Annotated in this window: 51 protein-coding genes, 1 tRNA gene and 7 pseudogenes; 25 read left to right on the forward strand and 34 right to left on the reverse strand. The window is 60.8% G+C overall.

Features of this window, described 5'->3' with window-relative positions; translation table 11 throughout:
- The first annotated feature begins 191 nt into the window (after positions 1-191).
- Positions 192-638, forward strand: a complete 447-nt coding sequence (locus BS630_RS05850) for a hypothetical protein (protein WP_077976627.1) — start codon at positions 192-194, stop codon at positions 636-638.
- A 176-nt stretch (positions 639-814) separates the two neighbouring features.
- Here the strand turns inward: BS630_RS05850 and BS630_RS05855 are convergent, their stop codons facing one another.
- Positions 815-1,525 carry a glutathione binding-like protein gene (locus BS630_RS05855; protein WP_077976705.1) on the reverse strand — a complete coding sequence of 237 codons (711 nt, stop codon included), beginning with the start codon at positions 1,523-1,525 and terminating at the stop codon, positions 815-817.
- A 209-nt stretch (positions 1,526-1,734) separates the two neighbouring features.
- On the opposite strand from BS630_RS05855, the gene BS630_RS05860 reads away from it, so the two are divergent.
- Positions 1,735-2,148, forward strand: coding sequence for a DoxX family protein (locus tag BS630_RS05860; RefSeq protein ID WP_077976628.1), 414 nt, complete (start codon positions 1,735-1,737; stop codon positions 2,146-2,148).
- A 78-nt stretch (positions 2,149-2,226) separates the two neighbouring features.
- Here the strand turns inward: BS630_RS05860 and hisG are convergent, their stop codons facing one another.
- The 3 genes from hisG to hisS are packed head-to-tail and all read right to left on the reverse strand — an operon-like array spanning position 2,227 to position 5,603.
- Entirely contained in the window at positions 2,227-2,922 is a 696-nt protein-coding gene (gene hisG, locus BS630_RS05865) for an ATP phosphoribosyltransferase (protein WP_020048629.1), read from the reverse strand.
- Complete coding sequence (locus BS630_RS05870; RefSeq protein ID WP_077976629.1) at positions 2,919-4,040, reverse strand: ATP phosphoribosyltransferase regulatory subunit; 1,122 nt, start codon at positions 4,038-4,040, stop codon at positions 2,919-2,921. The genes hisG and BS630_RS05870 overlap by 4 nt, the downstream gene beginning before the upstream one ends.
- A 42-nt stretch (positions 4,041-4,082) precedes the next feature.
- Positions 4,083-5,603, reverse strand: a complete 1,521-nt coding sequence (gene hisS, locus BS630_RS05875; protein ID WP_077976630.1) for a histidine--tRNA ligase — start codon at positions 5,601-5,603, stop codon at positions 4,083-4,085.
- 130 nt (positions 5,604-5,733) lie between these two features.
- On the opposite strand from hisS, the gene BS630_RS05880 reads away from it, so the two are divergent.
- On the forward strand, positions 5,734-6,495 hold the full coding sequence (locus BS630_RS05880) for a hypothetical protein (protein ID WP_077976631.1): 762 nt from the start codon (positions 5,734-5,736) through the stop codon (positions 6,493-6,495).
- Between the two features lie 158 nt (positions 6,496-6,653).
- Here the strand turns inward: BS630_RS05880 and BS630_RS05885 are convergent, their stop codons facing one another.
- The gene (locus tag BS630_RS05885) at positions 6,654-7,703 is read right to left on the reverse strand and encodes an aldo/keto reductase (RefSeq protein WP_077976632.1); all 1,050 of its coding nucleotides are present in this window, start codon (positions 7,701-7,703) and stop codon (positions 6,654-6,656) included.
- 238 nt (positions 7,704-7,941) lie between these two features.
- Between BS630_RS05885 and BS630_RS05890 the strand changes: the two genes are divergently transcribed.
- The gene (locus BS630_RS05890) at positions 7,942-8,646 is read left to right on the forward strand and encodes an HAD family hydrolase (RefSeq protein ID WP_077976633.1); all 705 of its coding nucleotides are present in this window, start codon (positions 7,942-7,944) and stop codon (positions 8,644-8,646) included.
- Positions 8,647-8,665: 19 nt separating this feature from the next.
- Here the strand turns inward: BS630_RS05890 and BS630_RS05895 are convergent, their stop codons facing one another.
- Together BS630_RS05895 and BS630_RS05900 are read right to left on the reverse strand one after the other, a co-directional pair.
- Entirely contained in the window at positions 8,666-9,169 is a 504-nt protein-coding gene (locus BS630_RS05895) for a hypothetical protein (protein WP_077976634.1), read from the reverse strand.
- Positions 9,166-9,795, reverse strand: a complete 630-nt coding sequence (locus BS630_RS05900; protein WP_077976635.1) for a DNA-3-methyladenine glycosylase I — start codon at positions 9,793-9,795, stop codon at positions 9,166-9,168. The genes BS630_RS05895 and BS630_RS05900 overlap by 4 nt, the downstream gene beginning before the upstream one ends.
- Before the next feature lie 249 nt (positions 9,796-10,044).
- On the opposite strand from BS630_RS05900, the gene BS630_RS05905 reads away from it, so the two are divergent.
- The 3 genes from BS630_RS05905 (at position 10,045) to BS630_RS05915 (ending at position 12,416) form a co-directional block, all read left to right on the forward strand.
- The gene (locus tag BS630_RS05905; protein ID WP_077976636.1) at positions 10,045-10,794 is read left to right on the forward strand and encodes a L,D-transpeptidase; all 750 of its coding nucleotides are present in this window, start codon (positions 10,045-10,047) and stop codon (positions 10,792-10,794) included.
- A gap of 135 nt (positions 10,795-10,929) precedes the next feature.
- On the forward strand, positions 10,930-11,622 hold the full coding sequence (locus tag BS630_RS05910; protein WP_017959135.1) for a L,D-transpeptidase: 693 nt from the start codon (positions 10,930-10,932) through the stop codon (positions 11,620-11,622).
- Positions 11,623-11,741: 119 nt separating this feature from the next.
- Entirely contained in the window at positions 11,742-12,416 is a 675-nt protein-coding gene (locus BS630_RS05915) for an outer membrane protein (RefSeq protein ID WP_077976637.1), read from the forward strand.
- A 140-nt stretch (positions 12,417-12,556) separates the two neighbouring features.
- Here the strand turns inward: BS630_RS05915 and BS630_RS05920 are convergent, their stop codons facing one another.
- The 4 genes from BS630_RS05920 to BS630_RS05940 form a co-directional block, all read right to left on the reverse strand.
- Positions 12,557-12,997 (reverse strand): hypothetical protein, encoded by a 441-nt coding sequence (locus BS630_RS05920; RefSeq protein WP_077976638.1) that lies wholly within the window; start codon positions 12,995-12,997, stop codon positions 12,557-12,559.
- Between the two features lie 64 nt (positions 12,998-13,061).
- The gene (glcF, locus tag BS630_RS05925) at positions 13,062-14,372 is read right to left on the reverse strand and encodes a glycolate oxidase subunit GlcF (protein WP_077976639.1); all 1,311 of its coding nucleotides are present in this window, start codon (positions 14,370-14,372) and stop codon (positions 13,062-13,064) included.
- Between the two features lie 251 nt (positions 14,373-14,623).
- On the reverse strand, positions 14,624-15,823 hold the full coding sequence (glcE, locus tag BS630_RS05935; RefSeq protein ID WP_077976640.1) for a glycolate oxidase subunit GlcE: 1,200 nt from the start codon (positions 15,821-15,823) through the stop codon (positions 14,624-14,626).
- Positions 15,820-17,259: an FAD-linked oxidase C-terminal domain-containing protein gene (locus tag BS630_RS05940; protein WP_077976641.1), complete on the reverse strand. Its 1,440-nt coding sequence runs from the start codon at positions 17,257-17,259 to the stop codon at positions 15,820-15,822. The genes glcE and BS630_RS05940 overlap by 4 nt, the downstream gene beginning before the upstream one ends.
- A gap of 160 nt (positions 17,260-17,419) precedes the next feature.
- On the opposite strand from BS630_RS05940, the gene BS630_RS05945 reads away from it, so the two are divergent.
- Positions 17,420-18,316, forward strand: coding sequence for a LysR family transcriptional regulator (locus BS630_RS05945; RefSeq protein ID WP_077976642.1), 897 nt, complete (start codon positions 17,420-17,422; stop codon positions 18,314-18,316).
- A 12-nt stretch (positions 18,317-18,328) separates the two neighbouring features.
- Here BS630_RS05945 and BS630_RS05950 read toward each other — a convergent pair whose 3' ends face one another.
- The gene (locus BS630_RS05950; RefSeq protein WP_077976643.1) at positions 18,329-19,180 is read right to left on the reverse strand and encodes a LysR family transcriptional regulator; all 852 of its coding nucleotides are present in this window, start codon (positions 19,178-19,180) and stop codon (positions 18,329-18,331) included.
- A gap of 137 nt (positions 19,181-19,317) precedes the next feature.
- On the opposite strand from BS630_RS05950, the gene BS630_RS05955 reads away from it, so the two are divergent.
- Positions 19,318-20,313 (forward strand): zinc-dependent alcohol dehydrogenase family protein, encoded by a 996-nt coding sequence (locus BS630_RS05955; protein WP_077976644.1) that lies wholly within the window; start codon positions 19,318-19,320, stop codon positions 20,311-20,313.
- A 120-nt stretch (positions 20,314-20,433) separates the two neighbouring features.
- Here BS630_RS05955 and BS630_RS05960 read toward each other — a convergent pair whose 3' ends face one another.
- Both BS630_RS05960 and BS630_RS05965 read right to left on the reverse strand, forming a co-directional pair.
- Positions 20,434-21,591 carry an adenosylhomocysteinase gene (locus tag BS630_RS05960; protein ID WP_077976645.1) on the reverse strand — a complete coding sequence of 386 codons (1,158 nt, stop codon included), beginning with the start codon at positions 21,589-21,591 and terminating at the stop codon, positions 20,434-20,436.
- Positions 21,592-21,689: 98 nt separating this feature from the next.
- Complete coding sequence (locus tag BS630_RS05965) at positions 21,690-22,598, reverse strand: LysR substrate-binding domain-containing protein (protein ID WP_077976646.1); 909 nt, start codon at positions 22,596-22,598, stop codon at positions 21,690-21,692.
- A 233-nt stretch (positions 22,599-22,831) separates the two neighbouring features.
- Here BS630_RS05965 and BS630_RS05970 point away from each other — a divergent pair, with 233 nt between their 5' ends.
- The 4 genes from BS630_RS05970 (at position 22,832) to BS630_RS05985 (ending at position 27,199) form a co-directional block, all read left to right on the forward strand.
- On the forward strand, positions 22,832-23,362 hold the full coding sequence (locus BS630_RS05970; RefSeq protein WP_077976647.1) for an NUDIX hydrolase: 531 nt from the start codon (positions 22,832-22,834) through the stop codon (positions 23,360-23,362).
- A 62-nt stretch (positions 23,363-23,424) separates the two neighbouring features.
- Positions 23,425-24,924, forward strand: a complete 1,500-nt coding sequence (locus BS630_RS05975; protein WP_077976648.1) for an inorganic phosphate transporter — start codon at positions 23,425-23,427, stop codon at positions 24,922-24,924.
- Positions 24,925-24,940: 16 nt separating this feature from the next.
- Positions 24,941-25,678: a 16S rRNA (uracil(1498)-N(3))-methyltransferase gene (locus BS630_RS05980; RefSeq protein WP_077976649.1), complete on the forward strand. Its 738-nt coding sequence runs from the start codon at positions 24,941-24,943 to the stop codon at positions 25,676-25,678.
- A 147-nt stretch (positions 25,679-25,825) separates the two neighbouring features.
- Positions 25,826-27,199, forward strand: coding sequence for a glutamate--cysteine ligase (locus BS630_RS05985; RefSeq protein WP_077976650.1), 1,374 nt, complete (start codon positions 25,826-25,828; stop codon positions 27,197-27,199).
- 63 nt (positions 27,200-27,262) lie between these two features.
- Here the strand turns inward: BS630_RS05985 and BS630_RS05990 are convergent, their stop codons facing one another.
- Entirely contained in the window at positions 27,263-28,147 is an 885-nt protein-coding gene (locus BS630_RS05990) for a hypothetical protein (RefSeq protein ID WP_077976651.1), read from the reverse strand.
- Positions 28,148-28,343: 196 nt separating this feature from the next.
- Here BS630_RS05990 and BS630_RS05995 point away from each other — a divergent pair, with 196 nt between their 5' ends.
- Positions 28,344-29,210: a DUF937 domain-containing protein gene (locus BS630_RS05995; protein WP_077976652.1), complete on the forward strand. Its 867-nt coding sequence runs from the start codon at positions 28,344-28,346 to the stop codon at positions 29,208-29,210.
- A gap of 255 nt (positions 29,211-29,465) precedes the next feature.
- Here the strand turns inward: BS630_RS05995 and BS630_RS06000 are convergent, their stop codons facing one another.
- Positions 29,466-29,777 carry a YjiS-like domain-containing protein gene (locus BS630_RS06000; RefSeq protein ID WP_017959118.1) on the reverse strand — a complete coding sequence of 104 codons (312 nt, stop codon included), beginning with the start codon at positions 29,775-29,777 and terminating at the stop codon, positions 29,466-29,468.
- Positions 29,778-29,990: 213 nt separating this feature from the next.
- On the opposite strand from BS630_RS06000, the gene BS630_RS06005 reads away from it, so the two are divergent.
- The gene (locus BS630_RS06005) at positions 29,991-30,947 is read left to right on the forward strand and encodes a LysR substrate-binding domain-containing protein (protein ID WP_032999350.1); all 957 of its coding nucleotides are present in this window, start codon (positions 29,991-29,993) and stop codon (positions 30,945-30,947) included.
- 4 nt (positions 30,948-30,951) lie between these two features.
- Here BS630_RS06005 and BS630_RS06010 read toward each other — a convergent pair whose 3' ends face one another.
- From BS630_RS06010 to BS630_RS06030, 5 genes are all read right to left on the reverse strand, one after another.
- Entirely contained in the window at positions 30,952-31,593 is a 642-nt protein-coding gene (locus tag BS630_RS06010) for a TetR family transcriptional regulator (protein ID WP_077976653.1), read from the reverse strand.
- A 215-nt stretch (positions 31,594-31,808) separates the two neighbouring features.
- The gene (locus BS630_RS06015) at positions 31,809-32,225 is read right to left on the reverse strand and encodes an MAPEG family protein (protein ID WP_077976654.1); all 417 of its coding nucleotides are present in this window, start codon (positions 32,223-32,225) and stop codon (positions 31,809-31,811) included.
- Positions 32,226-32,387: 162 nt separating this feature from the next.
- Positions 32,388-32,942 carry a hypothetical protein gene (locus BS630_RS06020; RefSeq protein ID WP_077976655.1) on the reverse strand — a complete coding sequence of 185 codons (555 nt, stop codon included), beginning with the start codon at positions 32,940-32,942 and terminating at the stop codon, positions 32,388-32,390.
- A gap of 2 nt (positions 32,943-32,944) precedes the next feature.
- Positions 32,945-34,429, reverse strand: coding sequence for an IMP dehydrogenase (gene guaB / locus BS630_RS06025; RefSeq protein WP_025393298.1), 1,485 nt, complete (start codon positions 34,427-34,429; stop codon positions 32,945-32,947).
- Between the two features lie 279 nt (positions 34,430-34,708).
- Positions 34,709-35,701, reverse strand: coding sequence for an MBL fold metallo-hydrolase (locus BS630_RS06030; protein WP_077976656.1), 993 nt, complete (start codon positions 35,699-35,701; stop codon positions 34,709-34,711).
- 260 nt (positions 35,702-35,961) lie between these two features.
- Here BS630_RS06030 and BS630_RS06035 point away from each other — a divergent pair, with 260 nt between their 5' ends.
- Positions 35,962-37,386, forward strand: a complete 1,425-nt coding sequence (locus BS630_RS06035) for a DHA2 family efflux MFS transporter permease subunit (RefSeq protein ID WP_077976657.1) — start codon at positions 35,962-35,964, stop codon at positions 37,384-37,386.
- Between the two features lie 12 nt (positions 37,387-37,398).
- On the opposite strand, the gene BS630_RS06040 is transcribed toward BS630_RS06035, so the two are convergent.
- From BS630_RS06040 to BS630_RS06050, 3 genes are all read right to left on the reverse strand, one after another.
- Entirely contained in the window at positions 37,399-37,782 is a 384-nt protein-coding gene (locus BS630_RS06040; RefSeq protein ID WP_077976658.1) for a VOC family protein, read from the reverse strand.
- 158 nt (positions 37,783-37,940) lie between these two features.
- Positions 37,941-38,660: an RlmE family RNA methyltransferase gene (locus BS630_RS06045; protein ID WP_077976659.1), complete on the reverse strand. Its 720-nt coding sequence runs from the start codon at positions 38,658-38,660 to the stop codon at positions 37,941-37,943.
- Positions 38,661-38,674: 14 nt separating this feature from the next.
- A complete protein-coding gene (locus BS630_RS06050; protein ID WP_077976660.1) occupies positions 38,675-40,243 on the reverse strand; it encodes a Ppx/GppA phosphatase family protein in 1,569 nt (522 codons plus the stop codon).
- Between the two features lie 243 nt (positions 40,244-40,486).
- Here BS630_RS06050 and BS630_RS06055 point away from each other — a divergent pair.
- The 4 genes and pseudogenes from BS630_RS06055 to BS630_RS37835 form a co-directional block, all read left to right on the forward strand.
- Positions 40,487-40,560 (forward strand) — tRNA-Gln (locus tag BS630_RS06055).
- A 483-nt stretch (positions 40,561-41,043) separates the two neighbouring features.
- On the forward strand, positions 41,044-41,418 hold the full coding sequence (locus BS630_RS06060) for a hypothetical protein (protein WP_143529400.1): 375 nt from the start codon (positions 41,044-41,046) through the stop codon (positions 41,416-41,418).
- A 6-nt stretch (positions 41,419-41,424) separates the two neighbouring features.
- Positions 41,425-43,398 carry a caspase family protein gene (locus tag BS630_RS06065; RefSeq protein WP_077976662.1) on the forward strand — a complete coding sequence of 658 codons (1,974 nt, stop codon included), beginning with the start codon at positions 41,425-41,427 and terminating at the stop codon, positions 43,396-43,398.
- Between the two features lie 462 nt (positions 43,399-43,860).
- A pseudogene (locus BS630_RS37835) lies at positions 43,861-44,187 on the forward strand (DUF6361 family protein); the annotation flags it as partial.
- A gap of 230 nt (positions 44,188-44,417) precedes the next feature.
- Here BS630_RS37835 and BS630_RS06075 read toward each other — a convergent pair.
- Positions 44,418-45,974 (reverse strand): ISL3 family transposase, encoded by a 1,557-nt coding sequence (locus tag BS630_RS06075; protein ID WP_077976663.1) that lies wholly within the window; start codon positions 45,972-45,974, stop codon positions 44,418-44,420.
- A 338-nt stretch (positions 45,975-46,312) separates the two neighbouring features.
- On the opposite strand from BS630_RS06075, the gene BS630_RS37840 reads away from it, so the two are divergent.
- Entirely contained in the window at positions 46,313-46,858 is a 546-nt protein-coding gene (locus BS630_RS37840; protein WP_167383823.1) for a hypothetical protein, read from the forward strand.
- A 47-nt stretch (positions 46,859-46,905) separates the two neighbouring features.
- Here BS630_RS37840 and BS630_RS37845 read toward each other — a convergent pair.
- Together BS630_RS37845 and BS630_RS37850 are read right to left on the reverse strand one after the other, a co-directional pair.
- Positions 46,906-47,106: pseudogene (locus BS630_RS37845) on the reverse strand (restriction endonuclease); the annotation flags it as partial.
- Between the two features lie 20 nt (positions 47,107-47,126).
- On the reverse strand, positions 47,127-47,384 hold the full coding sequence (locus tag BS630_RS37850) for a DUF7940 domain-containing protein (RefSeq protein WP_245310390.1): 258 nt from the start codon (positions 47,382-47,384) through the stop codon (positions 47,127-47,129).
- Between the two features lie 167 nt (positions 47,385-47,551).
- Between BS630_RS37850 and BS630_RS06085 the strand changes: the two genes are divergently transcribed.
- Entirely contained in the window at positions 47,552-49,480 is a 1,929-nt protein-coding gene (locus BS630_RS06085; RefSeq protein ID WP_077976664.1) for an acyltransferase family protein, read from the forward strand.
- Positions 49,481-49,665: 185 nt separating this feature from the next.
- Here BS630_RS06085 and BS630_RS06090 read toward each other — a convergent pair.
- A pseudogene (locus tag BS630_RS06090) lies at positions 49,666-49,773 on the reverse strand (transposase domain-containing protein); the annotation flags it as partial.
- A gap of 386 nt (positions 49,774-50,159) precedes the next feature.
- On the opposite strand from BS630_RS06090, the pseudogene BS630_RS37855 reads away from it, so the two are divergent.
- Positions 50,160-50,303: pseudogene (locus tag BS630_RS37855) on the forward strand (pilus assembly protein CpaA); the annotation flags it as partial.
- A gap of 457 nt (positions 50,304-50,760) precedes the next feature.
- Here the strand turns inward: BS630_RS37855 and BS630_RS06105 are convergent.
- On the reverse strand, positions 50,761-51,519 hold the full coding sequence (locus BS630_RS06105; RefSeq protein ID WP_077976665.1) for a membrane-anchored protein: 759 nt from the start codon (positions 51,517-51,519) through the stop codon (positions 50,761-50,763).
- Positions 51,520-51,669: 150 nt separating this feature from the next.
- Here BS630_RS06105 and BS630_RS06110 point away from each other — a divergent pair.
- Both BS630_RS06110 and BS630_RS06115 read left to right on the forward strand, forming a co-directional pair.
- Positions 51,670-51,979 (forward strand): annotated as a pseudogene (locus tag BS630_RS06110) (transposase); the annotation flags it as partial.
- A 172-nt stretch (positions 51,980-52,151) separates the two neighbouring features.
- Positions 52,152-52,727, forward strand: a pseudogene (locus BS630_RS06115) (IS66 family transposase); the annotation flags it as partial.
- A gap of 182 nt (positions 52,728-52,909) precedes the next feature.
- Here the strand turns inward: BS630_RS06115 and BS630_RS06120 are convergent.
- The 5 genes and pseudogenes from BS630_RS06120 to tnpA form a co-directional block, all read right to left on the reverse strand.
- The gene (locus tag BS630_RS06120) at positions 52,910-53,200 is read right to left on the reverse strand and encodes a hypothetical protein (protein WP_077976666.1); all 291 of its coding nucleotides are present in this window, start codon (positions 53,198-53,200) and stop codon (positions 52,910-52,912) included.
- Positions 53,201-53,230: 30 nt separating this feature from the next.
- Positions 53,231-53,755: a plasmid pRiA4b ORF-3 family protein gene (locus BS630_RS06125; RefSeq protein ID WP_342588075.1), complete on the reverse strand. Its 525-nt coding sequence runs from the start codon at positions 53,753-53,755 to the stop codon at positions 53,231-53,233.
- 13 nt (positions 53,756-53,768) lie between these two features.
- Positions 53,769-54,989, reverse strand: a pseudogene (gene tnpC, locus BS630_RS06130) (IS66 family transposase); the annotation flags it as partial.
- 45 nt (positions 54,990-55,034) lie between these two features.
- Positions 55,035-55,382, reverse strand: a complete 348-nt coding sequence (tnpB, locus tag BS630_RS06135) for an IS66 family insertion sequence element accessory protein TnpB (protein WP_028743909.1) — start codon at positions 55,380-55,382, stop codon at positions 55,035-55,037.
- Positions 55,273-55,773 carry an IS66-like element accessory protein TnpA gene (tnpA, locus tag BS630_RS38620; RefSeq protein WP_077976668.1) on the reverse strand — a complete coding sequence of 167 codons (501 nt, stop codon included), beginning with the start codon at positions 55,771-55,773 and terminating at the stop codon, positions 55,273-55,275. Before tnpA ends, tnpB begins: the two co-directional genes overlap by 110 nt.
- Between the last annotated feature and the right edge of the window lie 177 nt (positions 55,774-55,950).

Here is a 55,950-nt window from a genome sequence, read left to right on the forward strand (position 1 = left end):
CAATGGACGAGGCCGGAGCGCGGAAGGCGATACGTGAACGTCCGGCTTCGAGGGGCTCCGGTTACGGAGGCCAGATGGCCGTGGCAATAATCGCCGGATGAAGCGCGGGCATCATGCCCGCTGCTGCGTGATCCTGTTTCTTTGTGTTTGCCGAGCGTGCGGCGGGAGCCGCATCCGAACGGGAGAACGCCTTGTTTAAGATCGCCAGAGCCAATGCAGCCGTACCTTTGACGCCCGGCTCGTTTGATGACGCCAATCAAAATCACGAGATGTTGGCGCAGTTTTCCGTTTCCGAAGCCTGGACTGGAGATTTTTCGAGCGGCATGCTCCGTCTCGGCGAGTGGAGCGCGATGCTGCACGACCTCGCCGCACAGGAATGCGGACTGCTCAGCCTGATCCGCTGCTATGATGCCAAGGACCGCAGCCACATATTGGAGCTGTTCGAGCAGGCGGCGGCGCGCTGCTCCTCCTTCTGTTTTTCGACGACGATCATCATGCCGAACGGCTTTCGCCAGCCGCTCTTCTGCATGGGCGAGTCCAACGGTCTGGAAGAAAAATTCAGCGGCAGCATGGTCGGCGTCTTCGTCTTTCCGCGCTTCAAGCTGGAAGGCGCAAAGCAGATCACAAGCCGACGATAGGCCGGAATGGCTGCCCCTCACCCTAACCCTCTCCCCGCTCGCGAGGCGAGGGGACCTGCCCTGCGGTAGGTAGGCGGGGAACGGAAAGGTCGCGGATTGTCCCTTCGCCCCGTTTACGGGGAGAAGGTGGCGGCAGCCGGATGAGGGGCGGGATCGGCGATCTCTTGGGTCGTTCGTTACTCCGGCTTGACCGGTATGTTGAGGCCTCTGGCACTTGCCGGACGAGCGATGCAGCGCTCCAGCCAATCCGAGACGGCGGGAAATTTCGCGTATTCGAGAACCTCGCGGCCGCCATAGAAAATATCGGCACCGCGAACCCAGGTGAAGGTGGTGATGTCGGCGATCGTGTACTGATCGCCCATGATCCACTCACGACCTTTCAGCCGGTCTTCTAGCACGCCGAGCAGGCGCTTGGATTCGTCGCGATAACGCTCGACCGGATAGGAATTGTTGGCGACCTTGTCGGCGGCAAATTTGTAGAAATGTCCGAACTGGCCGAACATCGGGCCGATGCCCGCCATCTGGAAGAACACCCACTGGATGGTTTCATATCGGCCGGCGGCATCGGCAGGGATGAGCTTGCCGGTTTTTTCGGCGAGGTAAAGCAGAATGGCGCCGGATTCGAAAAGGCCGATCGGCTTCCCGTCGGGACCGTCCGGATCGATGATCGCCGGAATGCGGCCGTTCGGGTTGAGAGATTCAAATTCCGGCGACTTCTGCTCGTTGGCGGCGAAGGAAATATAATGCGGCTCGTAGGCAAGCCCGAGCTCTTCCAGGGCGACGGAAACCTTCACCCCATTCGGGGTCTGCAGGGAATAGAGCTGGATGATGTCGGAATTCTTAGCCGGCCAGCGCGTCGTGATCGGAAATGCGGACAGATCTGCCATCGGATTCTCCATGTTATCAGCCGACCATAAGAGATCGGCTTCGTGAAAGGCAAGCGACGACGGCATGACATCGTTTCATATTATTGAACGAACTGTCCCCTTTCGTTTATCTTTCCATAAAGGAAGAAAAAGGCGACATAGGTGGCATACGAGGTCCAACAGGTGCCGGGGCACCCAGATCTCCAGAGCCCTTCAAACGGAGACCATCTATGTCGAACGCCATCATTCTGACTGCCCGCATTCTTCTTTCCTTCATGTTCATCCTTTCCGGCTTCATGAAGCTGGCCGATCCTGCCGGTACTACGGGCATGATCGCTGGTGCCGGGCTGCCCGCAGCAAGCCTGCTGGCCTATGCCGCAGGCCTTTTCGAATTGCTGGCCGGCCTTGCGGTTCTCACAGGCTTCCAGGTCCGCATCGCCGGCTGGCTGCTCGCCGCCTTCTGTGTCTTCACGGGTGTTGCCTTCCACCTGCCCTACGCAAGCGGCACGGAACTCGTGAATATTCTCAACCAGATCATGGTCATGAAGAACGTCACGCTGGCCGGTGCGTACATCCTGCTCGCCACCGTTGGTGCCGGTGCCTATTCGATCGACGCACGCCGCGGCGCCTACGTGGCCGCCTGATACCAGCAGACACCCTCCCGCAAATACGAAACCCGCCGTCATCCGACGGCGGGTTTTCTCGTGCCTGAATGGCCGGGATCAGAGGGCCGCGCGCACCGCCTCGATGATCGCCTGCACGGCGGGCTCGCCGGCGTGGCTTTCCTTTCGGGCCCGCACCAGGCAGGCCTGCGAATGCAGGATGACACCGTCCTGGAGCACCTTCAGGTGGTTGGCCCGCAGCGTCGAGCCGGTGGAGGTGATATCGACGATGATATCGGCCGAGCCCGCGGCGGGAGCGCCCTCGGTGGCGCCCAGGCTTTCGACGATGCGATAAAGCTGGATGCCGTGCTGGCTCGAAAAGAACTGCTGGGTCAGCCGCCAGTATTTGGTGGCGATGGCAAGGCGTCGGCCGTGGCGAGCGCGAAAATCGGCGGCGACATCGACGAGATCGGCCATGGTCTCGACATCGAGCCAGATCTCCGGCACAGCAACGACGACATCGGCATGGCCGAAGCCGAGGCGGGCGCAGAATTCGACGCGCTTGTCGACTTCGGCAAAACCTTCCCGCATCAGATCCTCGCCGGTGACGCCGAAGTCGACGGTGCCGTTGCCGATTTCACGGGAGATTTCGGAAGCCGAGAGGAAGGCGATTTCCACATCGTCCCAGCCTTCGACGCGGCCGCGATAGGAGCGATCGTTACCGACCGCCGAGATCGTCATGCCGGCACGCTCGAAGATCGCCGACGCGTCTTCCTTCATCCGGCCCTTGGAGGGAAGCGCGATGGTGATGGTCATGCAGCTGCCCTTTCGGTTTCGATGCGGTCGAGCCAGAAGGAGAAGCCGACGGCCGGGATGCGGTCCGTCGCACCGAGGAAAGTCAGGAGCCGGTCGAAACGGCCGCCGCCGGCGAGAACCGCGGTCGAGCCTTCGACCGTCACCTCGAAGACGAGGCCGGTGTAATAATCGAGCGGCCGCCCGAAGGCGGCACGGTAGTCGAGACAGGAAAGATCGACGCCGGCATTGGAAAGTGCTGCGACGCGGCCGTTGAAGCGGGCGAGCGCGTTGCCGAGTTTCAACCCGGCAGCATCGGCGAAACCGGAAAGGGCTGCGGACGCATTGACGAGCGGCACGTCGAGCGACAGGAACTCTTCCAGCACATGGAAGGCCGCATCGTCGAGGCGCGTTTCGGAAAGGATGAGCTTTTCCTTGAGCCGTCGGGCGATCTCGAGAGGCGAGCGGCCGGCATTCGTCGAATAGCCGGTCTTCTGCATCTCGCGCTCGAGATGAGCGACCAGCGCCTGCTCGTCGCCTGATGCGACAAGCCTGGCGATATCGTCGTCCAGCCCGGTGACGAATTGCGGGCTGACGAGACTGGCAAGCAGCGCCTCCAGCTGCGTCATATTGCCGAAGGCGTGGATCAGACGCTTCTGCCAGCCAAGCGGCAGGCCGAGCGCCTGGACGACGGCCTCGAACACCGCCTGGTCGCCTAATGTCACGGCTAAGCGCCGACCCGGCAGCAGTCGGGCGAGAATGCCGGTGGCATCGCCGATGGCGCGGGCGTCGGCGTTTGACAGGTCGATATCGCCAAGATCCTCGATGCCGGCCTGATAGAATTCGTTGGCGCCGTCGCGACGCTGGCGGAAAACCTCGCCGAGATAGGCATAACGCTTCGGCGTGCCGGTCGCCGTCTCGATGTGGCGCAGACAGACGGGAATGGTGAATTCGGGACGCAGGCAAAGGCTGGCGCCGGTTTCGCTCTCCGTCATGAAGATGCGGCGGCGCAGGTCCTCACCGGCAATATCAAGGAAAGGTTCGGCCGGCTGAATGACAGGCGTGTCGATGCGCTCGGCGTTGCGCTCGATGAATTCGGCGATGAGGTCGTTGGCGAATTCGGGGAGGTTGATCAGGGGCATGCCGGGCTCCGAATAATAGGCGACGGTCGTGCCGGAAACGCCTCAGACATTCGCCGCTCGCTTCCGATCCTCGGCCTGCGCAGCAAGAATCTCCTTCACCTTGGCGACGAGGTCGGCTTCCGGCGCCGTTTCCTGCGCTACGCGCGCTTCGCGCCAGCTGGCATTGTCCTCGATCTCGCCGGAGAGCCGCTTGCCCTCGATCAGATCCTTGATCTGCACGACGCTTGTCGCGCGCTCGTCGCCGCCCTGGATGATGGCGATAGGGCAGCCGCGGCGATCGGCATATTTCAGCTGGTTGCCGAATTTCTTCCAGTTGCCCTGGAACATCTCGGCGCGGATGCCGGCGGCGCGCAGTTCCTGCGTCATCCTTTGATAGCGGCCCATCGCCTCGACATCGCCGTCCATGACGGTCACCAGCACCGGCTCGATGACCTCGCTGGCGCCGAGCTTGCCGAGGTTCTTCAGCGCCGTCATCAGCCTGGAGACGCCGATCGAAAAGCCCGCCGCCGGAACCGGCTGGCCCATGAAGCGGGAGACGAGGCCGTCATAACGGCCGCCGCCGCCGACCGAACCGAAGACGACCTTCTCGCCCTTCTCGTTGGTAACGTCGAAGGTCAGTTCGGCCTCATAGACCGGGCCTGTATAATATTCGAGGCCACGGACGACGGAGGGGTCGATTTTGATGCGGTCAGGGCCATAGCCGGCGCTGGTGACGAGTGCACCGATGAAATTCAGCTCGTCGACGCCTTCGCCACCTTTGGAGGTTCCCGCAACCAGCTCGGCGAGGCGTTGAGCGCTTTCGGCATAGTCCTTGATGCCGACGAAGAACAGTACCTTGTCGATCTGCGCCTGATCGAGCCCTGCGCCCTTGGTGAAGTCGCCGGATTCATCCTTGCGGCCGGGACCGAGCAGCAGGGCCACGCCCTCCGGGCCAAACTTGTCGAGCTTGTCGATGGCGCGCAGCACGTTCAACCGTTGCCCCGCCTTGTCGTCGCCGCCGAGACCGATCGCCTCGAGCACGCCATCCAGAACCTTGCGGTTATTGACGCGGATGAGGTAATCGCCGCGCTTGATGCCGAGGGCTTCCAGCGTATCGGCCATCATCATGCACATTTCGGCATCGGCCTGAACACCAGGCGCGCCGACGGTATCGGCATCGAACTGCATGAACTGGCGGAACCGGCCTGGGCCTGGCTTCTCGTTGCGGAAGACGTAGCCGGCGCGATAGGTGCGATAGGGCAGCTGGATCTCGTTGAAATTCTCGGCGACATGACGGGCGAGCGGCGCCGTCAGGTCGTAGCGCAGCGACATCCATTGCTCGTCATCGTCCTGCAGCGAGAACACGCCCTCGTTCGGCCGGTCGCTATCGGGCAGAAACTTGCCAAGCGCATCGGTATATTCGAACAGCGGCGTTTCGAGCGGATCGAAACCATAATGCTCATAGACTTCCCGGATTTTTGCCGTCATCTCATTGACGGCGCGGATATCACCGGCCGTGCGGTCGACGAAGCCGCGCGGCAGGCGGGCCTTGAGCTTTTGCGGTTTCTTCTGCTTGTCGTTCATTTCCGGGAATTCCACTGACTGTGACAGTGGCGGTTTCCTAGCGGATTGGGCGGGGAGCGGCAAGGGCGAAGGCCCTTGATCTCAAGACCGGAATCGATTGAACGAAGAGGCGTCCACCAGAAATGCGGATATGCTCATGATCACTGAGGCGCTTCTCTATGCCGCGACCTTGCCGCTGACCGGCAAGCCGTGTCGAAAGTTCATCCGCTATTCCGTCAATCTCTGGTCGCGGGCCGGGCGCTGTGCGGCGGATTGGGCCGAACATGAGGAGATGAGCCGGAAGGCGATCCTGGCAGCAGCGGCCGACCTCAGGCAGAAGCGGACCGCCGTCGTCCTCGGCTCCGGCCTGTTGCGCGACGTGCCGATCGAAGTGCTGGCGCGGGATTTCGACACCGTCGTCCTGGTCGATCTCGTTCATCTCGCCTCGGTGCGCCTGTGGCTGTCGGCCAAATTCTATCGCAACGTCCGGCTGATCGAGCGCGATCTCTCCGGCTATGACGAACTTGCCGCCGGCCGCGAGCCCGAACCGCTCGGCTTCCTGCGCGGCGTGCCCTATCTCGACTTCGTGGTTTCCGCCAACCTCTTGTCGCAGATCGGTCGCGGCGTGAAACGGCGCCATGAGGCCGAGGCCGGGCGAATGCCTGAAGACACGGTGGAAAGGCTGATCACGGCACATCTGACCGGACTTGCGGGGCTTCCCTGCCGCAACTGCCTAGTAACCGACATCGCCTATGCCGTCATCGACCGCAACGGCAAGACGCATGAAGAGGCCGACCTGCTGCACGGCGTTTTGCCGCCGCCGGCAAAAGCGGCCTGGACATGGCCGGTCGTGCCGCTCGGCGAAGAAAGCAACGATTATAGGATCGAGCACAAGGTCATTGCCGGCTGGTGATCCGGATATGACCGCCGGCAGTATTTGGTTGCAGCCGGCATTCACAGCGAGCCGAGATCGCCGAGATGAACGCCTGGCTCAAGGCCCACGGCAAGTAGCCGATCGTTGATGAAAAGGGGAACGCCGGATGTCCGGCGTTCCCCAAGACTTATGAGATCTCAGTCCTTCGGCTCGAAATCGGCCGGGCGGCGGCCGGCGCCCTGTCGTGCCAGCATCCAGCCCGGATATTCGGGCGCCAGCGCGCTCACCTCGTCGAGCTTCTTCATATCGTCTTCATCGAGCTTCAGCTTGACGGCGGCAAGGTTCTGGTCGAGCTGGTCGACACGTTTGGCGCCGATGATGACCGTCGTGACGAAAGGTTTGGCGAGGATATAGGCGAGCGCCACGGTGGCGACGCTGACGCCGTGTTTTTCGGCGACTTCGCGCATGACGGCGACGCAGGCCCAGGCCTTGTCCTTGTCGACGGGCGGGAAATCGAAACTAGCGCGGCGTCCCTCGCCGTTGCCGGGCGCGCCGGGACCGTACTTACCGGAGAGCAGACCGCCGGCGAGCGGCGACCAGACCATCAGGCCGAGCTTTTCCTCCTGCATCATCGGCACGATGTCGCGTTCGAGATCGCGGCCGGCGATAGAGTAATAGGCCTGCACGGTTTCGAAACGGGCAAAGCCGCGGCGTTCCGACAGGCCGAGCGCCTTGGAAATGCGCCAGGCCTGCCAGTTGGAGACGCCGATATAGCGCACGAGACCGCGGGAAACGAGATCGTCAAGAGCGCGCAGCGTCTCCTCGATCAGCGTCACCGTATCGGTCCCGTGGATCTGATAGAGGTCGATATGATCGGTCTGCAGGCGCTTGAGGCTAGCCTCAACCGAATCCATGATATGGCCGCGCGAGGCGCCGCGGTCGTTCGGCTTGTCGCCCATGACGCCATAGACCTTGGTAGCGATGACGACGTCCTTGCGCGGGATGTCGAGGTTCTTCAGCGCCTGGCCGAGCAACCTTTCGGACTCGCCGAATGAATAGACGTCGGCCGTGTCGATGAAATTGACGCCTGATGCAAGTGAGCGCTCGACGATCCGGTCGGCGGCACTCTGGTCGACATCGGCGATGGCGCCCCAGGCGCTGCCTTGCTTGGCTTCACCGAAGGTCATCGTGCCTAGGCAGATTTCCGAGACGAAAAGTCCCGTATTTCCAAGTTGATTGTAACGCATGGTGGAAAAATTCCTTTGTGTCTGCCGCAAGAGGGGCTTGCGAACTCAAGAACTTCATTTTTTGATTATTGGCCTGCAGATGACAGGCACAGCCGTGGCTGGCTGCAAGGTGAGGCGATTTTCATGTAGTGCGGCGGCGGCGCTTTTCAACGCCGTAGCTTGGCTCTACGGAGGCGGATGCCCTTGTCTCGACACAGGCGGCCGATAGATTGCCGGCAATATTTTAAGAGGTACGCATATGACGACGCGACCACTGACCACGATCGGCTTCGATGCCGATGATACACTCTGGCAGAACGAACAATATTACCGGCTGACGGAAGCGCATTTCACCGGGCTTCTAGCCGATTTCGCCGAAGGGCCGAAGATTTCCGAACGGCTGCTGGAGGCCGAAAAACGCAACCTTCGCCACTACGGCTTCGGCATCAAGGGCTTCACGCTGTCGATGGTCGAAACCGCGATCGAGATCACCGAGGGCAAGGTTCCATCGAGCGTCATCGCCAAGATCCTCGATACCGGCCGCGATCTTCTCAACCATCCGGTCGAGACCATGCCGCATGTGCACGAGACGCTGGAAGCGCTAGCCGGCAAATACCTGCTTGTCATGATCACCAAGGGCGATCTCTTCGATCAGGAGCGCAAACTTGCCCAGTCCGGGCTCGGCGACTTCTTCGATGCCGTCGAGATCGTCTCCGACAAGACCGCCGTCACCTATCGCCGCATCTTCGCCAAGGTCGGCGATGGGCCGGAGCGGGCGATGATGGTCGGCAATTCGCTGAAATCGGACATCGTGCCGGCGATCGCCGCCGGCAGCTACGGCGTCTTCGTGCCGCACGAACTGACATGGGTGCTGGAACATGTGGACGAGCCGAAAGAGGCGCCGCGTTTCCGCAAGATCGACCACCTCGGCGAATTGCGCGACCTGATCGACCGGCTCGGCTAAGCCGGGCGCACCCTCTGCCTCATTGCGGCTTCGGCGGGGCCTTCGGGAAGAGCGAGGGGCGCTCCGGCTCGGCCGGCGGTTTCGCTGGCGGCGCAGCCACCAGCGGCTCGATCAGGATGCTGAAGGGAGCGCCGAGGCCACGGCGCGGCGAGACCTTGGAATAATAGGGACGCAGCAGCCAGGTGGCGTTTTCCTTGATCGTCGTCTCGAAGCTCATGCCGTCCTCGTCGGTGCCGAAGAAGGCCTCGTCATCGGGTTTCGACAGGTCGAAAATCGCCAGGAAGGCAAATTTGCTCTTGGTGGAAAAACTGATCTTCAGGTGCTGGCCGGCGCGCACCGGCAGCGTATAAACATGGCCATTGCCGAACTTCGTCCAGCCCTTCAACTGCATGGTGACGGCCGGGAATTGCAGCTTCTCCAGCTTCTCGCCGGGGTCGAGTTGCGGCGTCTGCGCCATAGCAGAGACGGTCAGGAGGAAAAGGGCAGCGGCGGCGATCAGTGTTCTCACGGAATGATCTTTCATGGGCGAACCAGAGCGGCGCGCATCGCCTCGACCTCGGGCCGGCAGAAGCAGCCTTCCAGATGATCGTTGACGAGACCCATCGCCTGCATGAAAGCATAAACTGTGGTCGGGCCGACAAAGGTCCAGCCGCGTTTCTTCAGATCCTTCGAAATGACCACCGATGTCGGCGTCGTCGGATTGGCGACGATATGCTCGCGGTCGACCACCGCCGGCCGCTCGTTATGGCCGGGCTCGTAACGCCAGAAATAATGGGCGAGCGAGCCGAATTCGTCCCGGAGTTCGATTGCGCGCTTGGCATTGTTGATGGTCGAGACGATCTTGCCGCGATGGCGGATGATGCCGGCATCGGCAAGACAGCGAGCGACATCCCCTTCGCCGAAGTGGGCGACCTTTTCGAAATCGAAACCTGAAAAGGCGGCGCGGAAATTCTCGCGTTTGCGCAGGATCGTCAGCCAGGAAAGACCGGACTGAAAGCCTTCGAGGCAGATCTTCTCGAAGAGGCGGGTATCATCGGTGACGGGGCGGCCCCATTCCTCGTCATGATACCGGAGATAATCGGGCAGGTTGGCGTGCCAGTGGCAGCGGCTCCTGCCGTCCTCGCCGATGATGATGCCAGTCGCGCTCATGATCCTTCATTCTGCGGGGGTCCGCTTCGTTCTCTGCTCATGATTCCGGCTTTACCATTTGCAAACCGTCTTTCCAAACCGAACGGTAACCCTGACGAAAAGTTTATCCCGTCGGTCGGCTTTTCATGAATCGATCTTTACCATTCGCTGGCGGATAGGGTGGCAGCGTCTTTCCCGGGCGGAACATCTCCGTCCGGGGGGACATGTCCCGCCAGCCACATTTTCGGTCATTTGTAGAGAGTCCGTCCGATGATGAAACAGCTTGTTCTTGCCGCAGCCCTCTTCGGCATTTTCTCCACGGCCGCCATTGCAGACGACCGCTACGCAACCCGCCCGCCCGTCGTGCTCAGCCCGGATCTGACCGCGCCCTGGATCAACCAGCTGGGCGGCGGCAGGGTTCGTCCCGTCGTCTATCAGCGGCCGGTCGTTCAGCGGCAGCAGCGCGGCCTTTTCCAGCGCCGCGTGCTGCGCCAGGCGCCGCAGGCCACACCACAGACCATTTCGGCGATCAATCCCGGCATCCCGTCGATCCGTCGTCCGATCGAACCGCAATACCTGCCGCAAATGGTCGATTACGACACCACGGAAAAGCCCGGCACGATCGTCATCGATACCAACAACCGCTTCCTTTATCTGGTGATGCAAGGCGGCAAGGCGCGGCGTTATGGCGTCGGCGTCGGCAAGCCGGGCTTCGAATGGGCAGGCGCCCACAAGATCACCCGCAAGACCGAATGGCCGGATTGGACACCGCCTTCCGAGATGGTCCGCCGCGAAGCCGCCAAGGGCCATTATCTGCCGGCGCGCATGGATGGCGGCGGGGAAAACCCGCTCGGTGCGCGCGCCATGTATCTCGGCTCGACGCTTTACCGCATCCACGGCACCAACGCGCCCTGGTCGATCGGCAGCGCCGTTTCCTCCGGCTGTATCCGCCTGCGCAACGAAGACGTCGTCGACCTCTACGACCGCGTCAATGTCGGGACCCGCGTCATCGTCATGTAACGGCACACCTAATATTCAGGGAGCAGCAAGAACAAGCGGCTCCCTTCTCTAAAAATGCTTTATCCGGCCACACCGATCTTGAATCGGGCAGAAGTTCATGTAGCTTCGAGCGGATTTGCTTGAGGGGAATCGATCATGATCAAACTAATGTCGGGTCTGGCTGCTGCCGGACTTGTCCTGTCCTTGATGTCCACATCCGCCTTTGCTGCACCCGCCGGCTCCGCGTCCGACAATGCACGGCGCCCGGCGCAGATCGTGCGCGTGGCGCAGATGCCGAAATATGTGAAGCCGCAGTTCAAGCGCAAGAAAGTGCGGCTGGTCACGACGGAGGCCGCCGGCACCGTCATCATCGATACCAACAACAAGTATCTCTATCTCGTCGAAGGCAACAATCGCGCCACCCGCTACGGCATTGGCGTCGGCCGCGACGGCTTCGGCTGGTCGGGGGTCGTCAAGATCGGCCGCAAGGCCGAATGGCCGAGCTGGACGCCGCCGGCCGAGATGCGCCGCCGCGAAGCCGCCAAGGGCCATATCATTCCCGCTTTCCAGGAAGGCGGCGAGGACAATCCGCTCGGCGCCCGCGCCATGTATCTCTACCAGGGCGGCCGCGACACGATCTTCCGCATCCACGGCACCAACCAGCCTTGGACGATCGGCCTCAACATGTCTTCCGGCTGCATCCGCATGATGAACGCCGACGTCATGCATCTTTACGATCGCGCCTCCGTCGGCACCAAGGTGATCGTCATCGGCCCCGGCAACAGGCAGGGCAAAGTGGCGTTCGAGGACAGGGGCATCGACGTGCTGCGCACGATGTTCGGCGGCTGAGCAACACTTACCAAAAAAACGAAAGGCGCAGTTTGACGCGCCTTTTGTTTTGCTTAGACTTTGCGGCCAAAAGCTGGCACACTGCCTAAGAGTCGACATATTTGTTTCGGGGCTATTCAATGATATCTGCGCTGCGTTCCTCCGCTTCCTTGCTTGCGGGCATCGCGTTTTTTACCGTCTGTTCGGCAGTTTCCGCCTTGGCGGAAGACCTGCAATTCTCCATTTACGGCGGCTACCAGACCGCACCGCACAGCGGCGTCGACCTTTCGGACGGCACGAGTTTCACCGCCGGCTGGGAAGGCAAGTCCTTCGGCAGCCCGCCTTATTACGGTGCCCGCGTCACCTGGTGGCTCGAGGACTTCAACAAGCCGAACTGGGGCATCTCGCTCGATTTTACCCATGACAAGGTCTATGCCGACGACGATACGCTGGCCAAGGCCGGCTGGTCGCATTTCGAATTCACCGACGGCCTGAACCTCATCACGGTGAACGGTCTCTACCGCTTCCAGGATCCGGCCCGCCGCTGGACGCCCTATCTCGGCGCCGGTATCGGCGTGAACATTCCGCATGTCGAAGTGATTCGTCCCGAGGGCAAGACCTGGGCCTACGAATTCGGCGGCGTGACGCTGCAGGCCCAGGCCGGCGTCGACTTCAAGGTGACCGAGCGCTGGTCGACCTTCGTCGAATACAAGGGCACCTATTCGCGCATCGACGTTCCGATCGATAGCGGCGTGGACCTGAAGACCAATATCTTCACGAATGCCGTCAACGTCGGCGTTTCGTTCCACTGGTAACAAATTTCAGCTGCGGTGTTAGAGCGGTTCAGCGCATAGAAGCGCAGAACCGCTCTAACCTTTTATTGTTACGCAATTCCCGGCAAAACCGCTTCGCGCTTTGCCTGGGAAAACCGCTTCGCACTTTTCCTGAAATTGCTCTATTTGGTGCCGCAGCTGACCTTGCCCTCGACGGCATAGGGTTTTTCACCGCCTTCGATGGTCAGGGAATAGCTGCCGCTGAAATTTGCGGCCGGCTTGCCGCGCGCGCCGGCGACGACTACCAGATCCAGCGTTGCTCCACCGGTGTCATCTTCGCCGCCGTCGAAGACTTCCATGAGCAGTTCGCCGTCACGTGACCAATGGTTGGTCAGGTGCTGCGATTCGAAAACACGTTTTCCGAACACCGCCTCTTGGGCCGGATCCTTGACGATCAGCGCGCCGCGGAAATGGTTGAGCTTGTGGCCGGCAGCGCTTTCGAAACCGCTTTCGACCGTGAAGCGCGCTTCCTTGTCATCGGCGGAACAGAAAAAGCGACTGTCGGCATGGGCAGCACCTCCCGCACCGAGCAGTCCCGCAAATACGATCATTCCACGCCACATTGCCCAACCTCCGAGACAGCGTCGTTTGCGGCTCTCGAAAAGATGCGCGGCGCTGCAATAGGTCTCAGCCTAACGGCAAACCTGTTAATTTTTCCGGCACAGCGCCGCCATAGGCCCAATCGAGAAGCTCGACCGTATGCAGGATCGGCATGCCGGTGCCGGTGGCGATCTGGGTGATGCAGCCGATATTGCCGGTGGCGATGATATCGGCCTTGGTGGCCTCGATGTTCTTGACCTTGCGCGCCTTCAGCGCGGCCGAGATCTCCGGCTGCATGATGTTGTAGGTGCCGGCGGAGCCGCAGCAGAGATGACCTTCCGCCGGATCGCGCACCGTAAAGCCCGCCGCTTTCAGCAATTGCTTCGGCGCGAGCGTAATGCGCTGGCCGTGCTGCATGGAGCAGGCGGAATGATAGGCGACCGTGATGCCCTTCGGCGTGTGCGCCGGCAGGTCGAGGGTTGCCAGATATTCGGTGACGTCCTTGGCCAGCGCCGAGACCCTGGCCGCCTTTGCGGCATAGGCGAGATCCAGGCGCAGCATGTGGCCGTAATCCTTGATCGTCGTGCCGCAGCCCGAAGCGGTGATGATGATCGCGTCGAGGCCTTGCCCGTCGATCTCGCGTGTCCAGATATCAACATTGGCACGCGCGCTAGCAAGCGCCTGTTCGGCACGGCCCATGTGGTGGACCAGCGAGCCGCAGCAGACCTCGCCTTCCGGCATCACGACCTCGACGCCAAACCGCGTCAGCAGGCGGATCGCCGCCGCGTTGATGCCGGGATCGAGCACCGGCTGGGCGCAGCCGGAAAGCATCGCCACCCGGCCGCGCCGTTCCGTCTCGGGCCGATACGTGCCGGGCTTTGCAAAGTCCGAAGCGGCCGGGATTCGCCGTGGCGCAAGCGCCAGCATGGCGGCAAAGGGTTTCAGTGCGCCACCGCGCATCAGGCCGACGAAGGGCCGGCCGAGGCGGGCAAGATTGAGCGCCAGGCGGAAACGGCCGGGATAGGGCAGCACGGCGGCAAGGATGGCGCGCGTCAGCCGGTTCATCAACGGACGTTTATAGGTCTTTTCGATATGGGCGCGGGCGTGATCGACCAGATGCATGTAATCGACGCCGGAGGGACAGGTGGTGACGCAGGCAAGGCAGGAGAGGCAGCGGTCGATATGAGTGACGACCTCTGCATCGGCGGGCCGACCGTTTTCCAGCATGTCCTTGATCAGATAGATGCGGCCGCGCGGACTGTCGAGCTCGTTGCCGAGCGTCACATAGGTAGGACAGGTGGCGGTGCAGAAACCGCAATGAACACATTTGCGCAGGATCTGCTCGGATTCGGCGACATCGGGATCGAGGAGCTGGGTCGGGGTGAAGTTGGTTTGCATCTAGCGGAGCCTCCGCTTGGGGAGGATGTCGGGCGTTGTGCCTGGAATACCCCCCTCTGTCCTGCCGGACATCTCCCCCACAAGGGGGGAGATCGGCAAGAGGTTGGACCATCGCTTCCTATCTGCCGTGTCGGAGTCGCAGTGCCCGAATTGTTTGGGGAAGTCATAGCCCCCAGCCAATCTCCCCCCTTGTGGGGGAGATGTCCGGCAGGACAGAGGGGGGTATCTCAGACGCAGACCCATCTTCTCCCTCACCCCATCTTCCCCGGATTGAATATGCCGGCCGGATCGAATTTTTCCTTCACCCGCCGAGACAGCATCGCTACCGCCTCGGGCTCCGGATGGAAGGCCGATGTAACCGCCCTCGCCTCACCCGATGCACGGATCAGCGTCGCGTGGCCGCCGCCGAGCGCTTTGATGTAGCGACGGACCAGTTCGGCTTCGGGGCCTGCTTCCATGCGCATCCAGACGAGGCCGCCCTGCCAGTCGTAGAAGGCGTCGACGCCGGCCTCAAGGCGGAGCGCTGCGACCAGCTGATGGCCGGTGCCGGGGGCGACCGAGACGCGCCAGACTGGTCGCGCGGTGCCATCGGCATAAGGCAGCACGTCGCGGATTTCCTGCCAGAGCCTGGAGCTTTCCGGCTGTTCCAGCCGCGTGACCGTGGCGAAGGCCGACATTGCCGCGGCAAGCTTTTCGATGCGCACGTCGACCGAGCCCGGCAGGCCTTCGATGCGCAGAACTGTCGCTTCGCCCTCGGGCAATTTGCCGGCGAGGAATTTCCACGTCACCGTCAGCGGCAGGTGGGCGGCACCCGAGACTTCAACTGGCAGGGCCATTGCCGCCGCCATGGCGTTTGCCGACTCGGCGTCGTTGAGACCTGACAGCACCACCGTCCGCTCCGTCTTCGGGCGCGGCGGCACACGGAAGGTGACTTCGGTGAGGAAGCCCAGCGTGCCATGCGAGCCGGCAATCAGTTTGGCGAGGTCGAGGCCGGTGACATTCTTCATCACCCGACCGCCGGCCTTGATGATCTCGCCCCTGCCGTTGACAAAGCGCACACCGAGCAGGCTGTCGCGGGCGGCACCTGCGATCAGCCGACGCGGGCCGGAGACATTGGCAGCGAAGACGCCGCCGATGGTCGGCTCGCCCGATGTGCCCATCACAGGGCGATGATCCATCGGCTCGAAGGCGAGCATCTGGCCGCCGTCCTGAAGTGCGGCCTCGACTTCGGCGAGCGGCGTGCCGGATCGGACGGTCATGACCATCTCGCCGGGATTATAGGCGACGATGCCGGACAGGCCTGTCGAACGCAGCCGGCCCTCGGCGGCAACCGCATTGCCGAAGCCCGAGCGGCTATCGCCGCCGCAGATTGCGAGCGGCCTGCCGGCTTCCGCATGGGCGCGGACGATCGCCGACGCCTCTTCCTCGGTCTTCGGCATCAGATCGATCATGCGGCGGGACGCCCTTCGAGCGGGAAGACCTTCGACGGATTGAGGATCCAGCCGGGGTCGAAGGCGGCGCGCGCCGCCATTTGCTGAGTGAGATCCACCTCGGAATATTGGTGCCGCATCAGGTCGCGCTTCTCGATACCGACGCCGTGTTCGCCGGTGAGGCAGCCGCCGGCATCGACGCAGAGCCTCAGGATATCGTTGCCGGCCGCCTCGGCGCGGGCGGCATCCTCCGGATCATTGGCGTTGAAGAGGATCAGCGGATGCATATTGCCGTCGCCGGCATGGAAGACGTTGGCGACGCGCAGGCCGTAATGATCGACGATCTCGGCGGTCCGCTTCAGCACGTGGGAGAGCTGGCTGAGCGGCACGGTGCCATCCATGCAGATATAGTCGGCGATGCGGCCGGTGGCGCCGAAGGCGGATTTGCGGCCCTTCCAGATCAATGCCGCCTCGGTCGCCGACTGGCATTCGCGCACGGTCTTGACAGCGTGCCGGCGGGCGATCTCGACGATGTCCTTCAGCGCGGCGTCCATTTCCGCTTCCGATCCCTCGACCTCGACGATCAGCAGCGCGCCGACATCGAGGGGATATCCGGCATGGGCGAAGGCCTCGCAGATCTCGATCGCCGGCTTGTCCATGAATTCGATCGCAACCGGGATGATGCCGGCGGCGATGACATCGGCAACGCAGGCGCCGGCCTCTTCCGAGCTCTCGAAGCCGAAGAGCACCGGGCGCGCGCCCTCCGGCTTGGCGATCAGCCGCACCGTCGCCTCGGTGACGATGCCGAGCTGGCCCTCGTGGCCGCAGACGAGGCCGAGCAGGTCGTAGCCTGCCGCATCCAGCGCCTTGCCGCCAAGCTCGATCACCGTGCCGTCGACCAGCACCATCCTGACGCCGAGCAGATTATTGGTGGTGACGCCATATTTCAGACAGTGGGCGCCGCCGGAATTCATGCCGATATTGCCGCCGATGGTGCAGGCAAGCTGCGAACTCGGATCGGGTGCATAGAAGAAGCCGTCCGCGGAGACGGATTCGGAAATATTGAGATTGGTGACGCCCGCCTGGACCACGGCAACGCGGTTCGGCAGATCGATTTCAAGGATGCTGTTCATCTTCGACAGGCCGAGAACGACGGCATCTTCCTGCGGAATGGCGCCGCCGGAGAGCGAGGTGCCGGCGCCGCGCGGCACGACGGGAATGCCGTAGCGATTGCAATAGCGCATGATGGCGGAAACCTCGGCCGTGGTGCGCGGCAGGGCAACGGCGAGCGGCAGGCGGCGATAGGACACGAAGGCGTCGGTCTCGAACGGCACCAGCTCGCGCGCCTCATGCACCAGGCATTCCGCCGGCAGAAGATCGGTCAGATCGGCGACGATCTGGGCTCGGCGCGCCAGCACGTCGGCGCGCGGCTCGAGAAACGAAATGGCGTCGGACACGGTGTTCTCCCTGGCCCTGACGAGAGGGAATGACAGCGGGAAGATGAGCGGAAACCGGCCGCGAACCTCCCTGCCGCCGATAGATCGGCTTAGCACTTTCCCGAAAGTGGCGCAAATGCTAAGCACTTATGCCAAAAGGGGAAAAAGTCACGAAAACCTTATGACCAATCTGGGTGATCTCGAAATCTTTGCCAAGGTCGTTTCAACCGGAAGCATGTCGCTCGCCGGGCGGGCGCTCGGCTTTTCGCCGGCCGTCGTCTCCAAACGGATCAAGCGGCTGGAGGACCGGCTCGGCACCCGGCTTCTGCAGCGCACGACGCGGCAGATCTCGCTGACGGAAGCCGGACAGGGCTTCTACGACCGGGTTCTCGGCATTCTCGCCGGGCTCGAAGAGGCGGAATTCTATATTTCCGGCCGCTCGGCGCAGATGCACGGCACGCTGAAGATCTCGGCCCCGACCTCCTTCGGGCGCATGCATATCGCGCCGCATCTGAAAGATTTCATGGAGGCGCATCCGGAGCTGGCGATCAACCTGGTGCTAACCGACGAATTCAGCGACATCGTCGGCGGCGGCTTCGATCTGGCGATCCGCATCGCCGAACTCACCGATTCGAGCCTCGTTGCCCGAAGGCTGGCGCCGGTGCGCCGGCTGCTCTGCGCTTCGCCGGATTACCTTGCGGCGCATGGCGAACCGAAGCACATCGACGAGCTGAAACACCATCGCTGCCTGCCGGCCCACAATAACGACACCTGGCGGCTGAAGGGGCCGGACGGGGCGCTGAGTCTCAGGCCGGAAGGCTTGCTGATCACCAATTCCAGCGAGGTGATCCGCGAAGCTGTCATCGCCGGTCTCGGGATCGCGCTGCGCTCCACCTGGGATATCGGCGAAGAGCTCAAGCGTGGCCGCCTGGTGCAGGTGCTGCCGGCCTATGAGAGCTCGCACAATGTCGCGCTGTCGGCGGTCTATCCCAGCCGGCAATTCCTGCCGGCCAAGGTGCGGCTGTTCATCGACTATCTGGCGGAACTTTATGGCCCCGTCCCCTATTGGGAGCGCTGAGGCAGCGCCGGATCAGCGCGCCAATCTCTCGATGACGAGGTCCAGCAGGGCGCGCAGCCGCGCCAGGCGTTTCATGTCGCGGTGATAGCCGACCCAGGTGTCGCGGCCGGGCGGCGGTTCACCGAGATCGACCAGTTCGATGGCCGCAAAGGAATCGCCGAGCGGCCGCGGCAGGACGGCGAGCCCGGCTCCATTGGCACAGAGCGCCGCCTGCACGTCGCGGCTGTTGCTGCGCATGACGATGTCGGCCCGCGGCAACAGGCGCTGCAGCCAGCCGACGTCAGGCATGTCGCCGAAAGCTTCGTCCATGGTGACAAGGCGGGTGCCCGCGCCGTCGCCGGCTTCGGGGGGCGGCGCGCCGCGGCTGATGTAAACGCCGTATTCGATATGAATGAGCTTGCGCGATATGACCTCCGCCTCCGTGAAAGGCTGGATACGGAAGACGAGGTCGGCTTCACGTCGCGACAGGCTGAGAAGCCGGCTGTCGGTCAACAATTCGACCTCCACCTTCGGATGGACTTGCGAGAATTCCGCCAGCACCGGCGAAAGCACATGCGCGCCGAACCAGTCGGATGAGGACAGCCTGAGAAAACCATCGAGCTGACGGCTGCCGCCGGCAAGAACACGCTCGACGGCGAGCGCCTCCTCCTCGATCCGTTCGGCGCCGGAGAACACGGCCGCGCCTTCATCCGTTAGGACGAAGCCATCGGCCGTGCGCTGGAAAAGCGTCTGGCCGAGAGAGGTTTCAAGGGCACGCAGCCGCCTGCCCATCGTCGGCTGCGTCAGTCCGAGGCTGCGGGCTGCTGCCCCCAGCGTACCGAACCGCGCGATCGCCAGAAACAGCTTGAGGTCGCTCCATTCCATCGTTCGCATCCGCCAAACAAAAATGCATGGACTTCAGTCGTTATCTTTCATTTTCATTCGCGTTTCAATGAACCATCTTTACTCACGCCAATTGCGGTGTCGCTGCAGACGCCGCAGAGCGAACAAAGGAGCGTTCGATGTCTGTACAATCAACGATGAAAGCGTTGCTGGCGGAAGCGCCGAATTCGCCGTTGCGCATCGCCGATATTGCAAAACCGGTGCCCGGCGAAGGCCAGGTTCTGGTGCGCATCAAGGCAAGCGGCGTCAATCCGCTCGACCTTAAAATCCGGGCCGGCAATGCGGCGCATGCCCGCCATCCGCTTCCCGCCATTGTCGGTATCGATATGGCCGGTGTTGTCGAAGAGATCGGAACTGGCGTCAGCGGTTTCCGCCGCGGCGACGCGGTCTACGGCATGACCGGCGGGGTTGGCGGCATTCAGGGATCGCTTGCCGAATTTGCAGCCATCGACGCCGCGCTGCTGGCGCCAAAGCCGCACAATCTGTCGATGCGCGAGGCAGCCGCCCTGCCGCTGATCTCGATCACCGCCTGGGAGGGGCTTGTCGACCGCGCCGGGGTCAAGGCCGGCCAGAGGGTTCTGGTGCTTGGCGGCGGCGGTGTCGGCCATATCGTCGCGCAGATCGCCAAGGCTGCCGGAGCCGAGGTCTACGTGGTCGACGGCGCGTCGAAAGCGGACTATCTCGCCGGCCTCGGCGCAACACCGATCGATCGTGACGTGGAAACGGTTGAAGGTTATGTCGCAAGACACACCGGCGGCAGGGGGTTCGATCTGGTCTACGACACGGTCGGCGGCCAGGAGCTCGATACGGCGTTCCGAGCCGTCAGCCAGTTCGGCCATGTCGTGAGCTGCCTTGGCTGGGGAAGCCACGCGCTGGCGCCGCTCTCCTTAAAGGCCGCCACCTATTCCGGCGTCTTCACGCTGCTGCCGCTTCTGACCGGCGATGGACGCGCCCATCACGGTGAGATCATGCGGGAGATGGCAAAGCTCGCCGAAGCCGGCAAGGTGATGCCGAAGCTCGACCCGCGCCGCTTCACCCTTGCCGATACAGACGAAGCGCATCGGCTGATCGAAGACCGGCAGGCGGACGGGAAGCTCGTCATCGAGATCGACTGATTTAATCCGTCCGCGGAATTGGAGCAATTCCAGGAAAAGTGCGAGGCGGTTTTCCGTCCGGAATTGGGCAAAAACAAAAGGTTAGAGCGGTTCGGCGCTTCCTTGAAAAGCTGAACCGCTCTAGCGCGCCAGATCGAGGTAGGCGCTCGCCACCATCGCGTCGATATCGAAGGGCACAGGCACGATGCAGGATTGGGCGTCGGCCTCGCCCTTAGCGATGCGTTCCAGGCAGCGGGCCTGAAGGGTGAAGCCGAGATCCATCGACTCGACAGTATTGCCGAGCGGCCGCGGGCCGGCGAGATTGGCCATGTGGCCGCTGCCCAGCACATGGAAGGAGCGGCCGTTGCTCAGATGGAAGGTCTCGACGTGATCGGCCTCATAGCGGTCGATGCCGGTGACATCGGGATGGCGGCGGAAAGCCTCGACATCGATCTCATGCGGGAAATGGCCGCCATTCATCAGGATCGCGCCATCCTTGACGAGCGGCAGGTCGGCCGCCGTCACGATGCCGGCAAAACCCGTGACGGTGACGATGATATCGGCCGAGCGGATCGCCGCATCGCGCAGCGGCGTGACGAAACCATCGAGATGAGCTTCGAGCGTCGTCACCGGATCGATATCGACGACGCTGACGGTGGAAAAGGCATTGCGGAAACAGGCGGCCGTGCCCTTGCCGCAGGCGCCGTAGCCAAAGACCGTCACGCGTTTGCCGTTGGTGGAGCGGTTGGTGAAGCGGAGGTAGCTTTCGAACAGGCTCTGGCCGACGGCATGCCTGTTTTCGGCGAACTGCTTGATGGGGCTGTCGTTGATGACGAGGATCGGCATGTTCAGGCGCTCGCGCAGCGGCAGCAGCCGGGTGCGGCCGGAGGTGGTTTCCTCGGTGCCGCCGCGGAGATTGGCGTAGGGTTTTTCCGCCGCGATGGCGAAAAGATCGCCGCCATTATCGAGAAGCAGATCCGGCTTTTCGGCGATCACAGCTTCGAGGCTCTGATGATGAGCGGCGGGGTCGGTCGTCTGCGTGGCAAAAACCGTGATGCCTTGGGAACGCAGGAACTCGACCGTCGAAGGCTGGGTACTGTTGAGATTGCCCGTGCAGACGAGACGCGCGCCGCCGGCGCGAAGCGTCATCAGCAGCGCCACCGTCTTCGGCTCCAGATGGATGCCGGTGCCGATCGACAGGCCCTCGAACGGATGCGTCCGCTCGAATTCGGCCGCCGTCGCCTTAAGCAGCCGGCAGCTGTTGCCGATCCAGTCGATGCGGGTTGCGCTCTTTTCCATCATCTCTTTCCTATTGGCGTGTTCGTGCTGTTTTTAGCGGAGCAACAGGCCTGCGAATATGGAAGTAATTCTGGCGAAGGGGCAGAAAATCTGCCCTTTCAGGCCGGTGTCCCGCAACGAAGCAGCCAGCTGGCCAAGGCGGCAAAGGCCGGCCGTTTCGCATCCGGCGTGCGGCAGCAGAGGCTATAGCCCGATGGCCGGGAGATGAAGCCATAGGGCGCGACCAGATGCCCGCGCTGGCGATCGTCCTCGATCGACGCGCGTGGCGCAAGCGCGATGCCGAGCCCGGAGCGGGCAGCAGCCAGCGCCAGCAGCAGATCCTCGAATTCCTGGGCGCGGGAAAAAACGACCGGCGGCGTGCCGCTTTCGGCAAACCATTCGTCCCAGAGCTTCGGAACGTTGCGGCTGACAAGCATTGTCAGCGCGCCCATCGCCGCCGGGTCGCTCGATAGTGTCGCGGCAAGCGAAGGCGTCGCGACCGGGCCGAACTCGTCCTCCATGAACCGCAGGGCGGTAATGCCTGCGGCCGGCCGGTATTCGCCGCCCATGATCACGGCGTCCAATTCGGGGTGCATCTGCAGCGGTTCGACCACGGTCATCGGCACGATGTCGACGGTATCGCCGAGGCACGCCTGCATGTCTGCTGCGCGCGGCATCAGCCACCAGACCGCAAAGGCGGAGGGTACGCCGAGCCGCATGCGGCCCGGCACGGCGCCTTCGAGTTCAGAAGCGGCGCGCTGCAGAATGTCGAAAGCCGCACTCGCGGCGGCCGCAAAAGCGCTGGCCTGCAAGGTCGGGACCAGCCTGCGGCCGTCACGCAGGAAGAGCTTGCGGCCGAAGTGATTCTCCAGCGTGTCGATCTGCTGGCGCACGGCGCCGCGCACCACATTCAGCTCTTCGGCAGCCTTCAGAATACTGCCGTGGCGGCAGACGGCCTCGAAGGCGCGGATGGCATTGAGCGGGGGAAGACGCATGAGGACGACATTCGCAAAATCATGGTGGATCACTAGATCTCGCCATTGAACGAAAGGCAAGATCACGCCATATTGTACAGCTGTGCAATGTGACGCATTCGAGACAGGATGTGGCGGATTTTCCGAACCTGTCCCACCTCGATTTCCCTATGAACGACGATCAAATCGCGTTTCGAATTGTCCTGTGGCCTTTTGGATTGCGTAAGCTTTCCGTGATATACGTATATGAGTGATTCCTAACGACGACTGCGAAGGTGACCCGACTATTGACTCTTCTCGCCCGACTGGCCTCCGATGTGCAACTGATGTTCCGGCGTCCGCCGCGACAGCAATATGGTGCGCTCTGCTATCGGGTAAAGAAGAAGAGCGGTGAGGTCGAGGTGCTGCTGATGACGAGCCGCGACACAGGCCGCTGGGTCATTCCCAAGGGCTGGCCGATGACGCGCAAATGCGCCCATGAGGTCGCGATGCAGGAAGCCTTCGAGGAAGCCGGCGTCCGCGGCATAGTCGAAACGGAGACACTCGGCGCCTACACTTATTCGAAGGTGCTGCGCGACGGGGTGCAGGTGATCTGCAAGGTGCAGGTCTATGCGCTCGAAGTCACCGACATGGCGAAAAACTTCAAGGAGAAGGGCGAGCGCCGCATCGAATGGGTCTCGTTCGACGAGGCGGCGGCGCGCGTGCGCGAACCGGAGCTCCGCCACCTTTTCCTCGCCTTCAAACAAATGATGGCCGACAGGCTTTCGGCCAAGGCGGCAAAACAAATTCCGGCAGTGAAACAAATTCCGGCAGAATGAATCCTGCCATCTTGCGCTGCTAGGAAAGCAGCGTAGAAGCAGATTCATCCTCAGGAAAAAGAATGCCGCCACGTCCCGCAGTCCTCACGAAACGAACGCTCGACAAAGACCTCGACAAGATCACCCATGCCGAGGACGCTGCGAAGCATGTTTTGCGGCGGCTGGTGCCGCCTGGTCTCGGGCTGATCTTCGTTGGTCTGGCCATGCTCTTTGCCGGCGTCTACGTGTTCGACCAGCCGGGAGCGATGCTCGTCATCGCGGCGGCGGCCCTTGCCGGCTACATGGCGATGAACATCGGCGCCAATGACGTGACGAACAATGTGGGTGCTGCCGTCGGCGCGCGCGCCATGACGATGGGCCAGGCACTCATCATCGCCGCGATTTTCGAAGTTCTTGGCGCCACGGTGGGGGGCGGCGAGGTCGTCAAGACGATTTCTGCAAACATCGTCGATGCCGTCCAGGTGCCGCCGGCAATGCTCGGCTGGATCATGATGGCGGCACTGACGGCAGCGGCCCTCTGGATCAACCTCGCAACCTGGATGAACGCACCGGTCTCCACCACCCACGCGATCGTCGGGGCGGTGATCGGCGCCGGCATCTCAGCCGTCGGGCCGGAGCCGGTGAACTGGCGGGTGATGCTGGAGATCACCGCGAGCTGGATCACCTCGCCGCTGATCGGCGGGCTGATCGCCGCCGGGTTGCTTTATCTCGTCAAGACCCTGATCGTCTATCGCGACGACAAGATCGCAGCCGCGCGGCACTGGGTGCCGGTGCTGGTGGCGGTGATGGCCGGCGTTTTCATGTCCTATATGGTGCTGCAGCTGTCGCCTATCGGTCGATTTCAGCCTTCCACCATCATACTCATCGGGATCGGCATCGGGCTGGTAAGCTGGCTTATCGCCCGGCCGCTCGTTCTCGCCCAAGCGCGGGATCTCGAAAACCGCAACAGCTCGCTGCGGACGCTGTTCCGATTGCCGCTCATCGGCTCGGCGGCGCTGCTGTCCTTCGCGCATGGCGCCAACGACGTTTCCAACGCGGTCGGGCCGCTTTCGGCAATCGTCCATTCGGTCGGTATCGGCGGCAGCGGCGGCGTCGGGCATCCGCCGCTCTGGGTCATGCTGATCGGCGCCGTCGGCATCTCCGTCGGCCTGCTTCTCTTCGGGCCGCGTCTCATTCGCCTGGTCGGCGAGGAGATCACCAAGCTCAATCCGATGCGGGCCTACTGCGTCGCGCTGTCGACAGCCTTTACCGTCATCGTCGCCTCCTGGCTCGGCTTGCCGGTCAGCACCACGCATATCGCCGTCGGCGCCGTCTTCGGCGTCGGCTTCTTCCGCGAATGGTACACGCGCCATTCGAAGGCCCGCATCGCCTATATAAGGCGCAAGGCCGAAAGCTTTGATATCGACGAGCCGGAAGAGCCGAATATCCACGAGACACGGCGGCGCTATCTCGTGCGCCGTTCGCATTTCATGACGATCATCGCCGCCTGGATCGTCACCGTGCCGGTTTCGGCAGCGCTTGCGGCAATGATTTATTGGGTTATGTTCGCGCTCTTCGTCTGAGATCCCGAGTTTTTAAATGCGCGCCAATTTCCGTATGCAACGGCTTTTCGTCGAAGCGCCGCTTTCCAGCGGCGCCGTCGTGGAGGCGAATGCCGATCAGTTCAACTATCTCGCCAATGTGCTGCGGATGGAGGAAGGTGGAGAGATCCTGCTCTTCAACGGCCGCGATGGCGAGTGGAAGGCGACGCTTACCTTCCCCACGCGCAAACGCATATTTTTGACGGCAACCGAAGAGACGCGGCCACAGCCGCTGCCTTGCGACCTGCACTATCTCTTTGCGCCACTCAAGGTCGGCCGCATGGACTACCTCGTGCAGAAGGCAGTCGAAATGGGAGCCGGCCTGCTGCAGCCGGTCATGACCCAACACGTCCAGGGCAAGATCACCAATCTCGACAAGCTGCGCGCCAATGTCGTCGAAGCGGCGGAGCAATGCGGCATCCTCGGCATTCCCAATGTGGCCGAGCCGGTGAGGCTTCTCGAGCTGCTCGACCGCTGGCCGAGCGGGCGCCGCATCATCTATTGCGACGAGGGTGATGCCGGGCAAAACCCGCTGCCGGTGCTGTCGGCGATCAGGGAAAGACATCTCGCTTTGCTCGTCGGGCCGGAAGGCGGCTTTTCGGAAGAAGAACGGGCGCGGTTGCGAAGCCTTGATTTCGTTACCGCCATTCCGCTCGGACCGCGCATCCTGCGAGCCGATACGGCAGCTGTTGCGGCCCTGGCGGTGGTGCAGGCGGCGATCGGCGACTGGAAGTGACCTCGAAAACGGGTTGACATGGAAATCGGCGCTATTTTTTTGATGCGTCGTTGAAAGAATTTCACTTGCAACATAGGTGGCTTGGGTCCAAATCACCCTTCCAATTGCCCGGCCCCCTGGGCGCATTTCCGAATACAGGTATCCCGCATGGCCCGCGACACTACCGACCAGACACCGCTCTCTTCGGTCCAGGATCTGACCGATTATATCGCCGCGGGCAACAAGCCGCGGGAGCGCTTCCGGATCGGCACCGAACACGAGAAATTCGCCTTCTTTCGCGCCGACAACAGCCCGGTTCCCTATTTTGGCGATGCCAGCATTTCGGCCCTCCTGACCGGCCTGCAGAAGAAAAGCGGCTGGGAGCCGATCACCGACGGCGGCAACATCATCGGCCTTGCCGAGCAGAACGGTATGGGCGCGATCTCGATCGAGCCAGGCGGCCAGTTCGAACTCTCCGGCGCACCGCTCGAGACGATCCATGAGACCTGTCGGGAATCAAACCAGCATCTGGCGACGCTGCGCGAAATCGCCGAGCCGATGGGCATCCGCTTCCTTGGCATCGGCGGCAGTCCGAAATGGACCTATGCGGAAACCCCGCAGATGCCGAAGTCACGCTACGAGATCATGACCCGCTATATGCCGAAGGTCGGTACCCAGGGTCTCGACATGATGTACCGCACCTGCACGATCCAGGTGAATCTCGACTTCTCCTCGGAAGCCGACATGCGCAAGAAGATGCGTGTCTCGATGAAGCTGCAATCGCTGGCGACCGCGCTTTTCGCATCCTCGCCCTTTACCGAGGGCAAGCCGAACGGGCTGCTCTCCTGGCGCGGCGATATCTGGCGCGATGTCGACAACCGGCGCGCCGGCCTGCTCGATTTCACCTTCCGCGACGATTTCGGCTTCCGCGACTATGCCGAATGGGCGCTCGATGCGCCGATGTATTTCATCGTCCGCGACGGCCGCTATCACGACTGTACCCATGTCACCTTCCGCCAGTTCATGAACGGCGCATTGAAGGGCGAGGTCGCCGATCCGGCGCCGACGATGGGCGACTGGACGAACCATCTTTCGACACTCTTCCCCGACGTGCGGCTGAAGCGTTTCCTCGAAATGCGCGGCGCCGACGGCGGCCCGTGGCGGCGCATCTGTGCCTTGCCGGCCTTCTGGGTCGGCCTGCTCTACGACGATGCGGCACTCGAGGCCGCCGACGAACTGACCAAGGATTGGAGCTTTGCCGAGATCGGTGCGCTGCGCAACGCCGTTCCCGCCGAAGGGTTGAAGTCGCAATTCCGCGGACATCCGCTCTTCGACATGGCGCGCGAGGTAATCGGCATATCAAGGGCCGGCCTCAAGGCGCGGGGCAGGCTCAACCGGGAAGGCCAGGACGAGAGCATCTTCCTGGCGCCGCTCGAAGAGGTGCTCGCCAAAAAGGCGACGCTCGCCGAGGATCTGCTGTCGCTCTATCACGGCCGCTGGCAGGGCTCGGTCGAACCGGTGTTTGAGGACTATCAGTACTGAGCCTGAGCCCCTGAATTCCCTGAATCGGAATCGATTCAAGGAATATGCAGTAGCAAGCTGTGGTCACGGCGCCTTCGCGCGCTTCCTGGCTTCGCGCGATCTGGCCGTGCGACGGGCGGGCCTCAGTTCCTCGATCGTCGGCAGCCACCACTCGGCGTCTTGAACTGGCGGCGTCTTCGCAGGCCAGGTGTGGACGAGTTCTTCCAATGTGGGGACCCGCCAATATCCCCAGACGTGATCCTCGGTCACGCCGGGATAGAAGTCCGTCACGACGTTCGGGTCGACCAGTTCACCTGAGATTTCGGTAAAGACGACGATTCCATAGGCGGTGACCACAGGCCGTCCTATCGGCGGCAAGTCGCCGCTCTGAAGCGGGTAGCGATGACGCTTTCGTTCCGCAGAGCGGAGCTTGCTGCGCACATCCTGTTCGGTCCCCTTGCGCTCCTCGGCTCGACGTCGTCTCTCCTCCGGCTCGTTTCTGCGCGCCGCCGCCTCGATCTCCGGCCACCGGCGTGTGAGTTCCTCATAGGACCGGAAGGGAACGTGCCATAGCTTGAGATCGCCGTCCCATCGCGAGAATGGCACCTCGCGCAACTCGTCGACGACGGTCTTCGAGTACGGCGTGCGGATTCGAAAACCCGTCTTGCCAAGTTCAAGATATGGACTGTCGATGGGATCGAAGGCGAAGGCGTCGCGGCCCTTCGCATCCGCATGGGCGTCGGCTTCGGCCTCCATCTCGGCAAGCCATCGTCCGATGCGGCGGGACGCCGTCCGCCCGGGAACGAACCAGGCCTTGCGGGTATCACTCCAGCGGGCACGGGGGAAGCGTCTTCGGAATTGCTCGACCGTCATCCTGTCGTAGGGAAAGGAAATGTCGGCGCCCGGCTTCGCACCGTCTTCATTCGGTGGCGGCTCGTCGTGACCAGTGGAGGATTTGGTTTCGGCCATGGAAGAAGAACGCCGGCGCGCAGGGATCGGTTTCCGGTGAGGATAGCATATAGGCCGACGGAGAGTGACGGCCGGCCGTCGTTATCGCCGCTTTCGCCTCATCAGGCTAAGTTCTTATGGCAAAAAGCCGTTTGCGCATTGCCATTTCCGGTTATAGTGGCGTTACAACGCGCACGACCGGGGGAAAGGGACTTCCATGCTGCCACTCTTCGACATGATGATGCAGGCGCAGAACGGCGCGGCGATGGAGGCGATCGCCCGGCAGTTCAACCTTGCGCAGGAACAGGCGACGAAAGCGATGGCGGCGCTGATGCCGGCCTTTTCCGCCGGGCTGAAACGCAGCACCAGCAATCCCTATGATTTCGTCGGGCTGATGCAGGCGGTTTCCTCCGGCAATTACGCGCGATATTTCGAGGATATGAACCGGGCGTTCACGCCGGAGGGTATTTCCGACGGCAACAACATCCTTGCCCAACTCTTCGGCTCGAAGGAGGTTTCGCGCGCGGTCGCTGCCCAGGCGGCGCAGATGACCGGGATCGGCCAGGACATTTACAAGCGGATGCTGCCGGTGCTGGCCGATACGCTGATGGGCGGGCTCTTCAAACAGACGACCGGCCAGATGGCCTCGCCGGTCAACCCCTTCGTCAACACGCCGATGGGCGAGACCATCCAGAAATGGCTTGAGAGTACCGGCTTCGCGCCGAAGCCGGCCCCGGAGCCTAGCGTCTTCGACAATCCCTTTACGCAGGCGATGCAGCAGATGTTTTCCGTGCCGAAGCCTGCCCCAACGCAGACGCCGAACCCCTTCCTCGACAATCCTTTCGCCAAGGCCTTCCAGGAGATGATGGGCGGACTCGGCCAGCAGCCGGCGGCCACGACCAAGGCCAAGGCCAAGACGCCGGAGGGGCCGAAGGAAGAGGCGAAGGTCAATGCCGACAGCTATACCGAGATGCTGAACGCCATGTTCGACAGCGGGCTGGAAGTGCAGAAGAACTACCAGCGGAACCTGGAAGCGATCTTCGAAACCTATCGGCCGAAGCCTTCCTCGGAAAAGAGCGAATAGCGCACTAAAGCGCGTCGCGATCTTTCAGATTCGCTTGCCACGCTTTAGGTCCTTGGTTTCTCGCATGTCGTTATCGCACAACCGCGACACACTTTTGCGCGACATGCTTTAGATTTTTGCGCATGTCGTTATCGCAAAACCGCGACACACTTTTGCGCGACATGCTTTCGCGCATAAAAAAACCCGGAGATGGCTTGGGAAAGCCGATCACCGGGTCAAGCGGCAGGGCTATTGGCTATCACCCTGCGGGGAAACTTAACGCTCCTGCTCCTCGTAGGAGCGCAAGAACGACGACAGGCGCCAGCGATTGCGCGCCGAGCGCGTCAGATGTTCCGACGGGTCCTCGAAGAAGGTCGACGCCAGGAACGCGGAGGTCAGGTCGGCCCTGCTAAGGCCGATATCCCTCAGCTGAGCGTCGCTCAGATCGTGCAGCGTGTTGATCTCCATGCGATTGCGGAACCCGCGAAAGAGGGAGGTCAACGGTGCGAGGCCTGCTGCCAGACGTTGGGAAAACGTCGGGGTGAGCTTGCCGCAGTCGAGTTCTATTGTTCTGTCTGTCATCCGCATGGGACTCTCCTTTCTTTCGATTTCTTTCAGGCGCGCAACAACCCACCCCTCCCGCAAGCTCGCACGGGAAGGAGCAAGGCTGAATTGGCTCGGACAGGCAGGGTGTCTGTCCTTCACTTTGCTTGATTTGCATCCCGAAGATGCCAAAGACCTATTGATCAGTCCAACGAATGTTTCTAATGATTATCATCAGCTATCTTTATGGGTGAAAACATGTCCGCGCCTCTTGATCTCGACCAATTGCAGACTTTCATCGCCATCGTCGATTCCGGCAGCTTCACCAAGGCCGCCGACAGGGTCTACAAGACCCAATCGGCCGTCTCCATGCAGATGCGCCGTCTTGAGGAGCGCATCGGCAAACAGCTGTTCATCAAAGACGGACGCGGCAATCGGCTGACGGTCGAGGGCGAAAAACTGCTCAACTATGCCCGGCGCATCATTCGCCTCAACAATGAGGCGATTGCTGCTTTCGACGACAACAGGCTGGAGGGGATGCTGCGCATCGGTACGCCGGACGATTATGCCGACCGCTACATGCCCGAAATCATCGGCCGCTTCGCCAAGACGCATCCAAATGTCGAGCTCTATATCGTCTGCGAGCCCTCGGTGGATCTGGCCGAGCGCATGCACAAGGGCGAACTCGACATCGCGCTCGTCACCCACAATCCGCGCGAGCGCATGTCAGATGTGGTGAGAACCGAGCCGCTCTGCTGGGTGGGCTCGGCCAACCATCCGATCCGTGACGACGCCCCGGTGCCGCTTGCCGTCGGCCGGCGCGATTGCCAGTGGCGCCAGCTCGCCTGCTCGGCGCTCGATGCTGTGGGACGCGAGCACCAGATCCTGTTCACCAGCTGGTCCTGCACTGTCGTTGCCGCTGCCGTGCTTGCCGGCATGGCGGTTTCGGTGATGCCGGAATCGGCGCTGCGGACAGGCATGAAGGTGCTGAGCCAGGCAGACGGTTTCCCGGCGCTGCCGCCGGTGCAGATCGGAATCATGAAGCGGCCGGGCGTTTCACTCTCGCTGATGAATGCGATCACGGCACATATCACCGCCTGCCTCGACAATATCACGCCTACTGTCGCCGACGACAGCCTGGAGGCAGACGTCAAATCCGCCCAGGCGCGCCTTTATCCGCGGCTGAAGGCGGCCAATATGGTACCAAGCTGGTAAGAGTTCAGGCGGCGCGGGGCACGATCGTGGCAAAAAGGGAGGCGCGGATCACGCGCTTCCACTCATCGAGCATGCGCCGCGCCAGCGCCTCTTCACTGACGGCGGCAAGTCGAATGACGGCGCCGATCAGGTGGCTGAACAGGTAAGTGCGCGCATACATGTCTTCGTCGCAAAGGTCGGGAGCCAACTGACGCACGGCGTCATGGAAGATGCCGGCGACGTGACCGCTATGTTCGATATTCAGCTGCAGCAGATCCTGATCGGTCTCCGTTCCCATCCAGACGCCGAGATAGACGGGATCGTTGTGGTAGGAATCGTAATACCAGTCGATGGTGGCGCAGACGCGGTCGAGCGCCTGGTCGAGTGAGCGTACGTCGCTAAACATCGCCGCGGTCTTCGCCTGGATCGCCGAGGCATGCTGATCGAAGAGCGCTTTGACGATTGCCGCCTTCTCCGGGAAATACTGGTAGACCGAACCGATCGGTACCTTGGCGGCGATGGCGAGTTCCGTCATCCGCATGGCGCTGACGCCCTTTTCGGCGATGATCTTGGCGGCGGCGGCGAGAATGAGGTCCAGCCTCTGGATGCTGCGCTCCTGCTTCGGCTTCCTGCGCAAGCCGATCCGATCCATGCTTTCCGCGCCCATGTCGTTCCCATTCTTTTTGTTCGCGGCGGAAGGCATATGCCAGCCAGCGCGTCGAGCCGATATGACATGCAGGTCTTCATCCGCGGTAAATGGAAACGTTCGTATTTTAACGACTGGAAAAAGCGGGTTTTATCGCGATTTCAGGCTGCGATTCTATCGCCACACAACCAGATCCAAGCGGTCTGGTCCGTATGACGGTTGATAGGCCTGCCGCCTCACCCCATCGCCATCCATATGGCGAGCCAAACCCACATGGCGGCGAGCACCAGGTAACCCGCAGCGAAGATCGGACTGCGATAGCGCAGGTCGTTGCTCGTGACGTGGATGACGGCATGAGCGTAGCGCAGGGCAACGAAGCCCCAGGCAAGCCCGACGGTGACGATATTGTCGGCGTCCGTGATATAAAGAAGAACGCAGCAGGCGTAGAAGAGCACAGGCAGTTCGAACTGGTTGGCGAGGCAGTTCTTGATTACCTGGCTTTCGGCCGGCTCGCCACGGTTTTCGCGGTAATCCGATTTCGCGATGCTGCCGGCGCGGACCATCCTGGCGCGACGCATGCCCAGAAGCGCATAAAGACCATAGACCAGGGCCACATGGGCAAGCAGTGGCCAGAAGATTTGATAGCCGGTCATATGTTGGTCGTTTCCTTTCGGCTTCCGCTTTCGACGCGAGCATTAGCCGAAAGGGGAGCTGGATACCAGCATAGGGCAACGCCCCATCGGCACCTGCGTCGCTAAGGCACGTCGGCGCAGGTGTCCCGGCTTTTCGACATGGAGCTGGATGGAAACGGCGCCTCAGTCCTGGCGCGAAGAGAGCCAGCGCATGACGGCGAGCCGGGCGGCGACGATGAAGCAGATGGCGAGGCCTGCGAATTTCAATCGCGTCATCCAGGGCAGCAGGTACGTTGCAAGACCTGCATACGCGCCGTTGCCGAAGGCGATGAGGCTCGAGATATTCTCGCCATAATCGGCGATGCCGTAGATGAACGGCAGCAGGTAGACCGCCTTGCTAATGACCGGATGGACCGATTGGCCGAACCACGAACTGACAGGACCGAGCTTGAGGAAGGCGAGGAACAGCAGCGCCGTCAGCAATGCCGGAAAGATCAGCTCCGGCCCGAAATACATGGCGCGCAGCAGCCTGGTCGCCGTCTCGTTCTCATCAAGCAGCTGCTGCATGTGGAAGACCGCAGACTCGTCGTAACCGGCGAAATAAGTATCGAGCACCGCCTGGCCGGTTTCGTGCTTGAAGGGAACGACGAAGCCGAAGGTCGTCCAGGCGAGCACGGCAAGGCAAAGGGCTGCGAGCAGCGCGACGATCCAGAGAGGAATCCCGCTGCCCGCCTTCATGATCAGAGGCCGGCGCCCGGATAGTTCGGGCTCTCGCGGGTGATCGTCACGTCATGGGCGTGGCTTTCGCGAAGACCGGCACCGGAGATGCGCACGAAAGTCGCCCGCTCCTGGAAATCCTTGAGGTCCTTGCCGCCGACATAACCCATGGCCGCCTTGAGGCCGCCGGCGAGCTGGTGGATGACGCCCGAGACCGGCCCCTTGTACGGCACCTGACCTTCGATGCCCTCAGGCACGAGCTTCAGCGTGTCGCGCACTTCCGCCTGGAAGTAACGGTCTGCCGAGCCGCGGGCCATGGCGCCGACGGAGCCCATGCCGCGATAGGCCTTGAAGGAGCGACCCTGGTAGAGATAGACCTCGCCCGGGCTCTCATCGGTACCAGCAAGCAACGAGCCGATCATGACGGCGGAAGCGCCTGCGGCGATCGCCTTGGCAAGATCGCCGGAGAACTTGATGCCGCCATCGGCGATAACAGGCACGTCCTGGTCATTTGCGGCCTGAACCGCCGACATGATGGCTGCGAGCTGGGGAACGCCGACACCGGCAACGATGCGCGTCGTGCAGATCGAACCCGGACCGATGCCGACCTTGACGGCGTCCGCGCCGGCATCGATCAGCGCCCTGGTGCCGTCATAGGTGGCGACATTGCCGGCCATGATGCGCACCGAGTTGGAAAGCTTCTTGACGCGGGCAACCGCATCGAGGACGCGCTGCGAATGGCCGTGGGCGGTATCGACGACCAGAAGGTCGACGCCGGCCTCTATCAATCGCTCGGCGCGCTCGAAGCCGTCGTCACCGACGCTGATGGCGGCGGCAGCGCGAAGCCTGCCCTGCGCATCCTTGGAAGCGTTCGGGTTCAGCTGCGACTTCTCGATGTCCTTGACGGTGATGAGGCCGACACAGCGGCCTTCGGTATCGACCACCAGCAGCTTCTCGATGCGATGCGAATGCAGCAGGCGCTTGGCCTCCTGCTGATCGACGTTTTCCTTGACGGTGACCAGATTGTCCTTGGTCATCAGCTCATGGATCTTCTGTTCCTGATCGGAAGCGAAGCGGACGTCGCGGTTGGTCAGGATGCCGACGAGGCGGCCGGACTTCTCCACGACAGGGATGCCGGAGATGCTGTAGGATTTCATGAGCCCGAATGCATCGGCGAGCGTCGCATCGGGGCCGATCGTCACCGGATTGACGACCATGCCGCTTTCAAACTTCTTCACTTGCCGGACCTGCTCGGCCTGTTCGATCGGCGTCAGGTTGCGATGAATGACGCCGAGGCCGCCGGCCTGGGCCATGGCGATCGCCAGGCGGCTCTCGGTGACGGTATCCATGGCGGATGAGATGATCGGGATGTTGAGTTCGAAATCCCGGGCGATGCGGGTGGAGATATTCGTCTGGCCGGGCATGACCTCGGAATGTCCCGGCTGCAGCAACACGTCGTCGAAGGTAAGCGCGTCGGCGCCGGTTGCCGTTTCAATGATGCGTGCCATGGCCAAATTCCTTCGTTTAATAAAAATGCGACCCTGTCCGGAAACGAATCGTCCGCCCCGGCGGTCTGCATGGGTTGCTTGGAAGTTGGCGAGGGCTGGTAACACGTCTATGACAGGAAGGAAATAGCAAAAAGCCCGGCATGCCCGCCCGGCTCGGCATGGGTGCCATGCGCCAGGAGCATTTCGGGAAAAACGCTAAGCGTTTTTCTGTCCAGAATTCTGTAAAAACAATATGTTATAGCGGTTCAGCGCTTCCGTGAAAGGCTGAACCGCTTCGGATTAGATGTCGAACTGATAGGTCTTCGGTACGAAGCGATAACCGCCATCCTGCCTCTCGACGAAGCCGACTGCCGGGAATGGCATGTGATAACCAAGGAAGGCGATCTTTTCGGTGGCGATCATCTCAAAAACCTTGCGGCGGGTGGCGGCTGCCTGCGTCTTGTCCATGTCGAAGCGCACCTCCCAATCCGGCCGCAGCAGCGACAGGATATAATGGTTGGCGGTATCGCCTGTGAGCACAAGGCCCTTGCCCTCGGATTCGACGTGGAACACCATATGGCCCGGTGAGTGGCCGGCCGCCAGCATCGCCGTTATGCCGGGTGCGACGCTATCACCGTCCTTAATAAAAGTGGTCTTCTCGGCGAGCGGCACGACATTGGCGAGCACCGCCTTGTGGCCGCCCTCGGCAGGTGTGCCCTCACGTGCCTTGTCCGACCAGAAATCATATTCCGCCTGGCCGACGATATAGCGGGCATTCTTGAAGGCAGCCGCGCCGTCTTCCATCAGACCGCCGATATGATCGCCATGCAGGTGGGTGAGCGCCACGATGGTGACATCCTCAGCCGAATACCCCGCCGCCTTCAGGCCTTCGGCAAGCTGGCCGGCGCCGCGTACTCGGCCGCTCGCTCCGAAGCCGGTATCGATGAGGATGACATCCGAACCGGTATCGATGAGAGCTGGCGTATAGCCGTTCAGGAACTTGTCAGCCGGCAGGAAATTTGCGGAGAGCAACGCCTTGACCGTTTCGGGATCCTGATTGGTGCCGAAGGTTTCATAGGGTTTTTCTGAGATGTTGATGCCGTCGCGGACGACGGTGAACTTATAGGAACCGAGCTTGAATTGATCGATCTCAGGCAAAGGTGTGCCATCCATATTTCGATTTTCTCCAGTCGCGGCCGCTTCGGCCTTGTCTCTAAAAATTGCCGGAGCCGCAGCCAAGCCAAGGCCTGCGGCAAAAAGCGTGCGCCGCTTCATTCGCGTCGAAATTGCCATGTATCCATTCTCCCATGACGTGCAGTCTGTCGCCGCACGGCCCCGATGACATTTCCGGCCGGATTTGTTGCCCCGGCCGGGTAAACATATGTCAATGTTGATAGGCGACGTTGTCGGGCAAGCCGTCTCACGCAGACGTGAAGCAAACGTGTCATCGACCCGAATTGGAACCCGGATTCGGGGATTGGCAGAACCCGAAACTGGGACTAAAGAGCACGGGCCTTCCCACCTCCCATCCGCGCCCCTCAAGGCTCCCGCCTATGAATCGCATCGTCCCGCTGATCCTTGCCGTCGCTCTTTTCATGGAACAGATGGACTCGACCGTCATTGCGACGGCGCTGCCGGCGATCGCGGCAGATCTCAATGTCGGGCCGATCACGCTGAAGCTGGCGCTGACCTCCTACATGGTGGCGCTTGCGGTGTTCATCCCGGTCAGCGGCTGGATGGCCGACAGGTTCGGCGCCAAGAAGATCTTCCGCCTTGCCATCTCGGTCTTCGTCATCGGCTCGATTTTCTGCGCAATTTCGTCCAACCTCGTCGAATTCGTATTTGCCCGCTTCCTGCAGGGCATGGGCGGCGCGATGATGACGCCGGTCGGCCGCCTCGTGCTGGTGCGCACGACGCAGCGCAGTGATCTGGTCTCGGCCATGGCGCTGCTCACCATCCCCGCGCTTGTCGGGCCGCTCACCGGCCCGCCGCTCGGCGGCTTCATCACCACCTATTTCAGCTGGCACTGGATCTTCCTGATCAACGTGCCGGTCGGCATCCTCGGCATCTGGCTTGCGACGATCTTTCTGCCGGAGGTGGAAGCGACGGCGCCGCCGCGGCTCGATGTCACCGGCTTCGTGCTGACCTCGCTTTCGGCCGCGGGCGTCGTCTTCGGCCTGTCGGTGGTCAGTCTGCCGGCCCTGCCCCCGATCATCGGCGTCACCGCCACCTTGATCGGCCTCATCTGCGGCGTGCTTTACGTGCGCCATGCCAAGCGGCATCCGGCGCCGATCCTCAACCTCAATCTGTTCAAGAACCCGACCTTCCGGGCCTCCACCTTGGGCGGCATGCTCTTTCGCATTTGCGTCGGCGCCATGCCCTTCCTGACGCCGCTGATGCTCCAACTCGGCTTCGGGCTGACGCCGTTTCAATCCGGCCTCATCACCTTTGCCGGCGCGATCGGGGCAATCACCACCAAGTTCATGGCGAAACGCGTCTTCGCAGCCGCCGGCTTCCGCACGACGCTTCTCGGCGCCGCCATGGTGACGACCCTGGTGACTGTCGTCACCGGCCTGTTCACGCCGTCGACGCCGCATCTCGTCATCATCGGTGTGCTGCTGCTCGGCGGCTTCTCCCGCTCCTTCATGTTCACCGGCGTCAATGCGCTTGCCTTCGCCGATATCGAAGATGCGGAAGCCAGCCAGGCGACATCGATGAGCTCGGTGATGCAGCAGGTCAGCCTGGCGCTCGGCGTTGCGGTCGCCGCCGCGATCCTGGAGAGCTCGATCTATTTCCGCGGCGAAGCGCTGCAAGTGGCCGATTTCCACCTCGCCTTCTATATCATCGCCGGACTGACAGTGATTGCGACCATTCCCTTCATCCGGATGGACCGCAATGCCGGCGCAATCGTTTCCGGCCACCGCTCGAAGGCAATAAAGGCGGCAACGGTTGAAGCCGAACAGCAGGCGGTGAAATAGGCAGCCGCTAGACTAGTCCGGGCTTTCGCAGACGGCAGAGAGCTTGTTGCCGTCGAGATCACGGATATAGGCGGCATAGAAATGGGCGTGGTAGGAGCGAAGGCCGGGCTCACCCTCATCCGCAGCGCCTGCCGCGATCGCCGCTGCATGGAAGGCATCGACATCGGCCCGCGTTTCGGCCGCCAGCGCCACCATGGCGCCATTGCCTGAGGTCGCCCGGCGGTGATTGAACGGCGTCACCACCCAAAAGCGGCAGCGCGTATCGCCCTCGGCGGAATAGCCGATTTCCTCTTCGGAAGAGCGTTGGCGGCGATAGCCGAGGGGAGATAGCACGGCATCGTAAAAATGCCCTGCGCGATAAAGGTCGTTGGTTCCGAGCGTGACGTAAAGAAGCATGGGATTAGCGGTTCAAATCATGAGAGCGCCGCGCGTCCTTTCGGACACGCAAAGGACGCGGCAACGCTTTCCATTGCTGCCTATCTTATCCTTAAATCGATCCCGACTTAAGGAATTATGCAGTCGATCGCCATCATCCTTCAGGACGGGCCCGAAGATCAAGCTTCTTCTGCTTGGCCTTCGGCCTTGCGCCCCTTGAACCCCTTGGCCAGCAGGAACATCTCGACCGATTCGGCGCGCGACGAGTTCGGCTTGACATGGACGACCTGGCGGAAGTTCTGCTTGAGCATGGCCAGCAGCTCACGCTCGGTACCGCCCTGAAAAGTCTTGGTGAGGAAGTGCCCGCCTTCCCCCAGCACTTCGACGGCGAAATGGGCCGCGACTTCGCAGAGATGCATGGTGCGCAGATGATCGGTGCGGTGGTGGCCGGTGGTGGGCGCCGCCATGTCCGATATCACAAGGTCGGGTGTGCCGCCAACGGCCTCCAACAGCTTTTCCGGCGCACTGGGATCGAGGAAATCGAGCTGCAGGATCTTGACCCCCGGCAACTGGGTCATTTCAAGGAAATCGATCGCAGCCACACGAATATCATCATCTGTCGAGCCGGTGACCTTGGCGGCGATCTGCGACCAGCTGCCGGGGGCAGCGCCGAGATCGATGATGCGCCTGGCGCCGCGCAGGATGTGATGTTTCTCGTCGATCTCCAGCAGCTTGAAGGCGGCCCGGGCGCGATAGCCTTCGAGCTGGGCGCGCTGCACATAGGGATCGTTGATGTGGCGCTCCAGCCATTGGCGGGAGGAGGCCTTCATCTTCTTGTTCTTGACGCGCTGGCCGAGCTTGCGGCCGGTGCGGTTTCCCGCGATCGGTGCCTTGGTCATGCCTATTCCTTATCTCACGATCTCACGCGCTGGCCGCGGCGGTTGCGATTGCGCCGCCACACGCCGTCATCGGCCATCATGTCGGTGAGCAAGCCTTCCCTCAAGCCGCGATCGGCAACGCGCATGCGCGGGCTCGGCCAGCGGCGGCGGATCGCCTCGAGAATGGCGCAGCCGGCCAGCACCAGATCGGCCCGGTCAGGCCCGATGCAGGGATTGGCGGCACGGCTTGCGAAATCCCAGGAGAGGAGCTTTGCCTGCATGGCGGAGACCTCATCGTCGGACAGCCAGATGCCGTCGACCTTGCGCCGGTCATAACGCGGCAGGTCGAGATGGACGCCGGCAAGCGTCGTCACCGTGCCGGATGTGCCGATCAGGTGAAAGTCGCCGGTCTGGGCGACCTCGATCTCCGGGCAATCGAAGCTTCCAAGCATGCCTTCGACTTCACGCACCATGCCTTCGAAGGCCTCCGGCGTGACGTCGTGCCCGCCATGGCGCTCCGACAGCGTCACGACGCCGACCGGCAACGAGGTCCAGTGGGTGATGTGATTGGCAAGGCGGCTGAAGCGATTGTCGCCGATGCGGATGACAGCGATCTCCGAAGAGCCGCCGCCGATATCGAAGAGCACGACGGAGCGCGTTTCGCGACCGACCAGCGACGAGCAGCCGGAGACGGCAAGCCGCGCCTCTGTCTCCCGATCGATGATCTCGAGCTCGAGGCCGGTTTCGGCAACGACCCGGCCGAGGAAGTCCTCGCCATTGACGGCCTGGCGGCAGGCTTCGGTGGCGATCAGCCGCATGCGGCGGATCTGCCGGTTCCTGAGCTTGGAGGCGCAGATCCTCAGCGCCTCGATCGCCCGCTCCATCGCCTCGTCCGACAGACGGCCGCTTGCCGCAAGGCCTTCGCCGAGGCGCACGATGCGGGAAAAAGCGTCGACGACGCGGAATTGACCCGGACGGGTAGGCTGGGCAATGAGGAGACGGCAATTGTTGGTGCCGAGATCGAGGGCGGCGTAGAGCTCCTCCGGCCACGCATGTTCGCCGGCCGGACGATCCCCCTGATGCCCGGAATGGGAATCGCTTTCCGGGCGGGTCCTGCGGCTGGCGCTTGCGCCATTCAGTGTTTCACGCAGTTCGGCCCTGATCACCGTTTCTTCTGCGCGGCGTTCCTGCTGCTGGGTACCTGATGGTTTTGCCGGTGTCAGCGGCCGGCCCTGCAGACCGCGCTTGCCGCGGTGTTTGCGGCGGTTGCGACGGCTCGGCGCTGAATCGCTATCGGCGCGGACAGCATTGCCTGCCGCTGCCGTCTGTTCGATTGCCGGGGGGAGAGGTGAACCGTCCTGCACGGTGCCATGGCCGCCACGACGGCGACGCTTGCGCTTGCGGGCCGGATTCCCGGCTGCATCTTCCATCGGGCGCGCAGGCTGTCCGACACCGCCGGAAGGCTCATGCGAAGCGGGATGAGCCGCGGTGCGGGATTGCCCGCCACGCTTGCCCTTGCGGCGCCTGGACTTCTTGCCGTCCTTGCGCCCTGCCGCCGACGCCCCGTCAAATTGCGGCTTTGCGCCGCCTTCGGGGTCTTCCACGTTATTTTTCCACCGCGCCGCGCAAGTCCTGGGATATGCAGCAGGCGCTCATTCGATTTTTGCGTTGCGGCAAGAATATCAGCGCCCGCCGAAATCGCCAAATTCTTTTTTGGACCAAGGGATTTGCAGCGGTTTCACCTTTCCGCGGCAGCACCGATTTTTTTCAAAACAGCTATTTGCAATCCGCCGGCTTTTGGTTATAAGCGCCGCACAGCAGCCGAGCCACGCTTCGACGGCACCTGCTGGGGAATAGTTCAATGGTAGAACGACGGACTCTGACTCCGTTAATCTTGGTTCGAATCCAGGTTCCCCAGCCAAACACTCTTTTGCATTATTTTCCAAATACTTAGCTGACCCTACTTTTGGGCAGCCGGAACAGTTATCCGCATCACTTTTCCGGATCACCGTGGGGGTTGTCACGATGAAATTCATCGATTGTACTTCTGAGGACGGGACTCATTTCTCAGTTTCGCTATGCCTGCAATGCGCCAGGAGCCGCCATCTGCATTTTCCCGAGCTAACGGCTGGTTCCGATCCCTTGCAGACCATCCCTGAAGAGATGGTCAAGGGAAAGTAGTGCCCCCACAGCGGACGATCACGATCTGAATTCGCTTTCGGGTTAGCGGATATCGGACAGCATATACGCGCGCGGCATGATCGAACCTCGGAGGCCGGCAAGCGGCCTCATTTGGATCAAAAAGCCTTTCGAGCCACCCACAGGACCCACCAAAATAGTTGCTTAGGTGTGTGTTTGATGCAACAATATCTTTTTACGAAAGCGGATTCAATTGGAGCAGAAAGTGATCAAATTTCAGCTTAATTTGCATTCCGCTGATTTGAGCGAAGCGGAGATCCGCGCGGTTTCGAAGCAGTTTGTCAGGGGATTGGATGCCTTGACTGGCGTTGAGGTCGAAGTCGAACGAACTGAACCTGAACCCGGCTCTAAAGGGGTTGGAGAAGTCCTCGAACGCTCGTGGGCAATTCTTAAGGACTCTAACCTAGTATCGAGCGTAGTAGAATATTTGCGGGACTTTCTCCTGCGCGAAAAGACTCTTTCGCTAATTATTCGACTTCCCGATAATAAATCGGTAGAGCTCAGTTCAAAGAATCTGAGCGAGGAGAATCTCAAGAGAGCCGAGCGTATGATAACTTCAATTCTCCGGCATCAACCCTGATCTGACATGCCCGAAAAAGAACGCCGGATTGCATTGCTCTTGGCTTCGGACGACTACCCCGACGAAAGGGAGACCTTTCGAGACCTGATCTGCCCTGCCAACGATGTAAATGCGCTGAAATCCGTGCTGTCGGCACACGAGTTTGGTGATTTCGACGCTGTGGAAGTACTGTATCGCGCTACTTCTGCGGATGCGTATGAGAGGATTGAGACGCATCTTCATGAGTGCGGTCCAGACGACCTATTTCTTTTGTACTATTCTGGCCACGGCTGGACGGATCGCGAAGGACAGCTATTCCTTACTTTCAAGAATTCAAAGCTTAGAGCTTTGAGAGCAACCTCCATTCCATTTGACAATCTCAAGCTATCTCTGGTCGATCCAGCCGTCCGTGTGCGGCGGCAAGCAATAATACTGGACTGTTGCTATGCCGGTGCAGTAAATAAGTCCTTCTACAAGGGCGGTGCAGCGGCGCATGACATGGAGCGCCTTGTCTCCGATGCTCAGGGAACGGTAATTTTTGCAGCGTCGGATGCATTCCAGACTGCCAAAGAGGGCGAAGACGGACTAAGCGTCTTTACTAAGCACTTTGTCGAGGGGATCACCACCGGTCACGCTGATCCCTCCGGAGAAGGCCGAATAACGGCGACGGGGATGGCGAACTATCTGTCCAAGAAGGTCCCAAGCGAAAATCGACAACGTCCGCGTTTCTTCGGCATTAACACCAGCGGCGAAATCATTCTAGCGCGTGGCCGTGCGGTGTCTGTTGTCACGGGTCCAATGGTCGCGGAGAGCCGCCTTGAAAGGCTCATCCGAGAACTTGGGTCGGAGATAGACGATGACGTCCTCAGCGCGCTGGATCGTCTCGCGTCTATGGGCTCTGAAGCCGCTACGGCAACCGCCTGTATTTTAGCACTAGAACGACGAGAAGGATCAGCTGTAATCCGTCAAGCCGCCCTGAGAGCGCTCTTAAGTATTGACACCACAGCCTTCGATCAGTCTGTTCGAGAAATGCTCAAGGGCGGCCGGTCTGACCTAGATCAAGCTATCCAGTTCGCCGAAAATAGTTCGTCACATGGCTTGTCAGATGACACTATATATGCCGCAATTTCCGTAGCCGGCAGCCCCGCAGGCAATGCTCCAGCAGCTCGGCGCTTGCTTTCGGCACTCGGAGACCGCACGATCGTGCCGATATTGAAAGCAATGGACGCCGCAAATGCAAACCGATCTCAGTTCGAGAACCTTCTTCCTCGCGCCTTAGAGATCAATTTAAGCGAACAGACCATCGCCGACTTGACTGACCTGATGCAACGTGTCGGTCCGAAGACACTTTGGCACATTTGTCAGTACCTAGTGAGGCTCGCGCAAAGGTACCCTGCCGTCACGACAGGTGCATTCAACCTTTTTAGACATGGAGACACACAACAGCGGAATGTATTACGCGAGTTTTTCTTAAGACAACCAGAACTGGATTCGGATGTTCTTCAGGGTCTAATCGCAGAGGACTTCTGTGAAGACGATCTGATATTTGTGCTTTCGCTCCCATACCGATCCGGACCGTGGATGCGGCATGTGACGCGAGAGCTAATACGGACCAATCGGAAAAATCTCCTTCCCATGTGGCTCCTCCGGCTAGAGCCAACAGAGCTAGACGAAGAACTACTGGCTAGCCTTGTAAGTAGAGGCGTTGAGCCGTGCGAACTTTTCATTCGCCTAGCAATTGTATGTGGTAGACGCAGCGATCTGTTGAAAGAGGCCCTATGGGCGTCAATTAAACACAAGAGAATTACTGTTCGGATGCTAGCGATTAAGGCTCTTGTTCTCCAGGAATTGGCCTATTCAGAAAAAAGGCACATTATAAGAATTGTAAAACACGAAATACCTAACCTAAGTTTTGATGAATCGAGGATAGGCGCTTGGAGCAGGGCGCGGCGGATTTCCATGGCTAACCGTACGCCGTTGGCAAGTAGCAAGGCTGAGTAAGGTAATCTCTCTGGTCGTCCCGATGGACGAGACGAACGGCAAAGTTCCACCCACTGCGATCCTTCCGGATCATCTAGATGTGGGTCCGCTTTGGCGAAGGTTTTTCGATGGGCCGCGGTGTGGGCGCGACTTCGGCCCGCGTTGGAAAACCTCCCAAGGAGGAAGCCGCGGGAGGCGGATACCGGTGTTTATGGGGAAAGTGCGTGCGTTTGGCTGGTGGGGTTGGCCGAGGGACTGGCAGCTTTCGGCAAACGAGTATGGAATAGCTGCCGCCATCTTAACAAAAATGTGATCCACTCGAGTGCAGCAACAAGCCTGCTTGCCTGCACCGAAACAATTCGTTCTAAAGCTCAATTTAGGAACGCAGCCAAGGCGAAGTTCATCACCGCGACAGGGGGCCGCGTGTCATCATTTGGGTTTACGTTTCTGTCTCGCAAGGCGTTGGGCCAAGCCGAACAAGCCATGCTGGGTGGAGCGGCCGGTGTACGGGATGAGGTTGGATTTCTGATCATCCACCAACGTTATGCGGACCATTTTTTTCCCGGCACATCCGTCCTGCATACACGACTGCGATATGCGCTGCTCATACCTTGGTTATACCAATCCCTTCGCGAGAAACGTCCGGCACCCAAGGACTTCGCAAAGGCTTTCATTGATCTCGAACATGATCTGACCGGACGCCTTCAGTTTACGGAAGAAGGCGGAGAGAAGGACGGTGTGATCGGCGGCGAAGTCTACCCACGTCCCATCAGTCAGCCCCCCGCCTATGTCTATTGGACGGCCCTTGCGAGATGGGGACTGATCGGGACACGACCGGAAGGCCGCCCATGGAGTCGTGCGGATATGGCAAAGCTGCTGGCCGCCACAGCAAAGCGCTCACTTCAGGATGATGATGGGAAGCCGTTCGACACCGTCACATGGCCAATCGCCGGTATGGCCCACTGTCAATCGGCGTCCAAAATTCACCCCTTATCGGCATCCAATTTTGGCTCTGACGCAGTTTTGGTGGTGATGGATTTTTATTCCGTGCCGATGACGCGGGCCTGGAGGAGGTCAATCTTTCCGCGGCCATACATCTGGCGTTTCACCAATTTGAGCTTGGTGATCTGCCCTTCGGTCTGGCCATTCGACCATGGCGACGTGATCGCGGCGCTGACGGCTGCACGGTCCTTGACGACGCCGTTAGCGAAGGACGCGACCAAGCCTGTTCGAGCTTTCTCCAACCATGGATCGAGATCAGTGATGGATTTCTTGCGGATCATCGTCTGGAAGGCGGCGATCGCTTCCCGCGCCTCAACGAGCAGCGGCACGCCGTCTTCAATCGCCGCAACCGTCACGGTCTCAGATTTGGAGAGATCGTCGCGACCGATGGTCATAAGACGCGCGATGGTCTTGGCCGAGGGCGCTCGGTTCAAGGTGCCGTCATCGACCTTTTCCGCTTTTCGGCGGCGTGTGGCCCATTCGGTGACAACGCGAAGGCAGCCGCGGAACCCTTGGCTCTTGAGTTTCCGCCACAGCTCTGTCCCATTCCGATGTCCGGCCGCCCATTGAGCGTCAAGCCACGGCAGATGGAGTTCGAGCGAGTTCTCGCGGACGCGGAAAATATCCGACCGTTGACCACGCAACACGCATCGGACCAAGCCGCGACTGTACCCGGTCTGGCGCACGATCTCCTTGATTGCGGCCCCCGACTTGGCCAGATCGAGAATGGCGGCGTTGGTGTCTTCGCGGCGAAGATATCCCTCGTACTGGATGCGCTCGGCGGCAGTCAGCAGCTCTGGATTGATCGTGGCCGCTCCGATCGCGGTTCGGATCGGGTGCATGGATTTTCGCACCGCATCGAGGAATGCCCGGCTGGCATTCTCCATCAAGTGCCAGCGGTCAGCGACCTGGGTCGCCTGTGGCAATGCCTTGGCTGCAGCCGTCGCGTAACCACCGCCGCGGTCGCGGGCGATGATGCTGATCTGAGGTTGGTCCGAGAGCCAGGCCTGGGCCGTCGACGGCTCCCGATCTGGCAAGAGAGCAATGGTTTTGCGCCGTTCCAGATCGCAGATGATGGTCCCATAGCGTTGGTTACGTCGCCAAGCCCAATCATCTATCCCGATGACGGTCGGCGGGACAAAGCGCGGGCTTCCACGTCGCCGCACGACGCGTAGCAGCGTATCGTTGCTTACGGGCAGCATGAGCCTTTTGGCAAAGGTGGCCGCTGGCCTGCCACCCAGAGCAAGTCCGAGATGATGGACGATGTGGTCGAGCCTGGCAGTTCGCCGCGACGAAGGCGCGAGAACGTCCCCGTCAAAGCGCTCGGTGAAGATTCGCCGGCCGCACAACACTGCGTCGCAGTGGAATCGTCGCGCATCAATGACAAGCCGAACAGGCTTTCCCACCAACGGCAGGTCAGCCAAGCGTCGTTGATATCGACTGTGGATTCGTTCCGACCTTGTTCCGCAGACCGGGCAAAGGCTTGCTGTGCTCGCCGGACGAATTGCGATCAACATGACCCCGTCATCAATGGCTGTATTGTAGACTACAAAGCCGCGAGGAACGAGCGTCGACGACCGGAGCGAATGACCCATGGTGCTGATTCCTTATGTGAAACCAACATCAGCCAGCACTTGATTTCATCAAAAGTGAGTCAGAGCCAAAATTGCACGCCGGAACACACCTTCACGAAGGCAACGAGGTTGATGGTACTGTTAGTCATTGATCGCTCCTGCGCTTGCATCGATATTTCATTTATAGCGAGCGACAGTTGGGGCAGCTGAACTCCCTACGACCTGCCTTCTGGAGCATCCGGAGGCTGAGAGCGCGCTCTTGGCGCAACTCTTGGAGATGGTGCGCGTGTGACACTCGTCATGATTGACATCGACCGCCGTCGCGTGTCTGATTTTCTCATCAGGTGATGGAGGGAGCTGTGGGGAAAAATAGCTACAATGGTGGTGGCACGATTGTGCATCCCGGCAGCAGCTTTTTCAGTTATAAGGGCGGTCCCGGGCGAAAGAGAAAGCCGGCAGATGGAAGTGACACCCCCGGGCCAGCAAAGCCGGGAAGCATTTGCGACTTTGGCCCATTGCGCCCAAAACGGCGAAAGGTTGTCGAAGTCCTCATCAAGCCGAAGCGCCGGACCGTCGAAGAGGTCCAACAAGCCGAAACAAGGCGGCTCAGGGCTACCGCGACGGATCTCATCGCTCGGGCAGAAAACCTTGCTCGGCAGAAGGACGCACGGATAGCTGATCTGAAGAAACAATTGGCTATTGCGCAGCGAGAGGGTGAGACAATCAACGTAGCTCTCGGCTTTGCACGCGGGATCAACCTCGAAGGCAACCATATGAAGGAGGCGAGTGACAAGCTCGAACTTGTTCTGCGTCCGCTGTTCTCTGGCACGTCGAAGGCGCAAGCCAAATCAGCGAAGAAGGCAGCCCGACGCAAGAAGACGTCAGGTAGAGTGCGCCAGGCATAGTCGCGGGCCGGTTGACTGAACGTCGAAGTGGTGACGAAGACGCCTTTGGTGGCACCTAGACCCACGAGGCTACCGACGAAGCCATTGACGTCAGGGCGGCCGACCGGATTGCCCGGAGCATAACGCTTCGCTTGCACATAGATGCGGTCTAAGCCAAGGCGATCCTCGTTCAAAATCCCGTCTACTCCACCATCGCCGGTGCGTCCGAGTTGGGCAGCGGCATTTTTATGGCTGCCGCCGTAGCCCATGGACACCAGCAGATCGACGATCAGCTGCTCGAAAAAGGTTGGGCTGTTTGAGAGGATGCGTTCAAGAAGTTCGTCGCGCAGACCCGCGTTTCCCCATCGGCGGCGAGACGCAGGCCGGTGATCGCCGACATGGCGAGTTGGATGTAGATGTTTTTCACCACCCATGTCGCGGCAACGAAGGTGTATATCGGCTCGATGATGATGCAGAGCAGCGCCAGGACCATGAATCTGATCGACCAGGCTTGCTTGATGATCCGCCGCCAGTTGCTGACGAGCATGGTAGGCTCCAGATTGTGGATGGGGATTTTTTATTTATCGTCGATCGGCGCTATGTGTTGTGATGGTGGTGATTGTTATCCGCGCACGGGGAGGCGAGCCACAGCTTTACGGTGATGGTCGCACTTCGCGATTGATTTGGCTCGGTGCTCATGCCATTCGCTAGCGTATGACAAGCCCCGCCCATCGACCTGATATAGACGGCCTCCGCGCAATCGCTGTTCTAGCAGTCGTTCTATACCATGCTGGGGTTCACAGCGTCGGTGGCGGGTTCGTGGGCGTCGACGTATTTTTCGTTGTCTCCGGCTTCCTGATTACGACCTCGATTCTTAGAAGGCTTGAACGCGCAGGGTTTTCGACCCTTGATTTCTTCGACCGCCGGGCCCGCCGGTTGGCGGGCGCGTATCTGATTGTCATCGCCTGCACCTGGCTGCTTTCGTTCGTCCTCATGATGCCGGAGGACTATCGCGCCTTTGTGGAGAGCATACAGGCCAGTGCCTACTTCGCCGCCAATCATCACTTCTATGAGCGCCTAGGCTATTTCGACACCGCCCATATCACGAAGCCACTGCTCCACCTCTGGTCGCTTGCCGTGGAGGAGCAGTTCTACATCGGCATTGCCGCGCTTTTCTCGATTGCCACTTTTCGAACACGAACAAAGAAGCTCTCAATGCTGGTCATCTTCGGCGCAAGTCTCATTGCAAGTGCGGTCGTCGTTCATATGAGCCGGGAGATGGCTTTCTTCTGGCTCCCCTTCCGCGCCTGGGAGCTCGCCTGCGGGGTGGCCATCGGGTTCTATCTTCATGGTCGCCCTGCGCCGAGCAGCATGGCGTTGAGCGGCGGCGGCCTGGTGGCGCTGGTCGTCCTCCTACTGTGCATCATCTTCTACAGGGAAAGTTTTTTGTTTCCCGGGCTGTCCGCCCTTCCTCCTGTCTTGGCAGCCGGTGTCATAATCATCGCAGGGTCCAATCATGCTTCGCGGATCAGCCAAGTGTTGAACTGGTCGCCACTGACAGCCATCGGTCGCAGGTCCTATGGCATATATCTGATCCACTGGCCGTTGATCGTTTTGCTTACGTATTACCTCGATCGGCTTCTTCACCCGCCTGAAGTGCTCGCAGTGATGTTGGTGACGCTCGCGCTCTCGGAATTGAGTTGGCGTCTTGTCGAGGAACCGATCCGCACCCGACCGTCGGCTTTTTTTCGTCATGAAACCCTTGCCGCAACTGTCGTGGCCTTGGTGGGGATCATCAGTCTGACGACCCTTCCTTTCTCTAGGGTACCGCTTGTCTCTGCCGTGAGGCCTGAGGCAGCAGAACTGGCGCGAGGACGTAGTGACTGGTCAAGCAATCAGATTGAATGTGTCGACCGCACAATAAGCCAGATTCAGTCCGGTGACTTCTGCCGTCTGGGCAAGATCGATGGTCGGAAGGCGCTCTTGTGGGGAGATTCCCACGCGTCTGCAATATTGCCAGTTGCCGAATCGCTGGCGAACAAGTTTGCCCTTGAGCTTCATGTTCTGACGCACAATGGATGCCCGCCTATGCTGAAGCTGGAGACGGATAAGGTCTTCTGTCGTTCAACAAACGATACCATCGCAGAATTGCTCGAAAAGGAGCGCTATGAGGTCGTTATAATGGCCGCTAACTGGCAGTCCTACGGCACGTCAAATATCGTATCGATCGGGGGACAAGCATTGAATGCAAGAATGGACGAAATGCGCGAGGCTCTGCGTCAAACGCTGGCGGCGATCCGATCCAGTGGTGCAACTCCTTTGCTGGTGGGGCAGGTTCCGACCTACGATGTCGATGTCCCCGCCTTCCTCGGTCGGGCTGCCTACTATGAGCCGGTTGACGCTGTGCTGGGCTACCATAGGCAACTTCCGGCCCCACATCTTGATCCGCCTTACGTCAATGAGGTTGTCGCTTCCGAGAAGCCAAGGGTGATCCGCCCTAGCGAAAGCCTTTGCAGTTCCGCAAGATGCGAAGTTTCACAAGATGGGCGGTCAATGTACAAGGACGGCGGCCACCTCTCACGCTTCGGATCTAATGTGTTGCGTGAGCCGATGTCGGAAGCGTTACGAGACATTCTCAGATAACCGCCATTTGCACCTAAAGAGAAATCGGGGTCGGATACAACGCTCTGCGGATCCACTGTCGCTGCGGCTTGCCCAGGCTCATCACTTCCCAGGAATTCTCTGCGCCAGCGATAGAGCTCCCGATTTGCCGCGCAATTGCCGAGACGTTCACACCCGGCTGACAGTAAGCGACAAGCCGGGGCCGTTCAGGCGGCGTAGTTCCATGGCATGAGCGCGTCGATTTCACTGCTGGGCCATCCATTCGCAAGGCGCTCAAGCGTCTGGGTCAACCAAGCTTGCGGATCGACTGCGTCCCACCAGCATCCGAGCGGGACAGAACCCACCGAGGCAGACCACTGTTTCCCCGATACTCTGTTAGGAACATTGGGCCGTGGACCATCGCAGCGGCGCTTGCCACGGTGATTGCGATACCAGCTCCGCGACGTCGAACCACAGCGCAAATCGCTCAGCACCAAGCGATAGTAGCGCGGTGCGAAAGTCAGTAGCACCCAGAGCTCTGGCGTAGGCGGCAGGAAGACCGATCGGAAGTCGAACCCCACCAGCACTGCGGCGCCTGCTCCCGCACGGCGCCGCAGCCGAGAAATGAGGGCCTTCGTGTCGCCGGCAGGCTCTGGGGCCGACAAGGTGCATGTCTTGCCCTCCGAACTGCAACGCATATCCACCGCTTTGCTCCACTGGGATTGGGGGTGGCCCCCTGCCCTTCACCCCTGGAATCGGCCTCTGAACCTTCGGCCTCTTCGGCGCCGGCGATGCCAAACTTTTCCTGCCGATCGGTCTTTCCATCGGCTGGAACGGCATGCTGCCCTTCGCCATCTGCTTGGTCGGCAGAACCCTTTTTTTGAAACCCAGACCCTCGGCCTGCACGAACACCCAAACGGCGTGTCCCTCGGTTTTGATGCCGCGTTCGGCCAGTTCGCCACAAGCCCCCGCGTCGTGGTTGGATCGGCAGCGTTGGCGCAGCCAGTCGGCCCGTTCGCCGGACGGGTCCGCTGCTTGCGCCCGCCCGACGCGACCCCGCGTCGGAGCGCCGGTCTCGGCAAGCCGCTTCTTCCACTTCGAAACACAGGAGGGAGCGATCGCAAGTGCGGCTGCGATCGATCGTATTATTTCCCCGGCATTCAAGCGCGCCATCCCCGTTCGCGAAGATCTTGAGAATATGGTTGCGCCATCCCTGCCAGCCATCCTTTAAAAATCGAAGTGTGTTCTCTGGCAGTTTGCAGCTGAACCGGTCATCTCGAATGATAAGACGGGGAAGATCGCTGTTGTGAATTGTCGGTGGCTTATTGTGCCGCCTTGGGCTTCGGTTCTTTGTCACCCTGCCAGAGCGGCAGGCCGACTTCTTCCGAGACCTGCGGATCGGCTGTGTAGATGGGATAGCCTTGCCTGAGAAGCCTGATCAGGATTTCCCGGTCGAAACGAGTATGTTTGCGCGTCAGATTGGCGCTATTGTATATGTGGCCGTTCGAATGAGGATTGATGCCGGTTATGATGACCGCGCTTGCATCGTTGTATAATGCAAACAACACTGCGATCATTCCGTTCGAGCACTTGGTTTCGGCATCGAGCTCAAGGTTCACCAGTCCGCTGGCTTTGTGCATCAACGCTATGCGCTGATAGCGGCCCACGAGATGGAGATCCCGGTAGCAATAGCTGAACGAGTTCAGATTGTTTTTCACGCGCGCCTGGCGTTTTTGACCCCGCCGCCAGGTGAGAACGTAGAGAGCGCCGGTGCGGTGCCCGGTGAGAACGCGCCTTGTCTCCACCGCTGCCGTATTGCCGCCCTGGAGCTCGTTGAAGCCCATCAGGGTGATGTCGGGCGCATCGATGCCCCAGGCATGGACAGCTATTTGCGAGGCGTTCACCGAAATGATGCGATATGTTTCATCGAAGCCGACGGGCTTGTGAGAAACGGGTGCCGATCCGACGACCACGACAGGGCCGGCAAACGGTACACTGGTTTTCGGAGGCTTGGGCCTTGTCACGGTATATCTGATGCGGCGGTAGATGATTTTGTGCATCTGCGCAAGCAAATTTGGCATTCGAAATATCACTCCAGCTCATGCCTAGCCTGAATTATCTCAATGTAAGAGGTGAACCGGCCCTAAGAACCTGAGAACCTGAGAACCTGAGAACTGCTTTTGTAACAAAGATTATCAGACTGCAAGACGGGGTCCGATGCACTACACTGTATCTCGACGCAGCACGAATTTGAATGCTTCGACGGCCACAAAGTTGTGGCTGGTTTCGATGGCGGCGCGATCACCTCGGATGCCGGCGCGCTTTTGCTTCGCCATGTCGACAAAGTCATTGGCCTGTTCGAGCGGATGGCGGCGTGCTTTGTTGACGCCGCGCTGCGGCTTGCACGGTCCACAGTGCGCACACTCTGGTCAGGCAGCGCATCGCGGCGCTCGCATTGGGATTCGAGCACGTCGACGACCATGACAGGCTGCGCCATGCCCGGTTCCTCGGCTTCTGTCGCAGTTGCAAACAAAACGGCGTGTATCATTTGGGCGCTGCTGATGTTTGGCGGGACCTACGGGCATCCTGGAGAAGGCGCGACCATGAGAACAGCATAAACGTGGAGTTCGACCCGGACTGGGTCGATGTGGTTGCGAGGATAGAAGGCAAATGATGGCAAAGCCGGGCTAACCGGGAACCAGCAGAGCCCGTTGGAGGCAATGACAGCGCCATCCTGGCCGGCTGCTGGTCGCACAGCCGGAGAAAGTTCTACGAGTTGCATGTCGCAAAGAGCTCGAAAATCGCTACCGACACCGTCGAGCGTATGGCGAGGTTATGGGAGATCGAGGAGCGTGTGCGCGGCCAAAACCCTGAAGCTCGTGTCGCTGCACGCCAGGAGATCTCCGCAGCGATCGTCCGTGACCTCTTCACTCTCTGGCAGGCGACCCTGCCGCGGGTCTCTGGAAAATCCAAACTCGCCGAAGCTCTGCGGTATGCCATCTCGCGTCGAGACAGCTTCGAGCGCTTCCTGACCGACGGCCGCATCGAACTCGACTCCAACATAGTCGAGCGAGCAATCAGACCCCAAGCGATCACGAGAAAAAATAGTCTATTCGCTGGAAGCGACGGTGGCGGCCGGACTTGGGCGACCATCGCGACGCTCCTGCAAACGGCAAAGATGAATGCAGTCGATCCGCAAGCTTGGTTGACCCAGACGCTTGAGCGCCTTGCGAATGGATGGCCCAGCAGTGAAATCGACGCGCTCATGCCATGGAACTACGCCGCCTGAACGGCCCCGGCTTGTCGCTTACCGAAAACACGCTGACGCAATGTACTGATCTCCCGCTTCAGGTCGACGATCACATCGCGCGTCCCGCAGACGGATCCAACTTCCTGCGGACCTTTGAAGGCGAGTGACATCCCCTCTTCAAAAGCAGCGTTCGAAAATGGCTTGCCGCGGTAACCATCCGGTCAGGGCCGCAGTAGCCTCGGCTTCTTACGGTTTCGTCCTGCGACGGGCTTCGATGGCGGGTTGGCGTCTCCGCGAAGATTGCGGATAATTTGTTGAAGGTTTTCGATGCCGACTTCGGTAAACAAGACAATGTGCTCGCTGAGCTCTGAGGCTGTATAGTCGTCATATGCAGACACGCAGCCATCTTCGGAGAACATCTCAATCGAGCATTCCCGCAAGAAGTCTTCGTCCTGATTGAGCATCGTTGCCACGTATTTCAAGGTGTACAGGGCGGAGTTGCGATAACCCATGATGCCTCGTTCTGTGTTTTTCAGATTTGGTCAGTGCTGCTGGTTTTGGCTCTTCGCAAAGCCAGCCTTTCCAAGCGTCCGACGGCGGGCAAGTCTAGCAACACGGTCTTGAACGATATCGACGCTTATATCGACGGGGTCGAAGCGGCCACCATACCAACGCACAAACTCTCGATGCCGCGGGTGTCGCGGCTTCGCCATGACTTTCAGGAATTCCTCGAACCCCGAGGTGCTACCAACATCTTCCGGTGGCGCTCTGCGCTGACCATCAACAAAGCGCGGATATTCGATCCCCGGACTACCATCCTCTACTTCCTCGACCGTGATCGTGTGCTGCCAGTTATCGCCGAAGTCATAGGTGTATTTGAAGGTCGCGATCCCACGCTCGATAAGCGCCGCGATGTGGACGTTGCGAGCCGCAAAGGTTTTTCGCTCATAGAGGTCTTCTGGATCCGGCACATCGTAACACCGGCCACCAGCCTTGAACTCGAACAGATGATAATCTTGGAACAGCATCACCGCCTGAATGACATCGTGGAGCCCCTTCAAGCTCATCGTGAGTGGAACCTCGACGCCGTCGCAGCCGCTCACTGACCGCGAGGCCGTTGATGTCGCGCTCGATGTCGAACAGCGCGTCGATCCGCTTCACGGCCTCAAGCGCCACCGGCGAGATCGGCGTGGCGTTCTTGCCGCGTTTGGCGTTCGTGGCGATGTCGGCGAGCACAAAGAACTTGCGACGCGAATGCGACCAGCACAATGCCTGGGTCAGCGGACCGCAATGGCGCTCCACCTTGTACAGCGGGTTATAGCCACCATAGGCGTCTGCCTGCAGAATGCCGGTGAAGGTCTTCAGATGCCTCTCGGGATGCTCCTGTCGCCGATCGCGGGAGGCATAGTAGAGGGCTGCCGGTGGCGACGTTCCGCCGAACGGCCGATCGTCCCTGACATAGGTCCAAATCCGCCCGGTATCGGCCTTGCCCTTCGCCAGGATCGGCACGGTCGTGTCATCGCCATGCAGACGCTCGGCAGCAAGCACATGCGCCTCGATCAATCCGTGCAAGGGCTTCAAGACCGCTGTGCAAGCGCCAACCTGGTCGGCAAGCGTCGAGAGGCTGAGGTCGATGCCTTCACGGGCATAGCGTTCACTCTGCCGGTTCAGCGGCTGATGCTGACCGAACTTCTCAAACAGGATCATCGCCAAGAGGTTTGGTCCGGCAAAGCCGCGCGGCGTCACGTGGAAGGGTGCCGGTGGTTGGGCGATCTTCTCACATTCCCGGCACGAGAACTTCTCGCGCACCGTCTGGATGACCTTCCACTGGCGCGGGATCACTTCCAATGTCTCGGTGATGTCCTCACCGAGTTTTGCCAGCCTGGCCGAGCCACAGCAGGGGCAGCTTGTTGGCGGGGCAATGACGACGCGTTCGGGCGGCAGGTGCTCCGGAAACGGCTTGCGCGATGGACGCTTGCGCTCGAAGACTCGGACCGTAGAGGACTTTGCCGCCAGCTCCGCAGCCAATTCGTCCTGGCTGGCATCAGCTTCCAACTCTTCGAGCTGCAATTCCATCTGTTCGAGGAGGCGTGCCTTGCGCTCCGAGCGGCTGCCGTGGATGTCGCGCTTGAGCTTCTCGATCTCCAATCTCAGCCGCGCGATCAGTGCATCCGAATGGGAGTTCACCGCCTGGGCGCGGGCAGCGACGGCCTCGGCTTCACGGCGTGCCGCGCGCTCGGCGAGGATCATCGCATGCGCGCTGGCAAGGTCGTCGGGAAGCTGATCGGCCGCATCGGTCATGGCGAGATGGAATCATATTCGCTCGCGCCTTTCCAGCCATTTCCGCTATCCAGCCGAGCTCGGACGCCACGTTTTTTGCGGCATTCGCCAGTCGATCCCTTCGAGCATGTAGCCGAGTTGCGCCGGCGTAATCACCACAGTGCCGTCGGCCGCTGATGGCCAGATAAAACGCCCTCGTTCGAGCTTTTTCGTGAACAGGCAGGCACCCTGGCCGTCGTGCCAGATCACCTTGATCAGACCGCCCTTCCTGCCGCGGAAGCAGAACAAATGGCCGCTATGCGGATCACGCTTCAGCGTCTCCTGCACCATCAGCGACAGGCCAGGAAAGCCCCTCCGCATGTCCGTATAGCCGGTCGCCAGCCAGACTTTCACACCGCTCGGAATCGGGATCATCGTCGCTCCACGACATCGAGTATGCGGCCCAGAGCTTCGGTATCGACATCGCTGTCCACACGAATGCACCGGCCGCGCGGCCAAGCTCGATCGTCACGATGCTTAACTTCTTGCGCGGTCGAGGTGCCGGTGTCGCCTCCAACGGTTCAGGCGCTGGCAACGCCGCCACGACCTCAATCGGAATGAATGGAGGCACGGACGGCGCTGATATCTGGCAGAGCTCTTTGCGCCACCGGAATAACTGACTGACATGAATCCCGGCCGAGCGCGCCACATCCGAGACAACGCTTCCAGGCTCTAACGCCGCCGCTACCAACCGTTCTTTCTCTTCGCGAGACCAATGCCGGCGACGCTCGACCGACGTGATCACCTCAATATGCTGCGTCGTCATAGGACTACTCCCAGTGCTACCACCAGGACTTCCAATGTTCGGCTTCACATCACAAGACGGCCGTCACCGTGGGGATACTTGCCGCGCCTTGATTTTTTAGCGCAATCGGCTGGGTCTACGTTTATATAGTTTATATCGAGTGATTGGTCAGTTGATCTTCAGCCAATGCCGAAGAGC

The organism is Rhizobium laguerreae (assembly GCF_002008165.1).
Classification (GTDB): Bacteria; Pseudomonadota; Alphaproteobacteria; order Rhizobiales; family Rhizobiaceae; genus Rhizobium; species Rhizobium laguerreae.

Coding starts and splice junctions, on each gene's coding strand:
- BS630_RS05855 (WP_077976705.1), bottom strand. CDS start 1,525: ATGGCAGATCTGTCCGCATTTCCGATCACGACGCGCTGGCCGGCTAAG.
- BS630_RS05860 (WP_077976628.1), top strand. CDS start 1,735: ATGTCGAACGCCATCATTCTGACTGCCCGCATTCTTCTTTCCTTCATG.
- hisG (WP_020048629.1), bottom strand. CDS start 2,922: ATGACCATCACCATCGCGCTTCCCTCCAAGGGCCGGATGAAGGAAGAC.
- BS630_RS05870 (WP_077976629.1), bottom strand. CDS start 4,040: ATGCCCCTGATCAACCTCCCCGAATTCGCCAACGACCTCATCGCCGAA.
- hisS (WP_077976630.1), bottom strand. CDS start 5,603: ATGAACGACAAGCAGAAGAAACCGCAAAAGCTCAAGGCCCGCCTGCCG.
- BS630_RS05880 (WP_077976631.1), top strand. CDS start 5,734: ATGCTCATGATCACTGAGGCGCTTCTCTATGCCGCGACCTTGCCGCTG.
- BS630_RS05885 (WP_077976632.1), bottom strand. CDS start 7,703: ATGCGTTACAATCAACTTGGAAATACGGGACTTTTCGTCTCGGAAATC.
- BS630_RS05890 (WP_077976633.1), top strand. CDS start 7,942: ATGACGACGCGACCACTGACCACGATCGGCTTCGATGCCGATGATACA.
- BS630_RS05895 (WP_077976634.1), bottom strand. CDS start 9,169: ATGAAAGATCATTCCGTGAGAACACTGATCGCCGCCGCTGCCCTTTTC.
- BS630_RS05900 (WP_077976635.1), bottom strand. CDS start 9,795: ATGAGCGCGACTGGCATCATCATCGGCGAGGACGGCAGGAGCCGCTGC.
- BS630_RS05905 (WP_077976636.1), top strand. CDS start 10,045: ATGATGAAACAGCTTGTTCTTGCCGCAGCCCTCTTCGGCATTTTCTCC.
- BS630_RS05910 (WP_017959135.1), top strand. CDS start 10,930: ATGATCAAACTAATGTCGGGTCTGGCTGCTGCCGGACTTGTCCTGTCC.
- BS630_RS05915 (WP_077976637.1), top strand. CDS start 11,742: ATGATATCTGCGCTGCGTTCCTCCGCTTCCTTGCTTGCGGGCATCGCG.
- BS630_RS05920 (WP_077976638.1), bottom strand. CDS start 12,997: ATGTGGCGTGGAATGATCGTATTTGCGGGACTGCTCGGTGCGGGAGGT.
- glcF (WP_077976639.1), bottom strand. CDS start 14,372: ATGCAAACCAACTTCACCCCGACCCAGCTCCTCGATCCCGATGTCGCC.
- glcE (WP_077976640.1), bottom strand. CDS start 15,823: ATGATCGATCTGATGCCGAAGACCGAGGAAGAGGCGTCGGCGATCGTC.
- BS630_RS05945 (WP_077976642.1), top strand. CDS start 17,420: ATGACCAATCTGGGTGATCTCGAAATCTTTGCCAAGGTCGTTTCAACC.
- BS630_RS05950 (WP_077976643.1), bottom strand. CDS start 19,180: ATGGAATGGAGCGACCTCAAGCTGTTTCTGGCGATCGCGCGGTTCGGT.
- BS630_RS05955 (WP_077976644.1), top strand. CDS start 19,318: ATGTCTGTACAATCAACGATGAAAGCGTTGCTGGCGGAAGCGCCGAAT.
- BS630_RS05960 (WP_077976645.1), bottom strand. CDS start 21,591: ATGGAAAAGAGCGCAACCCGCATCGACTGGATCGGCAACAGCTGCCGG.
- BS630_RS05975 (WP_077976648.1), top strand. CDS start 23,425: ATGCCGCCACGTCCCGCAGTCCTCACGAAACGAACGCTCGACAAAGAC.
- BS630_RS05980 (WP_077976649.1), top strand. CDS start 24,941: ATGCGCGCCAATTTCCGTATGCAACGGCTTTTCGTCGAAGCGCCGCTT.
- BS630_RS05985 (WP_077976650.1), top strand. CDS start 25,826: ATGGCCCGCGACACTACCGACCAGACACCGCTCTCTTCGGTCCAGGAT.
- BS630_RS05990 (WP_077976651.1), bottom strand. CDS start 28,147: ATGGCCGAAACCAAATCCTCCACTGGTCACGACGAGCCGCCACCGAAT.
- BS630_RS05995 (WP_077976652.1), top strand. CDS start 28,344: ATGCTGCCACTCTTCGACATGATGATGCAGGCGCAGAACGGCGCGGCG.
- BS630_RS06000 (WP_017959118.1), bottom strand. CDS start 29,777: ATGCGGATGACAGACAGAACAATAGAACTCGACTGCGGCAAGCTCACC.
- BS630_RS06005 (WP_032999350.1), top strand. CDS start 29,991: ATGTCCGCGCCTCTTGATCTCGACCAATTGCAGACTTTCATCGCCATC.
- BS630_RS06010 (WP_077976653.1), bottom strand. CDS start 31,593: ATGGGCGCGGAAAGCATGGATCGGATCGGCTTGCGCAGGAAGCCGAAG.
- BS630_RS06015 (WP_077976654.1), bottom strand. CDS start 32,225: ATGACCGGCTATCAAATCTTCTGGCCACTGCTTGCCCATGTGGCCCTG.
- BS630_RS06020 (WP_077976655.1), bottom strand. CDS start 32,942: ATGAAGGCGGGCAGCGGGATTCCTCTCTGGATCGTCGCGCTGCTCGCA.
- guaB (WP_025393298.1), bottom strand. CDS start 34,429: ATGGCACGCATCATTGAAACGGCAACCGGCGCCGACGCGCTTACCTTC.
- BS630_RS06030 (WP_077976656.1), bottom strand. CDS start 35,701: ATGGCAATTTCGACGCGAATGAAGCGGCGCACGCTTTTTGCCGCAGGC.
- BS630_RS06035 (WP_077976657.1), top strand. CDS start 35,962: ATGAATCGCATCGTCCCGCTGATCCTTGCCGTCGCTCTTTTCATGGAA.
- BS630_RS06040 (WP_077976658.1), bottom strand. CDS start 37,782: ATGCTTCTTTACGTCACGCTCGGAACCAACGACCTTTATCGCGCAGGG.
- BS630_RS06045 (WP_077976659.1), bottom strand. CDS start 38,660: ATGACCAAGGCACCGATCGCGGGAAACCGCACCGGCCGCAAGCTCGGC.
- BS630_RS06065 (WP_077976662.1), top strand. CDS start 41,425: ATGCCCGAAAAAGAACGCCGGATTGCATTGCTCTTGGCTTCGGACGAC.
- BS630_RS06075 (WP_077976663.1), bottom strand. CDS start 45,974: ATGGGTCATTCGCTCCGGTCGTCGACGCTCGTTCCTCGCGGCTTTGTA.
- BS630_RS37850 (WP_245310390.1), bottom strand. CDS start 47,384: ATGCTCGTCAGCAACTGGCGGCGGATCATCAAGCAAGCCTGGTCGATC.
- BS630_RS06085 (WP_077976664.1), top strand. CDS start 47,552: ATGACAAGCCCCGCCCATCGACCTGATATAGACGGCCTCCGCGCAATC.
- BS630_RS06105 (WP_077976665.1), bottom strand. CDS start 51,519: ATGCCAAATTTGCTTGCGCAGATGCACAAAATCATCTACCGCCGCATC.
- BS630_RS06120 (WP_077976666.1), bottom strand. CDS start 53,200: ATGGGTTATCGCAACTCCGCCCTGTACACCTTGAAATACGTGGCAACG.
- BS630_RS06125 (WP_342588075.1), bottom strand. CDS start 53,755: ATGAGCTTGAAGGGGCTCCACGATGTCATTCAGGCGGTGATGCTGTTC.
- tnpB (WP_028743909.1), bottom strand. CDS start 55,382: ATGATCCCGATTCCGAGCGGTGTGAAAGTCTGGCTGGCGACCGGCTAT.
- tnpA (WP_077976668.1), bottom strand. CDS start 55,773: ATGACGACGCAGCATATTGAGGTGATCACGTCGGTCGAGCGTCGCCGG.